Origin of the sequence: Bradyrhizobium sp. SZCCHNR1051 (assembly GCF_032489615.1) — a bacterium.
GTDB lineage: Bacteria > Pseudomonadota > Alphaproteobacteria > Rhizobiales > Xanthobacteraceae > Bradyrhizobium.
In genome coordinates, this window is record NZ_JAUEYJ010000004.1 from 106425 (window position 1) to 162688 (window position 56264).

At 64.5% G+C, this 56264-nt stretch carries 54 protein-coding genes, 1 tRNA gene and 2 pseudogenes (1 of these 57 only partly in view); 24 read left to right on the forward strand and 33 right to left on the reverse strand.

Going from position 1 to position 56264, the window contains the following annotated elements:
• On the forward strand, positions 1-132 hold the end of the coding sequence (locus tag QW868_RS05880; protein WP_315741272.1) for an ABC transporter ATP-binding protein. The gene continues 579 nt to the left of window position 1, outside the view; the window shows 132 of its 711 coding nt (coding positions 580-711); its start codon lies beyond the left edge, outside the window; its stop codon occupies positions 130-132.
• A 40-nt stretch (positions 133-172) separates the two neighbouring features.
• Positions 173-520, forward strand: coding sequence for a hypothetical protein (locus tag QW868_RS05885; protein ID WP_315756261.1), 348 nt, complete (start codon positions 173-175; stop codon positions 518-520).
• A gap of 30 nt (positions 521-550) precedes the next feature.
• On the opposite strand, the gene QW868_RS05890 is transcribed toward QW868_RS05885, so the two are convergent.
• Positions 551-763 (reverse strand): hypothetical protein, encoded by a 213-nt coding sequence (locus QW868_RS05890; RefSeq protein ID WP_315741270.1) that lies wholly within the window; start codon positions 761-763, stop codon positions 551-553.
• Between the two features lie 215 nt (positions 764-978).
• Between QW868_RS05890 and QW868_RS05895 the strand changes: the two genes are divergently transcribed.
• A complete protein-coding gene (locus QW868_RS05895; protein ID WP_315796444.1) occupies positions 979-1287 on the forward strand; it encodes an EthD family reductase in 309 nt (102 codons plus the stop codon).
• A 168-nt stretch (positions 1288-1455) separates the two neighbouring features.
• Here QW868_RS05895 and pqqA read toward each other — a convergent pair whose 3' ends face one another.
• A complete protein-coding gene (gene pqqA / locus QW868_RS05900; RefSeq protein ID WP_009031067.1) occupies positions 1456-1536 on the reverse strand; it encodes a pyrroloquinoline quinone precursor peptide PqqA in 81 nt (26 codons plus the stop codon).
• 217 nt (positions 1537-1753) lie between these two features.
• Positions 1754-2026 carry a hypothetical protein gene (locus QW868_RS05905; RefSeq protein WP_315741268.1) on the reverse strand — a complete coding sequence of 91 codons (273 nt, stop codon included), beginning with the start codon at positions 2024-2026 and terminating at the stop codon, positions 1754-1756.
• 382 nt (positions 2027-2408) lie between these two features.
• On the opposite strand from QW868_RS05905, the gene QW868_RS05910 reads away from it, so the two are divergent.
• Genes QW868_RS05910 through QW868_RS05920 form a run of 3 tightly spaced genes read left to right on the forward strand, consistent with a single transcriptional unit; the run spans position 2409 to position 5375 of the window.
• On the forward strand, positions 2409-4073 hold the full coding sequence (locus QW868_RS05910; RefSeq protein ID WP_315741267.1) for a methanol/ethanol family PQQ-dependent dehydrogenase: 1665 nt from the start codon (positions 2409-2411) through the stop codon (positions 4071-4073).
• Between the two features lie 25 nt (positions 4074-4098).
• Positions 4099-4440, forward strand: a complete 342-nt coding sequence (locus QW868_RS05915) for a cytochrome c (protein WP_315771598.1) — start codon at positions 4099-4101, stop codon at positions 4438-4440.
• Positions 4441-4472: 32 nt separating this feature from the next.
• The gene (locus QW868_RS05920; RefSeq protein WP_315771716.1) at positions 4473-5375 is read left to right on the forward strand and encodes a transporter substrate-binding domain-containing protein; all 903 of its coding nucleotides are present in this window, start codon (positions 4473-4475) and stop codon (positions 5373-5375) included.
• Positions 5376-5395: 20 nt separating this feature from the next.
• Here QW868_RS05920 and QW868_RS05925 read toward each other — a convergent pair whose 3' ends face one another.
• Positions 5396-6343: a helix-turn-helix domain-containing protein gene (locus QW868_RS05925; protein ID WP_315741265.1), complete on the reverse strand. Its 948-nt coding sequence runs from the start codon at positions 6341-6343 to the stop codon at positions 5396-5398.
• A gap of 407 nt (positions 6344-6750) precedes the next feature.
• Between QW868_RS05925 and xoxF5 the strand changes: the two genes are divergently transcribed.
• The 7 genes and pseudogenes from xoxF5 to QW868_RS05960 form a co-directional block, all read left to right on the forward strand.
• Positions 6751-8556 (forward strand): lanthanide-dependent methanol dehydrogenase XoxF5, encoded by a 1806-nt coding sequence (gene xoxF5 / locus QW868_RS05930; RefSeq protein ID WP_315741264.1) that lies wholly within the window; start codon positions 6751-6753, stop codon positions 8554-8556.
• 132 nt (positions 8557-8688) lie between these two features.
• Entirely contained in the window at positions 8689-9168 is a 480-nt protein-coding gene (locus QW868_RS05935) for a c-type cytochrome, methanol metabolism-related (RefSeq protein WP_315741285.1), read from the forward strand.
• A 78-nt stretch (positions 9169-9246) separates the two neighbouring features.
• Positions 9247-10356, forward strand: coding sequence for an S-(hydroxymethyl)glutathione dehydrogenase/class III alcohol dehydrogenase (locus QW868_RS05940; protein ID WP_315756267.1), 1110 nt, complete (start codon positions 9247-9249; stop codon positions 10354-10356).
• A gap of 33 nt (positions 10357-10389) precedes the next feature.
• Entirely contained in the window at positions 10390-10953 is a 564-nt protein-coding gene (gene gfa, locus QW868_RS05945; RefSeq protein WP_315713222.1) for an S-(hydroxymethyl)glutathione synthase, read from the forward strand.
• 359 nt (positions 10954-11312) lie between these two features.
• Positions 11313-11765 (forward strand): (2Fe-2S)-binding protein, encoded by a 453-nt coding sequence (locus QW868_RS05950; protein ID WP_315741262.1) that lies wholly within the window; start codon positions 11313-11315, stop codon positions 11763-11765.
• A gap of 2 nt (positions 11766-11767) precedes the next feature.
• On the forward strand, positions 11768-14101 hold the full coding sequence (locus tag QW868_RS05955) for a xanthine dehydrogenase family protein molybdopterin-binding subunit (protein WP_316230108.1): 2334 nt from the start codon (positions 11768-11770) through the stop codon (positions 14099-14101).
• A 114-nt stretch (positions 14102-14215) separates the two neighbouring features.
• A pseudogene (locus QW868_RS05960) lies at positions 14216-14531 on the forward strand (amidase); the annotation flags it as partial.
• An 8-nt stretch (positions 14532-14539) separates the two neighbouring features.
• Here the strand turns inward: QW868_RS05960 and ccoG are convergent.
• A complete protein-coding gene (gene ccoG, locus QW868_RS05965; RefSeq protein ID WP_316230109.1) occupies positions 14540-16021 on the reverse strand; it encodes a cytochrome c oxidase accessory protein CcoG in 1482 nt (493 codons plus the stop codon).
• 355 nt (positions 16022-16376) lie between these two features.
• The gene (locus QW868_RS05970; RefSeq protein ID WP_315741259.1) at positions 16377-17171 is read right to left on the reverse strand and encodes a fumarylacetoacetate hydrolase family protein; all 795 of its coding nucleotides are present in this window, start codon (positions 17169-17171) and stop codon (positions 16377-16379) included.
• A 963-nt stretch (positions 17172-18134) separates the two neighbouring features.
• Here QW868_RS05970 and QW868_RS05975 point away from each other — a divergent pair.
• Positions 18135-18749: a heme-binding protein gene (locus QW868_RS05975; RefSeq protein WP_315778588.1), complete on the forward strand. Its 615-nt coding sequence runs from the start codon at positions 18135-18137 to the stop codon at positions 18747-18749.
• A gap of 272 nt (positions 18750-19021) precedes the next feature.
• Here QW868_RS05975 and QW868_RS05980 read toward each other — a convergent pair whose 3' ends face one another.
• Entirely contained in the window at positions 19022-19798 is a 777-nt protein-coding gene (locus QW868_RS05980; RefSeq protein WP_316230110.1) for a cyclase family protein, read from the reverse strand.
• Positions 19799-19848: 50 nt separating this feature from the next.
• Entirely contained in the window at positions 19849-20838 is a 990-nt protein-coding gene (locus QW868_RS05985) for a fumarylacetoacetate hydrolase family protein (RefSeq protein WP_315771610.1), read from the reverse strand.
• Positions 20839-20938: 100 nt separating this feature from the next.
• On the opposite strand from QW868_RS05985, the gene QW868_RS05990 reads away from it, so the two are divergent.
• The 5 genes from QW868_RS05990 to QW868_RS06010 are packed head-to-tail and all read left to right on the forward strand — an operon-like array spanning position 20939 to position 24905.
• On the forward strand, positions 20939-21874 hold the full coding sequence (locus tag QW868_RS05990; protein ID WP_316230111.1) for an ABC transporter substrate-binding protein: 936 nt from the start codon (positions 20939-20941) through the stop codon (positions 21872-21874).
• Positions 21874-22572, forward strand: a complete 699-nt coding sequence (locus QW868_RS05995) for a GntR family transcriptional regulator (protein ID WP_316230112.1) — start codon at positions 21874-21876, stop codon at positions 22570-22572. The genes QW868_RS05990 and QW868_RS05995 overlap by 1 nt, the downstream gene beginning before the upstream one ends.
• 1 nt (position 22573) lies before the next feature.
• On the forward strand, positions 22574-23377 hold the full coding sequence (locus QW868_RS06000) for an ABC transporter ATP-binding protein (protein WP_316230113.1): 804 nt from the start codon (positions 22574-22576) through the stop codon (positions 23375-23377).
• On the forward strand, positions 23374-24141 hold the full coding sequence (locus QW868_RS06005; protein ID WP_316230114.1) for an ABC transporter permease: 768 nt from the start codon (positions 23374-23376) through the stop codon (positions 24139-24141). Before QW868_RS06000 ends, QW868_RS06005 begins: the two co-directional genes overlap by 4 nt.
• Complete coding sequence (locus QW868_RS06010; RefSeq protein ID WP_316230115.1) at positions 24138-24905, forward strand: ABC transporter permease; 768 nt, start codon at positions 24138-24140, stop codon at positions 24903-24905. Before QW868_RS06005 ends, QW868_RS06010 begins: the two co-directional genes overlap by 4 nt.
• A gap of 295 nt (positions 24906-25200) precedes the next feature.
• On the opposite strand, the gene QW868_RS06015 is transcribed toward QW868_RS06010, so the two are convergent.
• The 11 genes from QW868_RS06015 to QW868_RS06065 all read right to left on the reverse strand — a co-directional run bounded on the left by QW868_RS06015 (position 25201) and on the right by QW868_RS06065 (position 35745).
• A complete protein-coding gene (locus QW868_RS06015) occupies positions 25201-25533 on the reverse strand; it encodes a DUF892 family protein (protein WP_316230116.1) in 333 nt (110 codons plus the stop codon).
• Between the two features lie 371 nt (positions 25534-25904).
• Positions 25905-27296 (reverse strand): M20/M25/M40 family metallo-hydrolase, encoded by a 1392-nt coding sequence (locus QW868_RS06020; RefSeq protein ID WP_315778603.1) that lies wholly within the window; start codon positions 27294-27296, stop codon positions 25905-25907.
• A gap of 130 nt (positions 27297-27426) precedes the next feature.
• A complete protein-coding gene (locus tag QW868_RS06025) occupies positions 27427-27774 on the reverse strand; it encodes a RidA family protein (RefSeq protein ID WP_315737085.1) in 348 nt (115 codons plus the stop codon).
• A 7-nt stretch (positions 27775-27781) separates the two neighbouring features.
• Complete coding sequence (locus QW868_RS06030; RefSeq protein ID WP_316230117.1) at positions 27782-28915, reverse strand: FAD-dependent oxidoreductase; 1134 nt, start codon at positions 28913-28915, stop codon at positions 27782-27784.
• Entirely contained in the window at positions 28912-30318 is a 1407-nt protein-coding gene (locus tag QW868_RS06035) for an NAD(P)/FAD-dependent oxidoreductase (protein ID WP_316230118.1), read from the reverse strand. The genes QW868_RS06030 and QW868_RS06035 overlap by 4 nt, the downstream gene beginning before the upstream one ends.
• Entirely contained in the window at positions 30315-30611 is a 297-nt protein-coding gene (locus QW868_RS06040) for a (2Fe-2S)-binding protein (protein WP_316230119.1), read from the reverse strand. The genes QW868_RS06035 and QW868_RS06040 overlap by 4 nt, the downstream gene beginning before the upstream one ends.
• Positions 30612-30645: 34 nt before the next feature.
• Positions 30646-31782, reverse strand: coding sequence for an FAD-dependent oxidoreductase (locus tag QW868_RS06045; RefSeq protein ID WP_316230120.1), 1137 nt, complete (start codon positions 31780-31782; stop codon positions 30646-30648).
• Between the two features lie 11 nt (positions 31783-31793).
• Entirely contained in the window at positions 31794-32603 is an 810-nt protein-coding gene (locus QW868_RS06050) for an ABC transporter permease (RefSeq protein WP_316230121.1), read from the reverse strand.
• A complete protein-coding gene (locus tag QW868_RS06055) occupies positions 32600-33481 on the reverse strand; it encodes an ABC transporter permease (RefSeq protein WP_315736974.1) in 882 nt (293 codons plus the stop codon). Before QW868_RS06055 ends, QW868_RS06050 begins: the two co-directional genes overlap by 4 nt.
• Complete coding sequence (locus QW868_RS06060; RefSeq protein ID WP_315736973.1) at positions 33478-34521, reverse strand: ABC transporter ATP-binding protein; 1044 nt, start codon at positions 34519-34521, stop codon at positions 33478-33480. Before QW868_RS06060 ends, QW868_RS06055 begins: the two co-directional genes overlap by 4 nt.
• 192 nt (positions 34522-34713) lie before the next feature.
• On the reverse strand, positions 34714-35745 hold the full coding sequence (locus tag QW868_RS06065) for an ABC transporter substrate-binding protein (protein WP_315771625.1): 1032 nt from the start codon (positions 35743-35745) through the stop codon (positions 34714-34716).
• A 220-nt stretch (positions 35746-35965) separates the two neighbouring features.
• On the opposite strand from QW868_RS06065, the gene QW868_RS06070 reads away from it, so the two are divergent.
• Positions 35966-36931: a LysR substrate-binding domain-containing protein gene (locus QW868_RS06070; RefSeq protein ID WP_316230122.1), complete on the forward strand. Its 966-nt coding sequence runs from the start codon at positions 35966-35968 to the stop codon at positions 36929-36931.
• A gap of 47 nt (positions 36932-36978) precedes the next feature.
• On the opposite strand, the gene QW868_RS06075 is transcribed toward QW868_RS06070, so the two are convergent.
• From QW868_RS06075 to QW868_RS06105, 7 genes are all read right to left on the reverse strand, one after another.
• Positions 36979-38601 (reverse strand): PEP/pyruvate-binding domain-containing protein, encoded by a 1623-nt coding sequence (locus QW868_RS06075; RefSeq protein WP_316230123.1) that lies wholly within the window; start codon positions 38599-38601, stop codon positions 36979-36981.
• Positions 38602-38612: 11 nt separating this feature from the next.
• Positions 38613-40538 (reverse strand): hypothetical protein, encoded by a 1926-nt coding sequence (locus QW868_RS06080; RefSeq protein ID WP_316230124.1) that lies wholly within the window; start codon positions 40536-40538, stop codon positions 38613-38615.
• 274 nt (positions 40539-40812) lie between these two features.
• Complete coding sequence (locus QW868_RS06085; RefSeq protein WP_315737083.1) at positions 40813-41850, reverse strand: zinc-dependent alcohol dehydrogenase family protein; 1038 nt, start codon at positions 41848-41850, stop codon at positions 40813-40815.
• 205 nt (positions 41851-42055) lie between these two features.
• The gene (locus QW868_RS06090) at positions 42056-43060 is read right to left on the reverse strand and encodes an FAD:protein FMN transferase (protein WP_409999160.1); all 1005 of its coding nucleotides are present in this window, start codon (positions 43058-43060) and stop codon (positions 42056-42058) included.
• Complete coding sequence (locus QW868_RS06095; protein WP_316230125.1) at positions 43041-45245, reverse strand: PepSY domain-containing protein; 2205 nt, start codon at positions 45243-45245, stop codon at positions 43041-43043. Before QW868_RS06095 ends, QW868_RS06090 begins: the two co-directional genes overlap by 20 nt.
• Before the next feature lie 23 nt (positions 45246-45268).
• Positions 45269-45739, reverse strand: a complete 471-nt coding sequence (locus QW868_RS06100; protein WP_315736963.1) for a DUF2271 domain-containing protein — start codon at positions 45737-45739, stop codon at positions 45269-45271.
• 252 nt (positions 45740-45991) lie between these two features.
• Positions 45992-46414, reverse strand: a complete 423-nt coding sequence (locus QW868_RS06105; RefSeq protein WP_316230126.1) for a PepSY domain-containing protein — start codon at positions 46412-46414, stop codon at positions 45992-45994.
• 159 nt (positions 46415-46573) lie between these two features.
• Here QW868_RS06105 and QW868_RS06110 point away from each other — a divergent pair, with 159 nt between their 5' ends.
• The 4 genes and pseudogenes from QW868_RS06110 to QW868_RS06125 form a co-directional block, all read left to right on the forward strand.
• Entirely contained in the window at positions 46574-47236 is a 663-nt protein-coding gene (locus QW868_RS06110) for a response regulator transcription factor (RefSeq protein ID WP_315736961.1), read from the forward strand.
• Positions 47233-48612 (forward strand): ATP-binding protein, encoded by a 1380-nt coding sequence (locus QW868_RS06115; protein ID WP_316230127.1) that lies wholly within the window; start codon positions 47233-47235, stop codon positions 48610-48612. The genes QW868_RS06110 and QW868_RS06115 overlap by 4 nt, the downstream gene beginning before the upstream one ends.
• Before the next feature lie 181 nt (positions 48613-48793).
• Positions 48794-49736, forward strand: a protein-coding gene (locus QW868_RS06120) for an IS630 family transposase (protein ID WP_316230128.1) whose coding sequence is annotated in 2 segments (ribosomal slippage) — positions 48794-49129 and positions 49131-49736 — 942 coding nt in all. Because the reading frame shifts where the segments join, the coding sequence is not laid out codon by codon here.
• Positions 49737-49773: 37 nt separating this feature from the next.
• Positions 49774-50136: pseudogene (locus tag QW868_RS06125) on the forward strand (transposase); the annotation flags it as partial.
• Here QW868_RS06125 and QW868_RS06130 read toward each other — a convergent pair.
• The 7 genes from QW868_RS06130 to QW868_RS06160 all read right to left on the reverse strand — a co-directional run bounded on the left by QW868_RS06130 (position 50099) and on the right by QW868_RS06160 (position 56237).
• Positions 50099-50174 (reverse strand) — tRNA-Lys (locus QW868_RS06130). The pseudogene QW868_RS06125 and the gene QW868_RS06130 overlap by 38 nt on opposite strands.
• Positions 50175-50339: 165 nt before the next feature.
• Positions 50340-50945 carry a Spy/CpxP family protein refolding chaperone gene (locus tag QW868_RS06135; protein ID WP_315771636.1) on the reverse strand — a complete coding sequence of 202 codons (606 nt, stop codon included), beginning with the start codon at positions 50943-50945 and terminating at the stop codon, positions 50340-50342.
• Positions 50946-51094: 149 nt separating this feature from the next.
• Positions 51095-52420, reverse strand: coding sequence for a TRAP transporter large permease subunit (locus tag QW868_RS06140; RefSeq protein WP_316178712.1), 1326 nt, complete (start codon positions 52418-52420; stop codon positions 51095-51097).
• The gene (locus QW868_RS06145) at positions 52417-52983 is read right to left on the reverse strand and encodes a TRAP transporter small permease (protein WP_316230129.1); all 567 of its coding nucleotides are present in this window, start codon (positions 52981-52983) and stop codon (positions 52417-52419) included. The genes QW868_RS06140 and QW868_RS06145 overlap by 4 nt, the downstream gene beginning before the upstream one ends.
• Positions 52984-53105: 122 nt before the next feature.
• Positions 53106-54122, reverse strand: a complete 1017-nt coding sequence (locus QW868_RS06150; RefSeq protein WP_315796402.1) for a TRAP transporter substrate-binding protein — start codon at positions 54120-54122, stop codon at positions 53106-53108.
• A 299-nt stretch (positions 54123-54421) separates the two neighbouring features.
• Entirely contained in the window at positions 54422-55999 is a 1578-nt protein-coding gene (locus QW868_RS06155; RefSeq protein WP_316230130.1) for a 2-isopropylmalate synthase, read from the reverse strand.
• Positions 56000-56111: 112 nt separating this feature from the next.
• The gene (locus tag QW868_RS06160) at positions 56112-56237 is read right to left on the reverse strand and encodes a hypothetical protein (protein WP_284423887.1); all 126 of its coding nucleotides are present in this window, start codon (positions 56235-56237) and stop codon (positions 56112-56114) included.
• Positions 56238-56264: the final 27 nt, after the last annotated feature.

A 56264-nucleotide genomic window follows, 5' to 3' on the forward strand; every position in this document is an offset into this window, starting at 1 on the left:
TTCCTGCTATCCTCGCGCCCCGCCCGTCTGCTTCATTCAGTCCCGATCGACCTGCCGCGCGCGCAGCGCAACAACGACACCGTTGCGGCGACCAAGGCCGATCTGGCGCGACTGGATTTTTCCGTGTCATAGTCATGGCAATCAAAGGACGTCGGAAACCCAGGGAAATGCCATGAAACGCGGACTCGCCGTGACGGCAACCATTCTGTTCGCCATGCCGCTCGCAGCCGTCGCACAAAGCAAGGGCATCCGGCTCTGGAATCTGACCACCGCAACGATGACCGGCTTTCAGCTCTCTCCGGCCGGCCAGAACAACTGGGGTCCGAACCAGACGCTGAGCGACAAGGACAAGGAGCTCGATCACGACGAACGGCTGAAGCTCACCGGCATCGAGCCTGGGCGCTACGACGCCAAGGTGAGCTATGCCGGCGAGCGGCAGTGCGTCGTACGCGGCCTCGACATCAAGGCCGACGCCGTGATCTCGGTCGCGGACAAGGACCTCAAAGAGTGCACGAAGTAGGCAGCCAGCGTGCCGACGGCCAGGCCGGCCTCAGGCCTTGTCGTTGGTGTGCGGATATTCGCAGCGCCACCGCACTGCCGTCCATTTCGGGTGCTCGCCGATCCACTGCGCGATGTAGGGCGGCGCCTTCATCGCGCATTGCTGCAGAGAGGCGCCGCCATCTGCGAAAACGAGATGCTGCTCCTCGCAGGTGGCCGGAGACAGGACTGCGCAGACGGTGATGACGAGATCGATGGGGCTCATGGCTCGTTGTCCTTCGATAAGCCTGAAGCAACGTACCTGAAACTACGACATCCGGCTGCATCAGTTTCTCTTTGCGCAACAAATTATCCAGCGGAACCAAGGCTGGAACGACCATCCCCGGGCCAAGCCGGCCCTGACGCTTGATCCGAACCGGCAGATCGGCTGCAATGGACTCGGTCGATCGACCTCAAAAAGAGCGAATGCGGAGGAAGCAGATGCCCAAGGTTCTCGTACTCTACAAGACCCCCAAGAGCGCCGAGGCGTTCGACAAACACTACATGAACGTCCACGTGCCGCTGGCGAAGAAGATTCCCGGCCTGAAGAGCTACGATATCAGCCGCGGCCCGGTGAATGGGCCGGCGGGCGCCACCAACATCCACCTCGTTGCCACCCTGGTATTCGATTCGATGCAGGCGCTGCAGGCGGGAATGGGCTCTGCCGAAGGCAAGGCGGCGGCGGGCGATCTGCCCAACTTCGCCGATGGCGGCGTCGATCTGTATATCTTCGACACGCAGGACGTTTGATCCTTGGACGGTCCTCAGGCCGTCACCAACGTTCGGCGGTGTGCCCGTCATACCCGATCGGCCGAGAGGCCGGTCGCCGGGACGATCTCGTGGGTCGTCTGCAGAATGGATCCGCCAAGCCAGTCCGAAGCAAATTTTGCTCTTCGTGGCTTGGCAGACCGCTACGCGCTACTTGCGCGCCGCACAGGCGTACATGTTGATTTCCATGCCAACCGGCACTTCGACGATCTTCGGTGTCTTCCAGGCCATTTCAAGCTCCCAAGTTCGACTATCATTGACTGACGCATTGCTCGCGCCGACGTCGAAGCTAGGACCGCATCAGGTGGAACGCAAGGCTCCGCAACCGTGGAGCATTTCCCAGCGGTTGGCGATCGATTGAACGAAACAGAAATCCAGCCGCCTGGCTGGACGCCGTTCCGCCTCAATCCTCGTAGGACGTGCCCCCTGAGCGGGACGGCAGCTTCGCTCACGCACCGCCCGGCTGCACATAGCAGAACACATATCGATTGCGGCTCAGGAAGATGATGCCGTGCCCCGTCGGATTTCCCTTGTCCCACTTCAGCTTGTGATCGGGGACCTCGATTTCGGTACCGACATCGATGTGCGGACGGCCACGCGGCTCATCGGGACGGTCATCGGTGATGATGACATAGGTCTTGCCGTTGCGGACATGGATCTCATCGGCAAAGTAGGCGTCAGCCTCACCGCAGCATGATGCCGTCGGGACATCGGGCTGCATCAACGCCTCGTACCATTGACGCAATGCAGGATCGGCCGCTCCCCACTGACCGAGATCACGCGCACTCGCACTCACCCAAAGGCAACAAAGCATGCCGAGCCAAAGGATGGTTCGTCTCATCCGCCTACTCCTCTGTTGTCCCGGCATGATGCAGTGAAGCAATGTTCGTGCCGCAACGCAGCATAGGAGCGGTGCCATCATGCCGAACTCGATCAGCGAGCAGCGACAACGGCTTGGCTGTCCCGTCCGAATCGGACGAGGAAGGCTTCCCGATGAGACGAGGATCGTTGCCACCTTTTCGTATTGACGGTTCCTGATTTCGAGGGGAGTGTTGTTCCCGCAGCGTCAGGATAGGCGCGCATAAAAATCTCGGAGGAAATGAATGAAGCGGATCGCGCTGGCCGCAGGCCTCGCCATTTTTGCATCACATGGTGCAAGCGCGCAGAGCGCCGATCAGTTGGTCAAGGGTGCAACTGATACGGCAAACGTCCTCAACTACGGCATGGGCTACAATCTGCAGCGGTTCAGCCCGCTCACCCAGATCAACAAGGACAACGCCAAGAACCTGGTCCCGGTCTGGAACTACAGTTTCGCCGATGATCGCAGTGAAGAATCGCAGCCGCTGGTCTATCAGGGCGTGCTCTACGTCACGACCCACAATGCGACGATGGCCGTCGACGCCAAGACCGGCAAGCAGATCTGGAAGAGCAAGATCGACTATCCCGCCGAGACGCCGCGCGTGGTCTGCTGCGGCATCATCAATCGCGGCGCCGCACTGTACGACGGCAAGGTGTTCCGGACGACGCTCGATGCCAACGTGATTGCGCTCGATGCCAAAACCGGCAAGGAGCTGTGGCGCCAGAAAGCCGCCGATATCAAGGAAGGCTACTCGATGACCGTCGCGCCGCTGGTCGCCGACGGCGTCGTTTTGACGGGCATCTCCGGCGCCGAGTTCGGCACCCGCGGCTTCATCGATGGTTGGGATCCCGCGACGGGCAAGCATTTGTGGCGCACACACACGGTCCCAAGCCCGGATGAACCCGGCGGCGACACCTGGAAGGGCGACACCTGGAAGCTGGGCGGCGGCTCGACCTGGATCACCGGCTCCTACGATCCCGAGCAGAACACCGTGTTCTGGGGCGTCGGTAATCCCGGACCGTTCAACGCGGCGGTGCGCCCGGGCGACAACCTCTACACCTGCTCGGTGCTCGCGCTCGATCCGAAGACCGGCAAGATGAAGTGGCACTTCCAGTTCTCGCCGAACAATCCGTTCGACTACGACGCGGTCGCGGAGATGGTGCTCGCCGATATGAACGTCGAGGGCAAGCCGACCAAGGTGCTGATGAACGCTAACCGCAATGGCTTCTTCTACGTGCTCGATCGCACCAATGGGAAGCTGCTCGCGGCCAACCCCTATGTGAAGGTGAACTGGGCCTCCAGCATCGACCTGAAGACCGGGAAGCCGGTCGAGACCGACGTGACGCGTGATGCGCGCGAGGGCAAGAAGGTCACGGTCTATCCGTCGATTCTCGGCGGCAAGAACTGGGAGCCGATGTCGTTCAATCCGCAAACGGGATTGGCCTATGCCAATACGCTCGTGTTCGGCGGTCACTACAAGACCGAGCCTGCGACCTACAAGGCCGGCGAGTGGTACCTCGGCATGGACCTGACGGATCTGTGGGATTGGCCGGAAGGGCCGCGCGGTCAGCTCAAGGCCATCGATCCGATGACCGGCAAGACCAAGTGGGAGCAGCCGAGCGACATCCCGCGCTTCTCCGGCGTGCTGTCCACGGCAGGCGGCGTGGTGTTCTCGGGCAAGCTGACCGGCGAGTTCGAAGCTTTCGACGCCGACAGCGGCAAGAAGCTGTGGCAGTTCCAGACCGGCTCCGGCATCGAGGGCCAGCCCGTCACCTGGCAGCAGGACGGCGTGCAGTATGTCGCTGTCACCTCCGGCTACGGCGGCGTCTACTCGCTGTTCTCCGGTGACGAGCGCCTCGCCAACGTTCCGGCAGGCGGCTCGTTGTGGGTCTTCGCGGTCAAGAATTGAGTGCGGATCGCCCGTGAGACAGACCATGTTCATGAGAACGGCGGCGGCCTTCGCCGCCGTCATGGCGACTTTGGCCGTGCCATCGACGACCGCCCTCGCCCAACAACAAGATGGCAGCGCTGCACACAGCCAGGTCGACCTCGGCAAGACGACGTTCGCTCAGAAGTGCTCGCACTGCCACGGGCCCAACATGGTGAACTCCGGCACTGTGACGCCCGACCTGCGCCGGTTTCCCGATGACCAGCCTCGTTTCGTCACCACGGTGAAGCAGGGCAAGAACGGCCGCATGCCGCCCTGGGGCGACATTCTCAGCGATGACGAGATCACCGCGCTGTGGGCCTACGTTTCGAGCCGGAGAGCGCAGTGATACGCCATCTCTGCTGTTGGTTGGCCGCCTTGATGATTTCGACGGTGTCGTCAGCGGCTTCAGCCGCTGACGACGTGCTGCGCATCTGCCTCGACGAAAATCTTCCGCCGCTCTCGGCCCATCATCGTGGCAAGCCCGGCGGCGGCTTCGATGTCCTGCTCGGTCAGGCGATCGCCGATCGCCTCGGCAGGAAGCTCGAGATCCAGTGGTACGAGAGCAAATTGGACGAAGATTCCAGTCCAGCGCTGGAGGCGAATGCACTGCTATCGGACGGACGCTGTTCGTTGCTCGGCAGCTATGCGTTCACGCAGGACGGTTTGGTTGCGCCGGGCGTCAAGACGGCCAAGCTGCCGGACTTCGATGGCGCCACGCGCGACGATCGCCGTCGCCGTGTTCCGCTCGGCACGCTGATGCCGAGCAAGCCGTATATGTTCTCAACACTGACCGTCGTTCTCGGACCTTCCGCGAAACCGCGCCCGATCACCGACATCGGCGATCTGGCCGGGCTGCGGCTGGCAATCGAGAGCGGCACGTTGGCGGATGCCATCCTGATGACGTTCGACAAGGGACGGCTGATCGACGACATCACTCATTTGATTCCGGCGCGGGACGATCTGCTCGGCGCGCTCGAACAGGGTAAGTTCGACGCGACCCTGCTCGATAGCAGACGTTTCGATGCGTATCGGGCGGCTCATCCCGACACCAAGCTCGGCGGGTCGGGCTACAGCTATCCGATCGGCGTGAACCGAGGTTATGTCGGGCTGGCCAGTTCGGCCGAACTCATCACATCGGTCGACAAGGCATTGACGGAGCTCGACGGCTCCGGGGCCCTGGCGAATCTCGGTCGGTCCGCCGGACTGACCTATCTTCCGCCGCGCGAGCCGGTGATTCTCGGCGATGCATTCCAGAGGATCATCCGGAGCGGCGCACGCTAGCGCGGTCGCTCCACGACCGCTCAGCGCGCCGCAGTCTTGTGAACCGACGATGGCACGACGCCGAAATATTTGCGGAAGACGCGACTGAAGTGCGACGAGCTCGAAAAACCCCATGAGAACGCGACATCGGTGATGGTCTTGCCGCTCTGCGTCTCCAGCTCCTGACGGCAATGCTGAAGCCGGGCCCGCCAGATGTAGTCGCTGACCGTCATCCCACGATCGCTGAAGACCATGTGAAGGTAGCGCTTGGTGCAACCCAGGGCCGCCGAAATCTGATCGATGCACAGATCGGGATCGCGCAGATGCTCGCGGATGAAGGCTTGAGCGCGGATATAGACCGCCTCGGGTCCCGCACGGTCCAGCATTCGATCGGCTTCGCGCAGCGGCAGCAGCAGTAGATCGATCAGCGACTCGGCGACGCTGGCCGCCGAGTTGGGCGACAGCCGGGTCGCCTCGTCGAACGCGGCATGGGTGACGTCATGCGCAATCCGACCGGTCCCGCTCCGCGCCGACAGCTTGTATGCCGGCATCTTCTCCGACCGGAAACCGCGCTCCTGCAACAGCTCCTTGGGCACGATGACAACGTCATGGCGCGTCAACGCGGGGCTGATGATCGTGTGCGGCGACGACACATCGTAGGCGAGGCAATCGCCGGGGCCGATCTCGATCTGGCGGCCATCCTGCTCGAAATAGGACGTTCCATAGGTCTGGAACAAGATCTTGATGTAGGGATGTGCCGCCTTTTGCGCACGCGCATAGGAATGCGCAATGCGGTGCTGGCTGGCCTCGATCTGGCAGAGCTTCAGGCGCGATACCGTCGTGAAATTGATGCGCCCCTCGAATGAGGCCCCCTCCAGCGGATCGACATCGAAACGTCCGCACAGGTCGGTCAGTGCATCTGACCAACGCTGGATCTGGCTCTTCGGCGAGAAGCCCGAAGTATTAAGCGAGCGGATCGTATCGGACATGTTTCATCCACCGATTCATGATCGAAACGCAACGGGTCCGCCGCAGGACGGCGAACGAGACTGCAGCAAGATTGCTCCCATTTTAAGGCTGCGGCTCTTTCGCGGCGCACTCGTTCCATAACGCGCCCTATCTGATCCTCCGCCTTCATCTCTGTAAGGTCAAGGGAAACGTCAACCCTCGGTGGAACCGCGATGCTGCAAATTGATGCTGCGCAGCAAGAGTGGCCCTCATGTTGCGGACCAGCAAAGCAAAATCTCCTTCAAAAACTTCTATTCGCTTCACTCTTGAGCAAGCTCTTTTCTCTTTTGGGCAAGTTTCCCGGTTGGGAAGTGGATAATCAATGATGCCGAAAACGAATACTGGGCCGCGTGATGCGGAACCTCAGTTGAACCCGGGAGGAAAGACGATGCGAAGAGTGCTACTCGCAACATGTCTGACGTCAGTCGCGGCGCTTGCCGCGGGTGGCGCATGGGCCAGTGAAGAGCTGGTCAAGATGTCGGCCAACCCGAAGGACTGGGTGATGCCGGCGGGAGACTACGCCAATACGCGTTACTCCAAGCTCAACCAGATCACCGCCCAGAACGTCGGCAAGCTGCAGGTCGCGTGGACCTTCTCCACCGGCGTGCTGCGCGGCCATGAAGGCGGACCGCTCATCATCGGCAACCTGATGTATGTGCATACGCCGTTCCCGAACAAGGTGTATGCGCTCGATCTCGCGCAGGACAACAAGATCGTCTGGAAGTACGAGCCCAAGCAGGACCCGAACGTCATTCCGGTGATGTGCTGCGACACGGTCAACCGCGGCGTCGCCTATGGTGACGGCAAGATCTTCCTGCATCAGGCCGACGACAAGCTGGTGGCGATCGACGCCAAGACCGGCCAGCATGTCTGGACCGCCGTCAACGGCGATCCGACCAAGGGCCAGACCGGCACCTCGGCGCCGCTGGTGGTGAAGGACAAAGTCCTGGTCGGCACGTCCGGCGGCGAGTTCGGCGTCCAGTGCAGCATGACCGCTTACGACATCAAGAGCGGCAAGCAGGTCTGGAAGGCCTATTCCGAAGGTCCGGATGACCAGATCCTGTTCGATGCCAATACCACCGCGCTCGGCAAGCCGGTCGGCAAGGACTCGAGCTTGAAGACCTGGCAAGGCGATCAGTGGAAGACCGGTGGCGGCTGCACCTGGGGCTGGATCTCCTACGATCCGCAGCTCGACATGGTCTATTACGGGTCGGGCAATCCCTCGACCTGGAACCCGAAGCAGCGTCCCGGCGACAACAAGTGGTCGATGACGATCTTCGCCCGCCACGCAGACACCGGCGTCGCGAAATGGGTCTATCAGATGACGCCCCACGACGAGTGGGACTATGACGGCGTCAATGAGATGATCCTGTCGGACCAGTCGATCAACGGTCAGCCGCGCAAGCTGCTCACGCACTTCGATCGTAACGGCCTCGGCTATACGCTCGACCGTGCCAGCGGCGAGCTCCTCGTCGCCGAAAAGTTCGACCCGAAGGTGAACTGGACCACCGGCGTCGACATGGACAAGAACTCGCCGACCTACGGCCGTCCGAAGGTTGTCGATCAATACTCGACCGACAAGCAGGGTGAAGACGTCAACACCAAGGGCATCTGCCCGGCGGCGCTCGGCACCAAGGACGAACAACCGGCCGCCTACTCGCCGGACACGCAGCTGTTCTACGTTCCGACCAACCATGTCTGCATGGACTACGAGCCCTTCAAGGTGAGCTACACCGCAGGTCAGCCCTATGTCGGCGCGACGCTGTCGATGTATCCGCCGGCGGGTGAGACCCATATGGGCAACTTCATCGCTTGGGACGGCAAGACCGGCAAGATCGCCTGGTCGAACAAGGAGCCGTTCTCGGTGTGGTCGGGTGCGCTCGCAACGGCCGGCGGCGTGGTGTTCTACGGAACGCTCGAAGGCTACCTCAAGGCGGTCGATGCCAAGACGGGCAAGGAGCTCTACAAGTTCAAGACTCCGTCCGGCATCATCGGCAACGTCACGACCTACGAGGCAGGCGGCAAGCAGTATGTCGCCGTGCTCTCGGGTGTCGGTGGCTGGGCCGGCATCGGTCTCGCGGCGGGCCTGACGGATCCGACCGCCGGTCTCGGTGCGGTCGGCGGCTACGCAGCGCTGAGCAACTACACCGCCCTGGGCGGCGCGCTCACCGTGTTCTCGCTCCCGCAGCAGTGAGCTAGGCACCTGCTTCCGGCGCATGGATTTCGTCCATGCGCCGGTTCGCCTGCCCCAGAAAATTAAGGGAAGACGCCCTTGCGTAGAATCTGTTTTGCGGTCGCCACGGCTCTGATCCTGGCAACCGGCGGGATGAATGTCGCCGAAAATGCCTGGGCGGAAAGTCCGGGAGATCCTGCGGCCGTCAAGTCCGAAGACGGGAAGTACTTCGATAAGGATGGCAATCCGACCTACAAGGTGGGCGCCGACGGATCGGTCGACTGGTACACCTACTCCGGATACCGCCGCTATCATTCCGAATGCCACGTCTGCCACGGGCCCGACGGCATGGGATCGACTTATGCGCCTGCGCTGAAGGACTCGGTCAAGACCATGAGCTACGGCGATTTCATCGGTGTCATCGCCAGCGGCCGCAAGAATGTCAGCACGTCCCAGGAGAACGTCATGCCGGCTTTCGGCGACAATCCGAACGTGGCCTGCTACATGGACGACCTCTACATCTACCTGCGCGCCCGCGGCAATGACGCGGTGGGACGCGTTCGCCCGGCCAAGCACGAGGACAAACCGCCAGCCTATACGGAAGCGGAGAACTCCTGCATGGGCAAGAAATGACTGACGACGGGGACCGCGCCTGAACAGTTTCCCTGGGCAGCGTCGCGGGCTCAAGAGAATGAAAGAGGAGTTTGAGACATGAAGACGCGCGCCGCGGTCGCTTTCGAAGCCAAGAAGCCGCTGGAGATCGTCGAGGTCGACCTCGAAGGGCCGAAGGCCGGCGAGGTACTGGTCGAGATCAAGGCCACCGGCATCTGCCACACCGATGCCTACACGCTCGACGGTTTCGACAGCGAGGGCATCTTCCCCTCGATCCTCGGCCATGAGGGCGCCGGCATCGTGCGCGAGGTCGGCCCTGGCGTGACCTCGGTCAAGCCCGGCGACCACGTCATTCCGCTCTACACACCGGAATGCCGCCAGTGCAAGAGCTGCCTCAGCCGCAAGACCAATCTCTGCACCGCGATCCGCGCCACGCAGGGCAAGGGCCTGATGCCCGACGGCACGTCGCGCTTCAGCTACAAGGGCCAGGCCATCTACCACTACATGGGCTGCTCGACCTTCTCCAACTTCACCGTGCTGCCGGAGATCGCGGTCGCGAAGATTCGCGAGGACGCGCCCTTCGACAAGAGCTGCTATATCGGCTGCGGCGTCACCACGGGCGTCGGCGCAGTCGTTAATACGGCCAAGGTCACGCCCGGCTCGAACGTCATCGTCTTCGGCCTCGGCGGCATCGGCCTCAACGTGCTCCAGGGCGCGCGGATGGCGGGCGCCGACAAGATCGTCGGCGTCGACGTCAATGACAGCAAGGAAGAATGGGGGCGCCGCTTCGGCATGACCCACTTCGTCAACCCGAAGAAGGTGACCGGCGACATCGTCCAGCATCTGGTTGCGCTGACGGATGGCGGTGCCGACTACACCTTCGACTGCACCGGCAATACCACGGTGATGCGCCAGGCGCTGGAAGCCTGCCATCGCGGCTGGGGCGAATCGATCATCATCGGTGTCGCCGAAGCCGGCAAGGAGATCGCGACCCGCCCGTTCCAGCTCGTCACCGGACGCGTCTGGAAGGGCACGGCGTTCGGCGGCGCGCGCGGGCGCACCGACGTTCCCAAGATCGTCGACTGGTACATGAACGGGAAGATCGAAATCGACCCGATGATCACCCACACGCTCAAGCTCGAAGACATCAACAAGGGCTTCGACCTGATGCATGAGGGCAAATCGATCCGTTCCGTCGTCGTGTTCTGACCCCAAGCACGCAAAACTGAGGAGGATTGCGCCATGACTGTCCACATCCATCCGTCCGTCGATAACGGCGTCAAACAAGGAAGCGGCCATTTCGCCGGCGGCACGCTGGTCTGCAAATGCCACGACCGGCCGGTCAAGGTCGGCATCAAGGGCGATGTCGCGCATAACCACGCGTGCGGCTGCACCAAATGCTGGAAGCCCTCCGGCGCGACCTTCTCGGTCGTTGCAGTGGTGCCGCGGCAGAACGTCACGGTGCTGGAGAACGGCGACAAGCTCAAGATCGTCGATCCCTCCGCCGTCATCCAGCGTTACGCCTGCACCGGCTGCGGCACGCATATGTATGGCCGCATCGAGAACACGGGCCACCCGTTCTACGGCCTCGACTTCATTCACCCCGAGCTGTTCCAGGAGCAGGGTTCGGCCGCGCCGGGCTTTGCGGCCTTCGTCTCCTCGGTGATCGAGTCGGGCGTGAAGCCGGAACAGATGGGCGAGATTCGGGCGCGATTGAAGGAGCTGGGGCTCGAGCCCTATGACTGCCTGTCGCCGGCCCTGATGGATGCGATTGCCACCCACGTGGCGAAAGCAAAGGCGGCCTGACGGCCGCCACGTACCAAGCGTACCAACTGAAGCGTTCCTTCCTGAAGACTTGGTGCCTCGCCTGCCCCACGCTGGCGAGGCATTCTTTTTTGTCGTCGTTTTGGTCTGGCGGCCGCCATTGTTGTCGGCGCACCGCCCATTGTTCCGCATTTGCATTGCAGCGGGCTGCACGCGCAGCGCTCGTCTGCTCTGACAACACACGCGCCTGTGTAGACCGACGCCTGTCCCGGTCTGCTATCACTAGTCGTTTTCCGACAACTCTCGATTGATCCGGCGCGTGCACGTAAGGACATGTGGTCCCGCGCGCGTCCACCAACGATCAGAACAGCGACCATTGGTCCGACAGAGCGAGGGCGAACATGATCAAGGTGAAAATCAACGGACAGGAGCAGAGCTGGGATGGCGATCCGAGCCTGCCGCTGCTGTGGTATCTGCGCGACGAGCTGGGTTTGACCGGAACGAAATATGGGTGCGGCGCGGCGCTGTGCGGCGCCTGCACCGTGATAGTCGACAAGGAAGCGGCGCGCGCCTGCATCACCGCAGTGTCGGATGTCGCGGGACGGGAGGTCACCACCATCGAAGGTCTGCATCCGACCGGAGATCATCCGGTGCAGAAGGCGTGGCGGCAGGTCAACGTGCCGCAATGCGGCTTCTGCCAGGCCGGGCAGATCATGCAGGCGGCCGCACTCTTGAACGAGAATCCCAAGCCGTCGCATGACCAGATCAGGGATGCGATGGCCGGCAACATCTGCCGCTGCGGCTGCTATCAGCGCATCGAGAATGCGGTCCATCTGGCCTCGACGGGGGTGTGATCATGAGCATCATCGCAAATCCCGACATCGCAAAGTCCGCGTCTCGCCGCGGCTTCGAGCGGCATCTCAAGGTCGAGAACGTCTCGCGCCGTACCATCCTGCAGACGCTGGGCCTCGCCGGCGGGTTCGTGCTCGCGGCTCCCTTGCTGTCGCGCCCGGCGTTTGCCGCCTATGAAACCGGCGCCGGCAAGATGCCGCACGGCACCGTGGTCGATCCCAAGGTTTTCGTTTCGATCGCCCCCGACGGCATCGTGTCGATCCTCGCCCACCGCTCCGAGATGGGCACGGGCGTGCGTACCAGCCTGCCACTGATCGTGGCGGAGGAAATGGAAGCCGACTGGTCGCGCGTGCGCGTCGTGCAGGCTCCCGGCGACGAGGTGAAGTTCGGCAACCAGGATACCGACGGTTCGCGCAGCACGCGGCACTATCTGCTGCCGATGCGACAGATCGGCGCCATGGCGCGGGCGATGCTCGAAGCCGCGGCGGCCAAGCGCCTCGGCGTGCCGCCGAGCGAAGTGAAAGCCGTCAATCATGAGGTCGTGCACAGCGCCAGCGGCCGCCGCCTCGGCTTCGGCGAGCTCGCGGCCGATGCAGCCAATCTGCCGGTCCCTGCGGTCGACACCGTGCAGCTGAAGTCGCCGAAGGACTTCCGTTATCTCGGCAAGGGCCAGGTCAGTATCGTCGATCTGCACGACATCACCGTCGGCAAGGCGCGCTATGGAGCCGACGTCCGCCTGCCCGGCATGAAATACGCGGTTATCGCCCGGCCGCCGGTCACCGGCGGCAAGGTCAAGTCGTTCGATCCGGCCGAGGCGCTGAAGGTGCCCGGCGTCGAGCAGGTGATCGAGGTCAAGGGCTGGCCCTGGCCGTCGAAGTTCCAGCCGCTTGGCGGCGTCGCCGTGATCGCGCGCAACACCGGCGCTGCAATCAAGGGTCGCGACGTGCTCAAGGTCGAATGGGACGACGGCGCCAATGCTGCTTACGACTCCGTCGCCTATCGCGCCGAGCTCGAAGCCGCCGCACGCCAGCCGGGTCTCGTCGTGCGCCAGGAGGGCGACGTCGAGGCCGCGCTGAAGTCGGCCGACAAGGTGATCACCGGCGAGTACTACCTGCCGCATTTCGCCCATGCCAGCATGGAGCCGCCGGTCGCGGTCGCCGACGTCAAGGGCGACAAGGCCGAAATCTGGGCGCCTGTGCAGAGCCCCGGCGGCACGCACGAGGATGTCGCCAAGACGCTGCAGATCCCGCCGGAGAACGTGACCGTCAACGTCACCCTGCTCGGCGGCGGGTTCGGGCGGAAGTCCAAATGCGACTTCGCGCTCGAGGCTGCCCTGCTGTCGAAGACGCTGGGCGCGCCGGTCAAGGTGCAGTGGACGCGTGATGACGACCTCCATCACGATTTCCTGCACACTGTGTCGGTGGAGCGCATCGAAGCCGGGCTCGACAAGAGCGGCAAGGTGGTGGCCTGGCGCCACCGCAGCGTCGCGCCGACCATCCTGTCGACCTTCGCGGCGGGCGCCGATCATGCCGCGCCGTTCGAGCTCGGCATGGGCCTCGTCGACATGCCGTTCGAGATCGCCAACATCCAATGTGAGAATCCCGCCGCCAAGGCGATGACCCGCATCGGCTGGTTCCGCTCGGTCTCCAACGTCCCGCGCGCCTTCGCCGTGCAATCGATGGTCGGCGAGATCGCGCACGCGACCGGACGCGACCAGAAGGACATGCTGCTCGATCTGATCGGCACTCCGCGCGTCCTGAAGCTCGCCTCGGTGAAGGATCTCTGGAACTACGGCGAGCCCTACGAGAGCTACCCGATCGACACCGGCCGGCTGCGCCGCGTCGTCGAGTTCGTGGCCGAGAAGGGCAATTGGGGCCGCTCGGTGCCCAAGGGCCACGGCCTCGGCATCGCCGCGCATCGCAGCTTCGTCAGCTACATCGCCACCATCGTGGAGGTGTCGGTCGACGACAAGGGCAAGCTCGTGGTGCATCAGGTCGACACCGCGATCGACTGCGGCACCTTCGTCAACCCCGAGCGCATCGCCTCGCAGCTCGAAGGCGCCGCGATCATGGGGCTGAGTCTCGCCAAATATGGCGAGATCAGCTTCAAGAACGGCCGGGTGCAGCAGCGCAACTTCGACGACCATCCGGTGGTCCGAATCGACGAGGCACCGCTGGTGACCAACGTGCACATCGTGCCCGTTGATGCCGACACTCCGCCAAGCGGCGTCGGCGAGCCGGGCGTGCCGCCATTCGCGCCGGCGCTCGCCAACGCGATCTTTGCCGCCACCGGCAAGCGCCTGCGGGCGCTGCCGATCGGCAATCAGCTCGCGACCTGAGCTTGCAGCAATCAGCAGATCATCGGCCGGAGCGATCCGGCCGGTGATCCCAGCGGAAGAAGCAGGATCGGTCAGCGCCCGTAGCGCACCGAGGCATAGCGGCCAATGACGGCGGAAGGCGAGGTCTGCATCACCGCGCTGGAGACCGGCGTCACCGGCAGCTTCCGCCTCACCGTGCGCAAGGACATGGACATCACCTGGCCGTTCGCCGAGAACGCCACCCACCTGATGTCGATCGGCCTCGACGAGGATCTCGATGACGCCGCCAAGCAGGCGGTGCGCGAGATGGTCGAGCACGTCTGCGCCCGCACCAACCTGTCGCGCAACCAGGCCTACATGCTGTGCTCGCTGGCCGGCAATCTGCGCGTCACCCAGCTGGTCGACGGCAACAAGGGCATTCCACATGCTGCTGCCGAAATCCTATCTGTAGGCCCTCCGCTACCGGTTCACGAAGCGGTCGTGCGCGGTCAGCACGACCTGCCCGCTCGCATCGACCGCCTGGAAGGTCACATCGGCATCCACAGACTCGGGCATGGTCAGCGTCACCCGCAGCGCCTCCGAGCCGTCCGGCTCGACCTCGATCGCATCCGCCGCCGCATGGCCGACGATGGCGAGCGCCGCATCGATGCCGCTGATGCCTAGCCTGAAGCTCTGCACGGCGGACGACTTGTTGAGCAGCTTCACCGTATAGCCGTTGCGCACCGAGCCATCCGACAGCCGCACCGACATCGGATCGCGATCGTGCTGCACCGACAGCACAGCGGTGGTCTTCGTGACGAACGAAACAGCGATCACGCCGGCCACAGCGACGCAGGCGAGCGCGAGCCCGATCGTCTTCGGCCGCGCCAGCCGTGAGACACGCGGCTCGCCGACACGGCCACGCTCGATGTTGCGCCAGCTCTCGTAGTCGATCAGGCCACGCGGACGGTCGAGCTTGGCCATCACGCCGTCGCAGGCATCGACGCAGAGGCCGCAATTGATGCAGGCGAAGCTCGGCCCCTGGCGGATGTCGATGCCGATCGGGCAGACCGCGACGCAGGCGCCGCAATCGACGCAATCGCCGGCCGGCAACCCCTGCGATCGCGCCTCGGCGGCCTTTTTCGCCGACATCCGGGTCTCGCCGCGATAATCGCGATAGTTCACCGTGAAGGCTTCCGGATCCCAGATCGCGCCCTGCAGACGCGGCCACGGGCACATGAAGGTGCAGACCTGCTCGCGCGCGAAACCGGCGAGGCCATAGGTCGTGCCGGCGAACACCAAGGTCCAGGTCAGCGCGGTCGCCGACATCTCGCCATGGACGAGATCGCGCAGCAACTCCGGCGCGTCGGTGAAGTAGAAGATCAGGGTGCCGCCGGTGCCGAGCGCGATCGCCATCCACAGCGCGTGCTTGGTGGCGATCTGCGCGATCCGCCGCGCCGTCAGCGGCGCGCCGACGTTCTTCAGCCGCTGCCGGCGGTCGCCCTCGACGAGGCGCTCGACCAGCAGGAACAGGTCGGTCCACACCGTCTGCGGACAGGCGAAGCCGCACCACAGGCGGCCGGCCAGCGCGTTGACCAGGACGAGGATGAACGTCGCCAGCAGCATCGCCGCGGTGATGAGATAGAGATCCTGCGGCCAGATCTCGGCAGGGCCAAGGTAGAGCTTTCCGTGGGCGAAATCGAGCAGCACGGCCTGGCCCGGCGCATTCGGCCCGCGGTTCCAGCGCACGAACGGCGTGATGTAGTAGACGGCGAGCGTCAGAACGAGAATCAGCCATTTCAGCCGCCGGATTGGCCCCTTGACGCCCTGCGGAACCACCGGGCCGCCAGCGCTGCGCAACGACCGTGCCGGGCCGCGGGCCTGACCCTGGCCCTTGCTTTGGCCTTGGCCCTGCGCCATGCGCCTCGTCTTGGCGTGATCGATCTCGATGGTGATGGCCACGGCTGCCCTCGTTCGCTCGGCTGATGCAGGGCAACGATAGGCGGCGGTGCCCGGCGGCTCTTTGTCGGGCCACAAACTTGCGAACGGGTGGCAGCGCCTGTTTGCGCGGGAACAACGATAGTTCCCGTCCGGCAGGCGATGAGAGGCGCGGCGCCGCGAGCGCCACGGCGGCAGTCGCAGCATCCGGAGGGATGGCTGCGGCTGCCGCGCTTGTTGGATAGCGCGCGTAGCGACGCTCGCTGCTCGCCTCTCCCCGCGTGCGGGGAGAAGGAGCGTACCGGCATTGCGGCGGCGACTTCCGTTCCGATCGGCAGCGTTAACATGCTGCACACGACGTGTGATCCAGCCCCTCCACTCAAACGATCTTGATCGACATGTCCGGCAGGCCCTCGAGCTTGCACAAGAGCACGTCGCCCTTGACGACCGGGCCGACATTCTCCGGCGTGCCGGAATAGATGATGTCGCCGGCCTTCAGCTCGAACGCCTCGGACAGTTTCGCGATCTGCTCGGCGACGTTCCAGATCATCTTGGTCAGGTCGGAGTTCTGCCGGACCGTGCCGTTGACCGCGAGCGAGATCGCGCCCTTGGTGAAGTGGCCGACCTTCGCCACCGGATGGATCGGGCCGAGCACAGCGGCATGATCAAAACTCTTGCCGATCTCCCATGGCTTCTTCTCGGCGGCCATGCCGTTCTGCAGGTCACGGCGGGTCATGTCGAGGCCGAGCGCGTAGCCATAGACATGATCGAGCGCGGACTCGGCGGGAATGTTGGTGCCGCCGGATTTCAGCGCCGCGACCAGTTCGACCTCGTGATGATAGTTCTTGGTCAGGGACGGATAGGGATGATCGGCGACCTCGCCGATCGCGACATTCTGGATCGCGTCGGTCGGCTTCTGGAAGAAGAACGGCGGCTCGCGGTTCGGATCGGAGCCGCGCTCGATGGCATGCGCCGCATAGTTGCGGCCGATGCAGTAGATGCGGCGGACGGGGAACACACCCTGCTCGCCGGCGATCGGAATGGTGGTCGCCGGCACGGCGAAGATCGGCTTCGGCCCGGCCTGCGCTGCTGCAGGGTGGGTGTCCGTCATGATCGCAGCCGCTGCGGCTGCACTGCCGGCGACGAGAAGATCGCGGCGTGAGGTGTCTGCCATGGGTTTCCTCCTGGGATCAGCCGTTGCGGCCGGCTGATTTGTTGGTGGTGGCGCGCCAGCATCGGCGCCCCGCTCAACTGATAAGCATATCCAGTATGCCAGTGCCACTATGCGCGCACGCGCCGTCGCTCTCGCAGCGCAACACGCGCCCGAAGCGATGCTCGAGACCCTCGCCGGAAACGCGAGGGCGCAGGGAAGGCCGGACCTCGACTGAGGCCCGTGGCCCGCCTGCGGAAAAAAATGCAGGCGGCAGGAACCACAGGTTCAGCCGGACAGACCCGGCCTTCCCTGCGCGATGGGTGAACGTCTGCTCCGAGCTCTCCCCGGGGACCGGCTTGTTTGCTCCCGTCACCTGCGCAACCCATCAGGTCGGCAACAGGCTTGGCGCCAGCATCGGGGCGCCAGGACCACACGGCTTGAACGTCCGCGAGCTGACAGTCGTCTTGCGCAAAAGCGCCTGACAGACCCGCGGCCATCGCTCCCCGCCTCAACGTATCGTGACGACGCGTACGCCCCTCTGAATGAGGCGGGATGGAGGGAGGAAAGCATATCTTCCGATAAAACGAAAGTCGGAAATTTTTGCGCCGATATCTGGACAGAGGTGATCGCGCTGAGCGCGCTGCGGAATTTTCGTTTTCGGCACAGGCACGATCTGGATCATGAGAGGGGTTGCGGGGCGGCGCTTCTTGTCGCGCCCGAGGCCGAGTCGCCCGACGGGCACGCACCGCCATCGGCACGCGCGTAGCCGGATGAGCGCAGCGACATCCGGGGGGCCCCTACGCCTCGTGCGATCCCGGATATCGCTGCGCTCATCCGGGCTACGCTACAGTCGGGCGTCGCGAAGGACGACCGCAGGCGGGCACCCGGCACGTGATCTGCCGGACCTTCGCTCGCGTTTCCTCGTTATTCAATCCTGACGGCGCAACCGCCATGACCGAGCCGACACCACCGGGGAGACGCCGCATGCTGATCTGGCTCACCGGCATCGTCGTGCTCGCGCTGGCCGGCGCCGCCATCGCCGCGGGGCCGATCATGAGCCGGGTCGAACATCCCAGATACGACGTCGTTTCGCGCGATGGCAACTTCGAAATCCGCGCCTATGCGCCGATGATCATCGCGAAGGCCGAGGTGCAGGGCGCGCGCAAGCCGGCGATCGAGGAAGGCTTTCGCATCATCGCCGGCTACATTTTCGGCGCCAACCGTGCGAAGACGAAGATCGCCATGACCGCGCCGGTGCAGCAGCAGGCCAGCGCCACCATCGCGCCCGCCGATGGCGTCGCCAGCGACCGCTGGAGCATCAGCTTCGTGATGCCCTCGAACTGGTCGCTCGACACTCTCCCGCCGCCGGCCGATGCCCGGATCAAGCTGACGGCCCAGTCTGCGCAGCGCATGGTCGCGATCACCTTTTCGGGCTCCACCTCCGACGGCATCATCGCTGACAAGACTCGCCAACTGCGTGACTACGCGCAGCGCAAGGGGCTGACCGTCACCGGATCGCCGCTGCTCGCGTTCTACAATCCGCCCTGGACCCTGCCGATGCTGCGGCGGAACGAGGTCATGCTGGCGTGTAGTTGCTAAAGCGAGATGAGAGAGAGCGGCCTGATTTTGCAGTCAAGGTCGGCTCGCAACTGTCACCACGACGCGCGACGAGCTCCCTCTCTGGCTTTGCCGAGTCTCCTCCTCGGTCATTCCGGGGCGTGCGCAGCGCGAACCCGGAATCCATCCTTCAGCGCACGTCGCGCGGCTCGATGGATTCCGGGCTCGTCGCGCTGGCGCGCGCCGCCCCGGAATGACGCGAAGATCAAACGCGCCAGAACCCATGTCGTGACTTCAATCGGAGATTAGGCGCCTCACCCCTCGATGATCGCCACCGCCCGCGTCCAGCCGGCCGAGGCGCGCTCGATCTTCACCGGGAAGCACGACACGATGAAGCCGGTCGACGGCAGTTGCTCCAGATTGTGCAGCTTCTCCAGATGGCAATAGCCGATGTGGCGTCCGGCCTTGTGGCCTTCCCAGATCAGCGCGGCATCGTGGGTCTCGGCGTATCTCTGCGCGGTGAACACGAACGGCGCGTCCCAGCTCCAGCCGTCGGTGCCGGTCAGGCGCACGCCGCGCTCGAGCAGATACATGGTCGCCTCATAGCCCATGCCGCAGCCGGAATTGACATAGTTGGCCTGGCCGAAGCGCGCGCCGGCCGAGGTATTGACGACGACGATCTCGAGCGGTGACAGCGTGTGGCCGATGCGCTTGAGCTCATCCTCGACATCCCTCGCGGTCACCACATAGCCGTCCGGGAAACGACGGAAGTCGAGCTTCACGCCCGGCTGCAGGCACCATTCCAGCGGCACCTCGTCGATGGTCCAGGCGCGCTCGCCGCGGTTCATCGTCGGATGAAAGTGCCAGGGCGCATCGAGATGCGTGCCGTTGTGGGTCGAAAGATTCACCTGCTCGACCGCCCAGCCCTGCCCGTCCGGCAGATCCTCAGCTTTCAGCCCGTCGAAGAACTGCAGCATGCGCGGCAGGCCCTGCTGATGGTCGATATAGGTGATGGTCGGATGATTGCCGGGCGGATCGGCGGACACGTCGTTCTGCAAGGGCACGGAGATGTCGATCAGTCTGCGGGCCATGGGCGGTCCTCTCTTGTCATCGTTCTTGGTTGTTGTCGTCGGCAGCAGGATCAGACGTCCTGCCGCTCGACCTTGTTCTTCAGGATGCCGATCTTCTCGACCTCGAGCTCGATCACGTCGCCATGTTCGAGATACCAGCCGAGCTCCAGGCCACAGCCATTGCCGACGGTGCCCGAGCCGATGAACTCGCCCGGCATCAGAGTCTCGTCCTTGCTGATATAGGCGATCAGCTCCTCGAACGGGAACAGCATGCCCTCGCTGACGCCACGCGAGCGCACCTCGCCGTTGACGCGCGCCTCCATCTTCAGGCGATAGGGATCGCCGATCTCGTCGGGGGTCACGATCCACGGCCCCATCACGTTGCCGCCGTCAAAACTCTTGCCCTTGGAGGGGCCGAGGCGGCCGTCCATCTCGATGCGCTGCGTGTCGCGCGCGGAGAAGTCGTTGAAGATCGTGAAGCCGAAGATGTGATCGCGCGCCTTCGCGGCCGGAATATCCTTGCCCTTGCCCCTGGTGATGATGCCGAACTCCAGCTCATAGTCCATCACCTTGCTGTAGCGCGGCCATTTCACCGTCGTGTTGGGGCCGCGCACGCTGAAGCGGTTGGTGATGTAGAAGATCGGGACCTTGCGATAGACCTCGGGCAGTTCGCCGAGCGGCTCGGCATCGATGCGCGCGAGCTCCTCCGCGTCGCCGCGCTGCCGCGCCGCGAGCTTTCGCTGGCCGCGCGGCGCCTGCAGGATGTGCAGCGGAAACGACATGCCGTCGCGCATCTGCCGCGGCTCCGGCACCGGGGCCAGCAGCTCGGTGCCGCCGACGTCGCGCGAGAGGCTTTCGTCGCTGCCATGGCGCTCGACCAGCGCGCGTGCTGCGTCGAGCGCGGCTTCGCCGGCATCGATCAACGACAGCATCGAGCCGAACGCCGGATTGCTCTTGCCAGCGCGATCGGCGGCCGCGGTGAGGTCGAAAAGCTTGGAATCGCCGCCATGGACGACGCCGATCCGCTCCCCGCCTTCCGCTCGAAATGTCGCAAGTTTCACGCTGGCCTCCCCTTGTGTTCTATCTGAAAATATACAAACATAGAAAATATCGATAAACAAGAGGCGTCCGAGAGAGGGACGCCCGCGGGAGGAGTCAAGGATGCGTCATCGGATCATCAGTGCTGCGCTCGGATCGGTGCTGGCCACGCTTGCGCTCACATCTGCGACACGCGCCGAGAAGATCCAGATCGGCTGCACCGCCACCTCGGACTGCGCCTCGGCGATGGTCGCGGTCGACGAAGGCATCTTCAGGAAGCACGGCCTGGACGCCGAGATGGTGCTGATCGGGATCAACTCGAACATCCCCGCGGCCATCCTCTCCAACTCGATCCAGATCGGCGGGCCGACCTCGACGGTGTTCCTCCAGGCGGCCGATGGCGGTCTCGACCTGGTCGCCGTCTCCGGCGCCTCGATCATGACCAAGACCTCGAACGACGCGATCGCCGCCTTCGTGCGCAACGGCGTCACCATGAACGGCCCGCAGGACTTCAAGGGCAAGAAGGTCGGCGCCCCCGGCATCGGCGCGTTCCTGCAAGTGCTGTTCGTGAAATGGCTGGTCGAGAAGGGCGTCGATCCGAAGAGCGTCAACTTCGTCGAGGTGACGTTCCCGACCATGGCCGACACCATCAAGTCGGGTGGCGTCGATGCGGTGCTGACGGCGGAGCCTTTCGTGATGCGCATGACCAATGCCAATCTCGGCACGGTGGGCGCGCACTACGCGGCCGAGCTCGCCCGCACCGAGCCGATCATCTTCTATGCGGCCTCGCGCGAATGGGCGGAGAAGAACCCGGAGACCGTCAGGAAATTCCGCGCGGCCATCGCCGAGGCGGCGCCGGTCGTCAACAGCGACCGGGAGAAGGCCTCGGCCGCGATCGCCAAGTTCACCAAACAGCCGCTAGAGCTGGTCAAGCTGACGACGCCCAACTACGCCGAGCCGGTCCTGAAACCCGAGCAGCTTGGTTGGTGGATCGACGTGATGTCCGCGCAGAAGATGCTGCAGAGCAAGCTCGATCTCAAGAAGCTGATCCTCGACTGATGACGGCACCACACCCGATCCCGCAGACCGAGCCGCCGAGCAGCGACACGCTCAGCGAGCGCGCCGCCGCGCTGATCGAGCGCGACATCGTCGCCGGCGTCCTCGCCCCCGGCTCGCGGCTTGGGATCGTCGAGCTTGCCAAGCGCTACGAGATCGGGCCGACGCCGGTCCGGGAAGGGCTGTCCCGGCTGGTGTCGCGCGGCCTGATCGTCGGCATCGGCCAGCGCGGCTTTCGCGTGGCCGAGGTCAGCCGCGACGATCTCGTTGACATCACGCGCATGCGCACTGTCGTGGAAAAAGAGGCGCTGCGGCTGGCGATGCAGAGCGGCGACGACCAATGGGAGGCCGGCATCGTCGCCGCGCTCCATCAGATGCGCCGCTACATCCAGCGCATGCAGAGCGAGTTCCGCGAAGGCGCTCCGGAGTTCGATCGCTTGCACAAGGCGTTTCACACCGCGCTGCTGGGGGCCTGCGGATCACGGCGCCTGCTCGCCGCTCATTCGGATCTCTACGACCAGGCCTATCGCTACCGCCGCGTCATGATGCGTAGCTTCGAGGATGGCAGCGGCTTCATCAAAGAGCACGAGACGCTCGCCGACCTCGTGCTCGCGCGCAATGCCGCCGCGGCCCAAGCGCGGCTTGAGGCACATCTGCGCTCGACCGTCGATATCGTCTATCCGCATCCGAAGGGATCCTGAGATGGCAGAGCCTGCCCTCGCATTGGTGCAATCATCTCCCTCGCCTGTGCGCGCGCAGATCGCCTTCGACGATGTCGCGCTGGTGCTCGGCGGCAAGACGATCATCGACACGATCAGCCTGGAGGTCGCGACTGGCGAGATCCTGTGCGTGGTCGGCGCCTCCGGCTGCGGCAAGACCACGGCGCTGCGGCTCGCCGCCGGCCTCTATCAGCCGAGCGGCGGCACGGTGCGTTTCGAGGGCGAGGCGATGCGCGCGCCGCGGCGCGAGATCGCGGTCGTGTTCCAGGATTATGGCAAGGCGCTGCTGCCCTGGCGCACCGCCGCCGGGAACATCTCGCTGGCCCTGGAGACGATCGGCATGCCCGCCATCAAGCGCGAGACGCGCATCGCCGAACTGCTGGCCAAGGTCGGGCTGGCCGGCCATGCGGCCAAATATCCGACGGAGATGTCCGGCGGCATGCAGCAGCGGCTGCAGATCGCGCGCTGTCTCGCGCAGGATCCAAAGGTGCTGCTGATGGATGAGCCGTTCGGCGCGCTGGACGCGATGACGCGACAGGGGCTGCAGGACGAGATGCTGGCGCTGGTGGCGGCGACCGGCGCCACCGTCGTGTTCGTCACGCATGATCTGGAGGAAGCGATCTATCTCGGCGACCGCGTGGTCGGCCTGCTGCCGCATCCCGGCCGCGTCGGCCTCACGATGCAGATCGACCTGCCGCGGCCGCGCGACCAGTTGGCGACGCGCGAGCATCCGGAGTTCCTGCGGCTGCGGCGCGAGCTGTTCGACTTCATCAAGGCGAGCGAATGACGATGCCGGATCGCATCAAGCCCGCCCTGCTGCCGTTCGCGGCGCTGCTCGTGTTCGAGGCCTGGATGCGGCTCGCCGGCGTGCAGAGCGACTCGCTGGCGCCGCCGAGCGCGATCGCGATCGCCTTGCTGGACGCGCTGACCGACGGCTCGCTGCTGGCCGCGACGCGCGACACGCTCGCCTCGGTGTTCGCCGGCCTCGCGCTCGGCGGCACCATCGGCCTCGTGCTGGGCATCGCGCTCGGCCTGTCGCATATCTTCAACCGGTTGATGGAGGTCACGATCGAGGCGATCAGGCCCATTCCTTCAGTGGCGCTGCTGCCGATCGCGCTGATCGCGCTCGGCTTTGGCTATCGCATGGAGATCGCGATCGTCGCCTTTGCCTGCGTCTGGCCGGTGCTGATCGTGACGCGTGCCGCGGTGGGCGGCATCGAGCCGCGGCTGCTCGAGGTGGCGCGCGTGCTGCGGCTGACGCAGCGCGATCGCATCAGGAAGATCGTCATCCCCGCCGCCCTGCCCCGCATCTTCCTTGCGTTCCGCCTCGCCGCCGGCATCGCGCTGATCGTCGCCGTCACGGTCGAGATCGCCATCAATCCGCTCGGCCTCGGGGCCGGCATCATGACAGCGCAGCAGGCGCTGCGGCCGGACCTGATGCTCGCTTATCTCGTCTGGATCGGCGTCACGGGTTTCGCCCTCAACACCGTGCTGATGGCTGCACAGCGGAGCTTGTTCGGACGTGCGGCTGCCATGGGAGAGCAGGCATGAAATGGTCTGACATCGCCTGGCGCCTCGCCAGCTTCGCCGTCGCCGCCGGCATCATCGTGCTGTGGCAGTTCGCCGCCGATCAGCGCCTGATATCACCGGTGTTTCTTCCCAGTCCCGACCGCGCCTGGGCGGCGCTGCTGCGCGGCTTCACCAGCGGCGATCTCCTGACCAAGCTCACGGGCACCCTCACGCATATGGCCTATGGCTGGCTGCTCGCCTCCGCCGCCGGCATCGCGCTCGGCGCCATGATCGGCTCCTCGAAGACGATGCGCATCTACGTCGCGCCGACGCTGGAGCTGCTGCGGCCGCTGCCGGTCTCGGCGATCATTCCCGTCGCCATCGCCTTTCTTGGACTGAGCCAGGGCATGGCGCTGTTCGTGATCGCGTTCGGCTCGCTGTGGCCGCTGCTGCTCGGGACGATCCACGGCTTCGCCGCGGGCGAGCCGCGACTCTATGAAGTCGCGCGGGTGCTGCACATGTCGCGGCTCGCCGTGATCTTCAAGATCGCGCTGCCATCGGCCGCACCCGACATCCTCGCCGGCATGCGGCTGAGCCTCACGGTCGCGCTGATCCTCGCCGTCGTCTGCGAGATGCTCGCCGGTCTCGACGGCCTCGGCCAATGGGTGCTGCTGTCGGCGCGCTCGTTCCGCTCGGCGGATCTGTTTGCCGGCGTGATGCTGCTCGGAATCATCGGCTATATGACCGCGCTCGCGATGGGCGCGGCCGAGAGCCGGCTGCTGCGCTGGCAGCACGCGCGACGGTGAAGCTCAGGTCGCGCGCGATCGCGGTGAAATATTGCCGAAGGCCGCTCAAGCCGGCTTCCAGGAGCGCGACTGGACCGACCGCCCATGGCTCCGGTTGCGGAGCCAGCATCTGACCCGCCCCCTGAAAGAAAGAGGCCGCCGACACACAAGGTGCAGGCGGCCCAAGTCCAGGGAGGAAACGCCCCAAGAAGGGCTAGGTTTTACTTACTAGATCAGGAGATTCGTGGGTATCCGGATGATACCGGAGGTTGTCATCGCGCTGACGGTTCCCTATCCCGACCGAGATACCGCCAGGTCACGCCGTCTGACGCTCTTCGTGGCGAACGAATTCCAGCGTGACCTTCTCGACATCGGAGTCGACCCACTCTGCTCTCCGTTCCTCCTCCTGCAGCGACTGTTCGAGCGGCGCACGGGCCTCCTCGACGCCGGCGGCACGGCACAGCGAGAGCAGCGACGTGTAGGCGGCGATCTCAAATTTCTCGAATGCGTTGTTGGCGAAGGTGTTCTTCAGGAACTCGTCGCCGGACATCGCCTGTCCGATGGCCGCCGAGAACGAATCCTTCTCAGCGCCACATGGTCGGTGTGACAAGATGCGCGCTATCGGACCGTTTCCGACCGAGAGCGCCAAGGCTTTGTGCAGCCTGATCGACATTGGGCGCGGGATCGATTGCGGGCGCGTGGTCGAGTTGGATCACGGGAACCGCGGCGAGGTGTTCCGACGCGCTGCGCTGATCGCGCGCGCAAGGAGAAGCGGAACTTACCGAATCACTCGGCTGGTCAACGGGGTCGTGCATGTGGCAGCTCCGAGCCCTGAAGCGGCGTTTACTAATCTCTTCCGAGACTAGGCGATATCAACTGCGTTAATCCATGCGCGATCTCGCCGCGTGCGGCCGATTCGCCCGCAACGCGACGAACCAGCGTGTGCTTGCCATCCGTTCATGGCTGCTCGATGACGCCTCCCGCACTGCACGCGAGATCGTGATGGGCGTTGCACCGGCATCAGCGCTCGCGCGCGCCGACGCGGTCGAGCAGTGCCGCACCGGTGCGAATGCCATTGTAGAAGCAGTCGATCGTCATGTTCTCGTTCGGCGCGTGATTGGCCTCGTCGGCATTCGCATAGGGAACGACGAAGGCCGGGACGCCGAGGATCTTGGTGAAGACGTAGTCCGGCAGACTGCCGCCAGTGCACGGAAATTCGAGGGGCGTGACGCCCTGTGCCAATCGAATCGCGTCGCGGATGATTGCGCCATAGGGCGAATCGAGCGGCACGCGCGAGGGCAGCATGCCGCCGCGGGGGATGAACTCGACCTCGGGCGCGTGCTTCCTGACATGGGCCTCGACCTTGGCCAGCACGTCGCCCGGCGTCATCGCTTCGACCAGGCGGATGTCGCATTTCACGACCGCCTCGCACGGCAGGACGGTCTTGCTGCCGGGGCCGCCATAGCCGCCGTGAAAGCCATTGATGGTGAGCGTCGGGTGGAACATCAGCCGCTCGTAGTAGCCGCGTTCTGCCGGCGCATCGAGGCGGCTGAGACCGAGGCTTGCCTTGGCGGCATCGAGATCGAGCGGCAAACGCTTCACCGCAGCGACGTCAAGCGCACTTGGCGGCACGATCGCGTCGTGGAGACCGTCGATGGTGATCTCGCCGGCGGCATTCTTCATCGTCGCAAGCAGATGCACCAGGGTCCAGATCGGATTCGGCACGATGCCGCCGAGATTGCCGGAATGAACGTCGCGGATGGCGTGCTTGGCGCGCAGCTCGAACGAGCACATGCCACGGACGCCATAGGTCATGGTCGGCCGTCCCGACGCATGCATCGGGCCGTCGGCGGTGACCACGAAATCGGCCTTCAACTTCTCGCGATGCGTGGCGACAAACTCGGCAATGCGTGGGCTGCCGATTTCCTCCTCGCCTTCGAGCAGGAAGATGACGTTGCACGGCAGCTCGCCGTGAACCTTGAGATGCGATTCGATCGCCATGAGCTGCGCGAAATGCTGCCCTTTGTTGTCGCCGATGCCGCGGGCATAGATGCGGCCGTCGCGGATGGTCGGCTCGAACGGCGGACTCAGCCACAGCTCCAGCGGATCCGGCGGCTGCACGTCGTAGTGCCCGTAGAGGAGCACGGTCGGCGCGCCCGGCTTGTTGTGCCAGCGTCCCAGCACCATCGGATGACCCGCGGTCGGCACCGCCTCGGCCTCGAGGCCGATCTCCCGCAGCATCCTCACCAGCAGCGCAGCCACCTCGGCAATGCCGACATTGTGCGCGCTGATCGAGGGATGGCGCACATAGTCCATCACGCGGGTGAGAAAATGCTCCCTCTCGGCGTCGATGTGCCGGAACACGGCAGCGAGACCGGCGGAAGGAGATGGAACGGTGCGGGCATCGCTCATGAGGTCGTCTTTCGTCGCGTGACGTTGCAGTCACACCATGTTCGATCGAAATCCCCTCAAAAGCAAATGACGCGCGGAGCGAGTCCGCGCGTCACCCTCGATCACATTTGTCCGAGCCGAGGCGTTGTGCTCAGCCCTTCAAGGCGGTGATGACGATCTCGATCAGCGCGCCGCCGCCGAGATCGGAGACGCCGACCGTGGCGCGAACCGGCAGATCGTCGCCGAAAAACTCGGTCCAGGCCGCATCCATCTCCTTCTTCTTCGACAGGTCGGTGACGAAGATCTGGCCGGAGACGACGCGCGACTTGTCGGTGCCGGCCTCTTTCAGGAAGCCGTCGATCTTGCCGAGAATATTACGGGTCTGCTCGCCCATCGACACCGAGGTGTCGTCGGCGATGGTGCCGCCGATGAAGACGAAGCCGTTGGCCTCGACGATGCGGTGATGAATGGCGGAGCGGATCTTGCGGGTGATCGTCATCATGTCCTCATGTCGTTGACGAAGGGGTGGAAGTCTGAAAGCGCGCAATGCCGAGATCGCCGATCCGCGTCTGGGTGCCGCCGTGCACGATGAGCTCGGCCATCACCGCGCCGGCACCGGGGCCGAGCTGGAAGCCGTGCGCGGAGAAGCCGAACTGGTGATACAGCCCCTCGTGCCGCGCACTCGGTCCAAACACCGGAATGTCGTCGCGCATGCGCGCCTCGATGCCGGCCCAGGCACGCACGATGGTCGCGCTGCGCATCACCTCGAACAGCTCCGCGACGGTGCGCGCACTCTCCGACAATTTGCGCCAGTCCAGCACGGTCTCGTTGCGGTCCTGGTCGGGCGTTGCAAGATGGCCCCCGCCGATCAGCACCGTGCCGTTGGGGAACTGCTTGAATGACAGTTTGCGGCCGCGCAGGATGACGACGGGATCGATGAAGTGCGCGACGGGAGACGTGATCATCAGCATCGGCGCGATGGTCTCGACCGGGACCGGCTCGCCGAACAGCGCGGCGATCCGTCCCGCCCAGGCGCCGGCGGCATTGACCAGCACCGGCGCGGCAAAGCTCTCAGGACCGACGTCGACATGCCAGAGCTTGCCGTCCTTGCGGATGTTCGTCGCGGCCACGCCCTCGCGAATGAGCGCGCCGAGCTGCTCCGCCTTGCGGCGGAACGCCGTCGTGGTGCGCGCAGGCTGCGCCGCGCCGTCGCGCCGCGACACCACGCCGCCCGGACAGCTCTCCGCCACCGCCGGCACGAGGCGGCGCAATTCCGTGCCGTCGATCAGCTCCTCATGGGTGAAGCCGCGCGCATTGAGATCGGCGACGCGGGCACGGCAGGCGTCGAGCTCCGCGTCGTTCTCGGCGACCAGCACCTGGCCGAAGCTTTCGAAGCCGCAATCATCGTCGACCAGGTCGCTGATGTTCTCCCAGATGCCCATCGAGCGGATCGACAGCGGAATCTCCGCGACGTCGCGCGCGAGCTGGCGCACGCCGCCGGCGTTGACACCGGAGGCGTGGCGGCCGGCATAGTCCTTCTCGATCAGCACCGGCTTCAACCCGGCCAGGCATAGATGCAGCGCGGTCGAGCAGCCGTGGATGCCGCCACCCACGATGATGGCATCCTTCTTCACCGTCATCCGCGCACCACGGCCTTGGTGGCCTCTTCGGTCTTCGGCAGGCTCGCGAGCTCGGACAGCATGATCGGCTTCACCGGCGCGCGCAGCCGGTAATAGCCGATCTCCTGCGGGCTCTTGCCGCGCGCCTGCGCCATCAGCTCGGTGACGGTGAGGCCACACAGCCTGCCCTGGCATGGCCCCATGCCGGTGCGGCGATAGGCCTTGAGCTGGTTCGGTCCGGTGGCCCCGATCGCGACGGAGTCGAGCACGTCCTTGGCGGTGATCTCCTCACACCGGCACACGATGGTGTCGCCTTGCGGGATACGGAACTGTTCTGCCGGCTGGAATAGAACGTCGAGGAAGACACGGCCACGCTCGGCGCGTTTCAACTGCGCTGAATAGTCCAAAACCTTTGCCTGGGGCCGAAGGGCCTTGATGGCGCTGGCTGCCGCGATGCGTCCGCGCCACAGCGCGGCCTGCGCACCGCCGATGCCGGCACCGTCGCCGGCAATCGCGATGCCCGGAATCGAGCTGTTGCCGCCGGCGTCCAGCACGGGCGTCCAGCACAGCTGCAGCTCATTCCAGCGATGCTCGACGCCGGCGGCCATCGCCAGATTGACGTTCGGCACCACGCCCTGATGCAAGAATAACAGCTCGGCCGGCAGCGTCTCGCGCTTGCCGCCCGCGGCGACATAGCTGACGGCGTCGAGCTTGCCGTTGCCGGTGGCAGCCAGCTCCGTCACGCCCGTGGTGACCGGCACCTTCGCGCGCACCTCGCGCATCATCGCCAGACCCTTGAGAAAATAGGACGAGGTCACGAAGGCGAAGGCGTGCGGTAGTGCTGTGATGTAGTTCGCGCGCGGCGTGGTGTCGAGCACGCGGTCGATGCGACCGCCAAGCCGCAGGATCTGGGCGGCGAGCAGCCACAGCAGCGGTCCCTGCCCTGCGATCACCGCCGGACAATCCGGCACCAGCCCCGACGATTTCAGCATCGTCTGCGCCGCGCCCGCCGTCATCACGCCGGGCAGGGTCCAGCCGGGAATCGGGAACGGGCGCTCCTGCGCCCCGGTCGCGATGATGACCCGCCCGGCCTTGATGAAGGCCGAGCCGCCGCCGACGGAGACGCCGAGTTCGAGCTTGCGATCGAGGCTCCACACCGTGGCCCGATGGATGATCTCGGCCCCGCTGGTCTCGGCAGACTTTGCGATCTCGGCCCCGGACCAATAGTCGGTGCCGAGCAGCGCTTCACTCTTCACCGGCGTCGAATTGATCGCGCGCCAGACCTGCCCGCCGGGACCAGCATTCTCGTCCAGCAGCAAAGTCGACAGGCCGGCGCCGGCCGTCGCGGTCGCTGCGGCCAGCCCGGCCGGGCCAGCGCCGATCACCACGACGTCGTATTGATCATGCTTCGGCGCCGCGCTCATTTGCCGATCTCCCGCTTGCCCTTCTGGATTTCGATTTGCATGCCCTCGGCGACCGGGACCAGGCAGCCCTGCCGATTGCCGACGCCATCGATGGTGACCAGGCAATCGAAGCACACGCCCATCATGCAGTAGGGCAGCCGCTTGGCGCCGCTGACCCCGGTCGAGCGCCTGACGTCGAGACCCGACGCAAGCAGCGCCGCCGAGACCGTGTCGCCTTCGCGCGCGGCGATCGCCTTGCCTTCGACATGGATCGTCACCGATCGCCTGGCGTCACCCTCTGCTCGCTTGAACATCATCATCTCCGCGCCCGTCCCGGGCCTCTCACTATCAGTAGTAGCCACTGCCGCCCGCTCCCGCCTCGCAGTCGAAGCGCCTGGCTGTGAATGCGCCGACCAGCTCCGGCTCCAGCGCGCCGTCCTTGACCATGCGCGCGATGTCGAACGCGTGGTTCGCCGCGAGCGTCACGCCGGAATGGCAGCAGGCGACGAAGGCGCCTGGGTGGCTCTCCGACTGCTCGTAGATCGGGAAGCCGTCCTTCGGCATCACGCGGATGCCGGTCCAGCTCCTGACGACGTTGAGCCGCGCCAGATGCGGGAAGGTGCGCTGGGCGCGATCGGCCATGACAGCGTTGATCGGATGGTTCTGCACGCGATCGTCGAGCTCGTCCTCCTTGCTGTCGCCGATCATCACCGTGCCTTCGTCGGTCTGGCGGATCGTGGTCAGCGGATGCGGCAGGAACGGCATCGTGCGCTCGGTCACGACGATCTGGCCGCGCGTCGGGCCCATCGGCGCCGACAGTCCAACCATGGGGGCCAAGGCCTGGTTGGCATTCCCTGCCGCGAGCACCACCTTCGCTGCGCGTACCTCGCCCTGCGCCGTCGTCAGCCTGAACTCATCGCCCTCACGGGCAATCGCGCCGACCGCGCGTTCTGGCAGATAGTCGACGCCGAACTGCTTCATGCCGGCATGCAGGGCGCGGAAGGTGCGCAGCGAATTCACGTGGCCATCATAGGGACAGAAGCTGCCGCCGGAGACCTCCGGGCCGATCAGCGGCAGCATCTTCTTCACCTCTGCCGCCGGCAGCATCTCCATCTGGTAGTCGGCGGCGCCGACCTGATTGTGCATGCGCGCGACGAGTTGCGTGCGCTGCTCGTACTCGGCCTCGCCCAGCGTGAGGTGAAAGCCGCCGTTCTGCTGCAGCGCGACGTCGAGCCCGGTCTGAGCCTTCAGCTCCTCGGCAAGCTTCGGCCACGCCTTGGAGCCGCGCACCGTCCAGCCGGTATAGGCCGGCATGCCCAGGCCCTTGCTCTGCACCCACACCAGCGCGAAGTTGGCGCGCGAGGCGCGTTTGGCAATATCGCCCTCGTCGAGCACGGCGACGCGCTGGCCGAGCCGGCCGAGCCCCCAGGCAATCGCAGAGCCGAGCAGGCCGCCGCCGACGACGGCGACGTCATAGTCTCTCATCGTAGTGTCTCCTATCGTCCTGCGTCGCCGCCTTTGGCGGTGAGCACGCGGTCGAGCCCGTAGAAGCGGTCGAGCAGGATCAGGACGGTCATGGTGATGGCGATGACGCTGGCCGATACCGATGTCACCAGCGGATCGATGTTGTCCTGGATGTAGAGGAACATGCGCACCGGCAGGGTCTCGGTGCCGGGCGTCGCCAGGAACACGGTCATGGTCAGATCGTCGAACGACTGGATGAAGGCGAGCATCCAACCGCTGACGATGCCGGGCAGGATCGCGGGCAAGGTGACGCGGCGAAACATCGTCCAGCCGTTGGCGCCGAGCGAGATCGCGGCCATCTCGATCGAGCGGTCCATGCCGGTCGCGGCCGCAAGCGTCAGCCGCAGCGCGAACGGAAACACCACGACGACATGGGCGATCACCAGCGCCACGAACGTGCCGCCGATGCCGACCGACGTGAAGAAGCGCAGGAAGGCGATGCCGAGCACCACATGCGGGATCATCAAGGGCGACAGGAACAGCGCCGACAGCGCGTCACGGCCGCGGAAGCGATAGCGGCTGATCGCGAGCGCCGCCGGCACCGCGAACAATAGCGCCACGCACGACGACAGCGCGCCGAGCCACAGGCTTACGCCGAAGGCGTGGACGAATTCCGGATAGTCGGCGAGCGCCCTGAACCAGCGCAGCGAGAAGCTCGTGATCGGAATCGACAGAAAGCCTTCCGGGGTGAACGCGACCCAGCACACGACGACGATCGGCGCCACCATGAAGACGACGAAGACGGCATGGAAGATCAGCGCCAGAGCACCGTTCCTGCTCATCGGAACATCTCCTGGTAGCGGCGCTCGATCAGCGCATTGGAGCCGACCACGATCAGGACGAGCGCGATCAGCAGCAGCACGGCAACCGCGGCGCCGAGCGGCCAGTTCAACGTGTTGAGGAATTCGTCATAGGCGAGCGTCGCGGCGACCTTGAGCCTGCGGCCGCCGATGATCGCCGGCGTCGCAAAGGCGCTGGCGGACAGCGAGAATACGATGATGGCGCCCGACAGCACGCCCGGCATGATCTGCGGCAGCACGATGCGGCGGACCACCGTCAGCGAGCTTGCACCCAGCGACAACGCCGCATTCTCGACCTGCGGATCGAGCCGCTGCAGTGCGGTCCATACCGCGAGCACCATGAACGGCATCATCGCGTGCGCCAGCGCGATCACCATGCCGGTTTCGGTGAACATGAACCGGACCGGCGAATCGATCAGGCCTGATGTCATCAGGAGCTTGTTGGCGAGCCCGTTGTTGCCGCCGAACAGGAGCGCCCAGCCGAGCGTGCGCGCAACCACCGAGATCAGCAGCGGGCCGATGATCACCAGCAGGAAGAGGCCCTTCCACGGCCCCTGCATGCGGTTGAGGATGTAGGCCTCGGGCACGCCGAACACCGCCGTTATCAAGGTCGCCAGCACCGCGACGCGGAAGGTGCGCCAGAACATCTCGGCGTAGTAGGGGTCGTCGAAGATCTCGATCCAGTTCTTCAGGATGAAGACCGGCTCGATGCCCTTGTACTGGCCCCAATCATGGAACGACAGCATCACCGTCATCGCCAACGGGATCACGACGACTCCCAGGAACAGCATCAAGGCCGGCAGCGCCAGCGAGAGGCCGGCGCGCGTCTCGGACGAGTTGGACGCGATGGTCGCGCTCATGCTGCAGCCTTCGCGGCGCGCAGGCTCATGTCCGAGACCTGCCAGACGAGATGCACCGCTGCGCCCTGCTCAGGCTGCGGCTGGCCGTCATTCTGCCGGATCACGATGGCGGGCCCGCATTCGGTGTCGCATTGGAACAGCCAGTGATTGCCCTGGAAGATGCGGCTCGTGATGCGCCCTGCAAGACCGGCGTCACCGAAGTTGATGCGCTCGGGCCGGACGCTGACGGCGACGGAGCCGGCCACGCCGGCCGGCGCCGGCGCACTCCAAGATCCCGCGACCAGTCTGGCCTGCCCCCCGGTGCGGTCCACGGTCGCAGCAAACTCGTTGGTCTTGCCGAGAAATTGCGCGACGAAGGCGGAGGCCGGCTGCTCGTACACCTGCTGCGGCGTGCCGATCTGCTCGATCCTCCCCTTGCTCATCACGACGATGCGGTCGGATAGCGACATCGCCTCGATCTGATCATGGGTGACGAGGATGGTCGTGGTGCCGAGATTGCGCTGGATCTGGCGCAGCTCGATCTGCATGTCCTCGCGCAGGCGCGCATCGAGATTGGACAGGGGCTCATCGAGCAGCAGCACGCTCGGGCGGATCACCAGCGCGCGCGCCAGCGCGACGCGCTGCTGCTGGCCGCCGGACATGCGGCGCGGATGACGGTCCTCATAGCCGGCGAGGCCGACCAGCGCGAGCGCCGCGCGCACGCGCTCCTCACGATCCTTGCGCGCGACCTTGCGCATCTCCAGGCCGAAGGCGACGTTCTCGGCCGCCGTCATGTGCGGAAACAGCGCGTAGCTCTGGAACACGATGCCGAGCCCGCGCTTCGCCGGCGGCATCGCGACCAGATCCCTGCCCTCGAGCCGGATCGCGCCGTGCGACGGGTCGAGGAAGCCCGCGATCATCTGCAAGGTTGTCGTCTTGCCGCAGCCGGACGGCCCCAGGAACGAGATGAACTCGCCCTTGGCGACGCCGAGGCTGAACTCCTCGACCGCCGTGTTGGGGCCGAAGGACTTGCCGACGCGGTCGAGCTCGAGGAAGGACATGCTTTGAATCCAGATGGGCGAGGAATGCTGGCGCCGCGCGCACGGTGCACTCCCCTCCCCCTTGCGGGGAGGGGCCGGGGGTGGGGGGCGGCCCGAAGACCATTGGTGTGGTCCCTCCCTCCCCGACCCTCCCCCACAAGGGGGGAGGGAGAAGACCGCCGTCGACGAGAGAGGCTCGCAACAAACGACTAGTCAGCGCTCGACTTCGCGATTCCAGCGCTTGGTCCATTCCTCGCGCTTCTCGTTGACCACGCTCCAATCCGGCGCATAGACCTTGGCGGCACGCTCGCCGATCGGCGCCATCGCGCCGACGCCCTCGGGCACGACCACGGACTTCACCACCGGGCCATAGCCATATTCCTTCAGCATCGTGAGCTGGATCTTCGGATCGAGCAGCAGCTTGATGAAGCTCGAGGCCAGCGGCGAGACCGACGGCTTGGCGATCGGACACGCCGTCGTCAGCAGGCTCACGGCACCTTCCTTCGGATAGACGAAATCGACCGGGAAGCCGGTATTGGCGAAGCTCTGCACGCGGCCGCTGCCCCACACGGCGATGACCGCCTGACCCGATTGGAACAGCTCGGTCATCTTGCCCGGCGACGGCTCGTAGGCCAGCACGTTCGGATTGATGTCGGTCTTGAAGATCTTGAAGCCGGCATCGACGTTCGCTTCGCTGCCGCCGTTCATCTTGGCCAGCATCAGCAGGACGTTGAGGCCGTAGGTGTTGTTGATCGGCGGGATGACGAGCAGCTGCTTGTATTTCGGATCCTTGAGATCATTCCACGACGTCGGCGCGGCCCAGCCTTTCTCGGCGAACACCTTTTTGTTGTACATCAGGCCGGTGGCGACGAGACCGATCGCGACCGCCTTGTCGTCCTTGAAGCGCGCGACATCGAGGAGATCGCCAGGCAGCCCGGTGACCTTGTCGCAGAAGCCGAGCTGGATCGCCTGGTACATCGGACCGTCGTCGACGATGGCGACGTCGATCTGCTGATTGCCTTTCTGCGCCTGCAGCTTGGCGAGTGTGTCGGTGGAGTTGCCGGCGACGTATTCGACCTTGACGCCGTTGGCCTGCTCGAACGGCGGGATCACTTCCTCGCGGATGGTCTTCTCGAACGAGCCGCCATAGCCGGCGACATAGAGCGTCTTCTGCTGAGCCCAGACCTGGGAGGCTGAAGCCAGGACGGCGACGCTGACCGCCATCAGGAGTTTAGGGTGCTTCATCGGACCGATCTCCATCATCTTGGATATGAGACGGTATTAAATAACCGTCCCAGGGAGATCGGGCTTGGCCGATGCATCCGCAGTCCAGAAAACCCGGAGCTGACGAGCCTAAAAAACGAGCCACCCCTCACCCTGCCAAAAAAGATCGCAGCAGAGGCTTTGATCGTCCAATGAATAATGGCACCCTGTTCATACGCAAATGTTATGGATTGGAGGACTGATGGCGCGGATCAACTCGCGGCAGGTCGAAGCCTTCCGGGCGATGATGCTGAGCGGCAGTGTGACCGAAGCCGCCAAGCTGATGGCGGTGACGCAGCCGGCGGTCAGCCGGCTGCTGCGCGACCTTCAGGCGCTGCTCAAGATGGAGCTTTTCGAACGGCGCGGCACCGGGCTGGTGCCGACCGCCGCGGCAACGGCGCTCTACATGGAGGTGGAACGCTCCTTCGTCGGGCTCGATCGCATCACTGCAGCAGCCGAGGAAATTCGCGGCCGGCGCACCGGCACGTTGCGCATCGCCGCCCTGCCCGCTCTTGCCAATGGCTATCTGCCACGGCTGGCGGGCGGCTTCCTGCAGGAGCGGCCCAATCTCAATCTCGCATTTTTCGGCGTGATCTCGCCGATCGTGATCGACTGGGTGCTGAACGCGCAATGCGACGTCGGATTTGCCGAGGTGCCGATCGCCCATGCCGGCCTGCCGAGCATCAAGCTGCCGGCGCTGGCGCGCGTCGCCGTCCTCCCGGCAGGCCATCGGCTGTGTGCGAAGACAATCTTGGTGCCGCGCGACTTCGAGGGGGAGACCTTCATCTCGCTCTCGTCAGGCTCCACCAGCCGGCATCTGATCGATCAGATCTTCCATCGCGAGGATGTCAGGCGCGTGCTGCGGGTCGAGACGACGCTGTCGGAAATCATGTGCGGGATGGTGTCGTCGGGACTGGGCGTCTCGATTTGCGATCCGTTCACCGCGCGCGAATTCGACGGCCGCGGCGTGGTGATGCGGCCATTCACGCCGCGCATCGATTTCGAATTCGCCGCGGTGTTTCCGCCGCAGCGCAGCCCCTCGCCGGTGGCGCTGGACCTCGTCGAGTCGGTGCGACGGGCCCTGGAAGAGCTCGCCCGGGCATCGATCCCTGGAGAAACCGGGGAAGGCTTGGTGGGGGGCCTGGTGGGCGCACCTGCGACCTGCTGATTGAGCGGCGTATGATCCGGTCCTTCGCTTAGACCAGCGGCAACTGGTCAGGCCGCGGGCGCTTCAGCGATTGCGCCCCCAGGGCCGGTATCGCGCGGAAAGCGCCATGTCGACAGCTCCGCAAGCTCAGCCTCGGGCCGTTGTGCGACGATTTCGCCGCGCCCCAGGTAGAGACGGCCCGTATTGCCGTCGACGGTGATCCAGTCGCCGGGGGACACGACCGCTGCGCCGATACGTGCCTGCTGCGCTTCACCATCGACCCGGATCGCGGCGCAACCGACCACGCAGGGCTTGCCCATCTGACGGGCGACGAGCGAGGCATGCGCGGTGCGGGCGCCAACGGCCGTGACGATCCCGGAGGCCGCGGCGAAGCCGGCGATGTCCGCGGTGCTGGTGTCGTGACGGATCAGAATGACCGGATCACCTGCCGCCGCGAGGCGTTCCGCGGACGCGCTGTCGAAGGCAGCCCGACCCGTTGCGACACCGCCGGAAGCCGCAACTCCCACGGCTGCGGGCTGGCCGGCCGAAACGAGCGAGGTCTCCGTGAGTGCCTCGACATCGATGCCTTCAAGTCTTCCCAGGGCCTCTTCCCGCGTGATCGATCCTTCGTGCACGAGGTCGACCGCGATGCGGAGCGCGGCGCGCGGGGTGCGCTTGGCGGCTCTTGTCTGCAGGATCCACAATCGGCCTTCCTCGATGGTGAATTCGATGTCCTGCACATCGCGAAATTCACTTTCCAGCCGCTTCAGAGTTGCACGCAGCCCCAGCGCCACATCCGGCAGCGCCCGTGACAGGGCCCCCTCGGTTTCCGGCGTCCTTCGGCCGGAGACGACGTCCTCGCCTTGCGAATCGAACATGACGTCGATGACCGGCTCGTCCGCTCCCGTCGAGGGATCGCGCGAGAATGCGACGCCCGCACCGGACGACATACCGCCATTGCCGAACACCATGGCCTGTACCGTGACCGCCGTGCCCTTGAGATGCTCGAGGCCCTCGAGCCGGCGATAGGTCCGCGCCCGCTCACTGGTCCAGGATCGATAGACGGCCCGCGCCGAGCGTTCCAGCTGCACCGCGGCATCTTCGAGCCATCCGTCATCATCGGCCTCTTCCAGAAGCTTGTGTTCGTCGCAAACCAGCCGCTCGAGCGCCTCGCTGTCCAGCTCACGCTCGTTGCTGACGCCTTCGGCGGCAATCATCTGGCTCAATCGCTCGGCAAGCGGGGCGGGATCGATCCCGATGACCGTTTCGGCGTAGCTCTCGAGCAGGCGCCGCCGGCAGTCCCAGGCCAGCCGCGGCCGCCCCGTTGCGCGCACCAGACCGCGCACGGCGCGCGACGTGCAGCCGACATTGAGAACGGTATCCAGCATGCCCGGCATCGACCGCGCCGCACCGGACCTGACGGACACGAGCAGCGGATTGCGCGAGCAGCCGAACGACTTTCCGGTCGCCTGCTCGAGAAAGGCGATCCCTCCTTTCAGTCCGTCAACGAGCTGACGCGTTGCCTGCCCCTTGCCGGCCACCACGTCGGCGCAGAGCTGCACCGGCAGCACGAATGCAGGCGGCACCGGCAGACCCAGCGCCGCCATCCGTGCGAGATTTGCCGCCTTCGCCCCGACCTCTTCGGCGCCAGGCAGCTCGCGCCGGCCATCCCCGATCCGCACCATCATCATCACTTCGTTCCCTAGGCCGAGAGGTCACTCATCGTGTAGCGCCGCAGCAAATGGCCGAAGCTCGCCAGGCAGTCGGTCGCGCGCTCGATCGCCCGCGCGAGCTCCAGAGCGCCAAGAGAGGCTGCCAGATCGAGCCCGCCGGAGAACACGCTCGCAGTGATTTCGCGTTCCTTGGCATCCGCCTGGTGCTCGGCATCCATCAGCCGGGCAACCGCCGCCAACGCATCTTCCGAATCTGCTCGGCGGCCTTCCTGGACCTCGGCAGCGGCGGCGAGACCCGACGCGGCGTGCTCGGTTGCCGACACCGCCACCAACGCGAGCGCCCCCAGTGCGGATCTGATCTCGGGCTTCAGCGCGCCCGGCGCCAGCGACGCAATGAACGCAGCCTGCTCCAACTCATCGATCGCCTGCTCGATCCGGTCGACCAGGTCGCCGATCACCGGCCGCGCAGCGAGCCGCGCGATTTCCGCACGCGCCTCGATGGCGATCCTGTCGGCCTTCCGCTCGATCCGGCCCGCCCGCTCCGCGAGCTGCCTGACCAACATCGGCTCCGGCTCGATCATCGACACGGCCTGTTGGACCAGCGCCGCCACATCGCGCGCCAGGCCGATCTGTCGGAGCACCATCGCGAGCAATCCGCTATCGACGCGATCGAGATGCCTGACCAACTCGGCGCCGATCCGGTCCCGCGCCAGCCGGGACGACTGCCCCTCGCGCAAAGCCTCGGTCGAGACCTGCAGGCACGTCTTGAGGAAACCGATCGCTGCCTCTCGCCCCAGCACCTGGTCGAGCCGCTCGCCGAAGCCGATGCGCGTCGGTGCCGCGCTGCGCACGGCTGCGCCGAGCAGCTCGCTGCCGCCAAGCTCCAGAAAGCCGCGGTGACCGACACGCTGCCGCGCCGCCCATTCCAGGATACGAACCGCATCGGTCTTGGCGACCCAGCTGCGCAGCAGTTTGCGCGCCTTGTTCCAGTCGATCAGGAACACCAGCGAAGATCCGATGGCGGCGAGCAATTCGTCGCGATCGTCGGGCGCTCCATACTCATGAGATCCGGTGACGAGATAGAACGTCCCGTCGTCCTCGAGCCCCGCGGCGGCATGCTTGTCCAGGCCGCTCCATTTCAGCGAACACTCGTCGAACAGCGATACGAAGAACTTCGCGCGCGCCAGATGAACGTCGGTATAGGTGATGGTCACGGCTCTCGCCGTGACCACGATGACGATCACATGCGCATCGGTGGTGCCGATGTCGTTCTGGATGACCAGCCGGTCGCCCGCCCGGATTGCGGTCGTATCGAGCCCGGGATGATTGAACTTGAGCGGTCTCGTCTCGTTGAGCCCGCGCATGAAGCTCGCGATCGGTGCGCGATCGGCGTCCTGCACGCCGAAGACATGTGCGCCGGCGATGACCTCCTCCGAGTTGCTCGCGGCCAGACGGTTCAATGCCTTGTGCAGGTCCATCACCAGCCGATGCAGGCTGTCCGGTCCGTCATGCTCGACCCCGGTCAGCCGACCGACGCGGGCGATCTCGATCTCCGGCGTCGCTTCGAGGTGACCCGCGCTGCGGATCGAGGCCAGGCGTCTTTCGAACTGCTGACCTTCCGACGGATTGCCTGCGGCGGCGGCACCGATCATCGCGAGAATATCGCCCTCGATGCCCTTCAGCAGAGGAGCGAGTCCCGGTGCCACCACCTTGTCGTCGCCAGCCAGATGTGCTCCGCCGATCAGTGTGACGAGCGCCGCAGGCGCCAGCCCGGCAGCGCGGCTCTCCATCGCGAGATCAGGCACGTTCGCGCGCGGCTGTCTTGCATGTTGGACCGCGGCCTGCAGCGCGCTGAGGCGGAGCTTGATGCGATCGTTGGCGGCCAATCCCTCTGCCACGAGCTGCGGCAGCAGGATGTCGGGTTGTCCGAGCTCTCTGACAATTTCAGTTTTCATCGGCGCACGTCGCAATTTGATAACGGCCTCGTAGCAGCCGGCGAACGGTGCAGTGTTGCGCTGGATCATTCATCGAAGTGTCACATTCGGCGATCAGCGCTGAAGCTCGGCAGTCCGTAGGTTACGCGCGTCTTTCCCAAAATGTCGCAGTCGTGCGATCGATGCCTTCGTCCAAGCCTGCGACGACAGAGCTGAACCCTTCGTCTGGATCGAGAAAAAGGTTAGCCAGCGCCCCTTCAAAGGCCGACGTATCCCCCGGCCATGAGTCCGGGTACTAGAACTCGATCAGCACCTTCAGGGCGTGCGTACTGGCAGCTGCTCCGAAGGTCTCATAGGCGTCCAGGATCTTTTCGAACTTGAACCGATGGGTGATGAGCTTCTTCGCGTCGATCCTGCGAGATTGTACCGTTTTAAGCAGCATCGGCGTGGTGACAGTGTCGACGAGCCTTGTCGTGATCGCAATATTGCGGTCCCACAGTCGCTCCAGGTGCAAATCGACCTTGACGCCGTGAACACCGATATTGGCAATGACGCCGCCGGGCGCAACGATATCCTCGCAGACGATGAAGCTCGCCGGCACACCGACCGCTTCCATGGCGGTGTCGACGCCGCGACCGCCCGTCATCTCCATGATCTTTTCAACAGCCTTGCCATCCTTGTTGTTGATGACAGTTGTGGCGCCGAAGCGGGACGACATCTCCAGGCGATTGTCGTCGAGGTCGATCATGATGATTTCGGCCGGCGAGTAGAATTGGGCCGTCAGCAGGGCTGCCAAGCCGATCGGACCGGCGCCGACGATCGCCACCGTCGAGCCGGGCTGGACCTTACCGTTGAGCACGCCGCACTCGAAGCCGGTCGGAAGAATGTCGCTCAGCATCACCAACGCGTCTTCTTCGGTTCCGGCCGGCACATGATAAAGGCTGGTGTCAGCAAACGGAGTACGCACGTATTCCGCCTGCGTTCCGTCGATTCGGTTGCCAAGGATCCAGCCGCCGTTCACACAATGGGAATACATTCCGCGCCGGCAATAGTCGCAGGTCCCGCAGGAGGAAATGCAGGAGATGATGACGTGATCGCCCGGCCTGAAGGCGGTAACGGCGCCGCCGATCTTGTCGACGATGCCGACGCCCTCATGGCCAAGAATTCGGCCGGGTACACAGGTCGGAACGTCGCCTTTCAATATGTGGAGGTCAGTCCCGCAGATTGTCGTCTTCACAAGCTTGACGATGGCGTCGGTCGGAGCCGAAATCTCGGGTTTCGGCCTTTCCTCAACGGCCTTCTTTCCCGGACCATTATAGACGAGCGCCTTCATGACCATCTCCTCTGCGTCGCGGACGAAAAATTCGCAGAGGAAGCTAAATGGGCGACGATGCGCGAGCTTGATGTTGGTCAAACCTCTCCATCCGGCTGCATCACGATGATTTGTCGGAACCAAGATCCAGCATCGAGAGCCAATCCACCGCATGGCCGTTTGCCGCCGTACCTAGGCAGCTAGGCGGAGCGCGTGCACATCGACCTCACCCATGTGATAGATCTTGCCGCCTCATCTCCGCCGACGCTGCCCAAGGCACCTCGAACGCCGGACCGACCGGAATCTCGACCAACCTCTCGTTCCCTCGCTGGATAAGCAGGGCACTGAGGCCCTGCTCCTGCGCCAGCGCCTTGCTCTGCACCGGACCGAGGACCATGAATGCCGTCGCCCATGCGTCAGCATCCATGCAGCTTGCCGCGACGACGGAGACTGAGGCGATTGCGTTGTCGATGGGACCGCCGCGTGACCGGTCCATGGTGTGAGACAGACGTTTTCGCCCGAGATCGATCCAATGCCGGTAATCGCCTGAAGTAGCGACCGCCGCGTCCCATAATTCAATAACGCCAAGCGGACCGCGCTGTTCGTAGTCAGGCTTTTCTACCGCCACGCGCCAAGGTGTTCCGTCCGCCTTGGCGCCTCGTGCTTTCAGCTCTCCATCCAGACTGACCAGCGCATTGGAAATACCGAGGGCCTCGACCGTTCGCATCATCTCGTCCACGGCGAAACCCTTGGCGATTCCTGAAAGGTCCAACGTAGACTGCGCGTGTTTGCGCACCCTGCTTCCCGGCACATCCAGCTCTAGAACCGTATGGGTTGGCGGCAGTCGCTCACGAAGCGCCATCTGGATCGCGTCCTTGTCGGGAGCAGAGGCAGCAGGTCCGAAGCCCCAGGCATTGACCAGGTGCCCCAGGCCGATGTCAAAGGCTCCGCCCGATGCATGTCCGATCGTCACGCCCCGTTGCAGAACTTGCATGATCTCGGCAGGTAGGGATACCCAGACGCCTTGCGCGGCCGAGTTCAATCGCATCAGATCGCTGTCCGGCTTCCATGTGGACATCTGGCGGTCGACGCGATCGACGGCACGAGCCAGGGCGGCCTCCAGTGCGGCAATGTCGGTGTCAGGAAAAGCATAGACCAGCGCCGACCAGCGCGTTCCCATCGTGGCGCCGCTCAATGCGTGGCGAACAAGATCAGTAGACATCTTCAGCAAGCCTCCCCCGGGCCTTGAGCACCATGGGCGTCAGGCCGGTCGGCGCGAGCACATCAGCTATGGCCTCCGTCACGCCCGCCGCCATGTCGCGCCCACCACACACCATGACCTGCGCACCACCGGCGATCAGGGCACGAAATCGATCGGCGTCCTTGCGCAGCCGATCCTGCACATAGCCGCCGCCTTTCACGCGCGAGAAGGCGGTGGCGAGGCTCGTCAGCCGTCTGTCATTCAGCCAGCCGGCGATCTCGCGCTCATAGAGGAAGTCCGAGGCTGGATCGCGACCGCCGAAATAGAGATGCATGGGCCTGCGCGAGAAATTGGCGCGGACCAATCCCGCCAGGGGACCAATGCCGGTGCCGGCGCCGATCAGGATGACCGGCTTTCGTCCGCGCGCCGGACGGAAGGCTGGATTGGCCTTCACGAAGGCCTCGACGCTGTCGCCCGGCTCAAGCCCGTGAAGCAGGCCCGAGCAAAGCCCGCCGGGATGTTTGCGCACGCAGATCTCGACAAATCCATCGCTGGTCGAACTGGCCAACGAATAATAGCGCGGTGAGCTGCAGCCCGGCGGCACGACGCCTATGAGGTCGCCTGCCGTGAAGCGCGGCCAGCCGCCCCCTGCGACGCGCGCGAACATGTGGCTCCTCGGCAGCGCGAAGCGCAGCACGCAGGTTGGCGCCTGCACCTCCGCGCCGTAGTCGACGCGGTCGACAAGCGTCAGGGTATGCGTGCGCGGCCGCTCCGGCACATGCAGCAGCGCCAGCTCTTCGCCCATGACCTGAGACAGCGCCTCGCCCCATCGGGCGAATTCCTGCTCGGATTGGCGGTCGATCGTCTCGAGCGGCATCAGCGACGCCCAGCCCTTCCGCGCCAACGTCGCTTCGACATCGCGAGCGAAACGGCAGAATTGCGGAAATTGCCGGTCGCCGAAGCCGAGGACCGCGATCGGAAAAGGCGGCGGCTCTGTGATCCCGTCAAGGCGTTTGAGGAACACGCTGGCCGTCGCGGGAGCCGCGCCGTCGCCATAGGTCGCGGCCAGCAGGAACATGCGCCGCGCCGATGGATAGGATCGCAACAAGCTATCCATCGAGGCCGTATGAACCCCGTGTCCGTTAGCCGTCAGGGCGGCGTGCAGCGTGCGGGCAAAGCCCCATGTGCTGCCACCCTCGCTCCCGACCAGGATCACGGTGTCGGCGTTCTTGGCGACAACGTTGTCAGCAATTGGAGCATATGCACGGCGCCGGCTCCACCACATCACAGCTCCGCTCAAGCCAAGTACCGGAACGTTGAGGGCACTGACGCCCAGCAGCAAGCCGAGCCACCACAGCCCTTGGCCGGTGTGCAGCATGTAGATGAATTCGTAGATCTGCCGGGCGATTGAATGGTCGTGCCAAGCCAGCAGGCCTCCGCCCGCGGGATCGACATATCCTTCGCCGGTCGCGGTGGTCAGGTGAAAGAGGTCGTCCGGGTTCGCCGGGTTGGGAAAAGTCAGCACTCGGAGCTGGGAAAGATCGATGCCGCGCAAGGCAGCGATTTGCTCGACGGGAAGAGCCGGGCCGCGGGTCGTCGCCGTCGGGAAAGCGGGCGCCTGCGACATGCCGTCCGAAATCAGTCCGAACGTGGTGAGCGACAGATAGAGCGCCGTCAGAGTTGACAGCAGAAGCCCACCAGCCGCCAGCCGGCCGAGGTCGGTATGTAGTCGCTGAATGCCATTGCCGCGCGCCCGGCTGAGAATCTGTCCCCATCCTCCCATGCGCCGGGCGGTCATCTGCAGGCCAGACAGCAGCAGGACCAGCATCGCCAGCGCGCCGGCGCCCGCGGCCATGCGCCCGCTATCGCCGAGAAAGAACGAGCGATGCAGGTTGGTCATCCAGCGTTCGAATGCCGAGCGCGTGTAGTCCGAAACGAATTCACCGCTCACAGGGTTCACCACGCTCGCGGCCGGGCCGTCGTTCCCGGAATAGAAGGCGATGATCTTACCGGAGGGCAGGCGTTTGAGCTCCTCCACACCAGGATAGGTGCCGACGACTCGGCCAGCCAAAGCGGCGACGGTGACACTGCTTGGCGAAATTGCTTCAGCCCGATCCCAGGCCGGAATCGCCGACAGCACCGAACCGCTGATCGCGAGTGCCATCAGCGGAATGATGACGAAAAGGCCTAGAATCCGATGAATCCAGCGCAGCATGACATCCATCCCTGTCCATAGGCCTACATGGCGTAGGTGAAGGAGCGGACGTAGCTTCGGCCCGCCGCGGGCCGACTTGCTCCCGCGGATGTCAGCGGAACGACCACCTCGGACGGGCTGTCCCGCATGTCCTCGGCGGCGGCATCGATGTGGAGCTTGTAGCCTGCATCAAAGAGCGCATCCGCGAGGTCCAGCGTGACTTTCAGCGTCCGGCCGGCACCGACGCTGGCACCCGTAATGCCGTTGATTTCGGCGGGGTTTCCGCGGGATCCTCGGTTCCAACCGCTGAGATGGCTGTAATATTTGGACTTTGAGCCCGCCACCCACAGCGTGCCTTTATAGGCGCCCGTGGAATCGGTCACGTAAAGCGCGAGATAGGCTCCGTTCCCGCCATAGTTGCTGAGCGTGGTGGTCAGCGTGACAGGACGCGCCATGGCGAGCCCGGGAGCGGTCAGCGCGGTGGTGACGGCAAGGACGGCGAGCAGCGATTTCATTGTTGGTCTCCAGCAGTGGCGTATTGATCGCACCAAGACTGAAGACCGCAGATGACGTGCTCCTGAAGGTCGATAGGAATCTGCTTCAGGCAGCCGTCAGGTTGGACCTTTTCAAAAACGGCAAACGCCCCGCAGCAGGCGGGGCGCACTTGAACGCGATGTGTTCGTTCGCCTCAGGCAATGGAAGTCAATGGCGCCGACTCTCACCTTCTCTGATCACGGCTCCAACGAGATGGACTCCGCACCACGGCATCACTTGACTTCGGCCTTGGGGGCGGCACCGCCCTGAAAAAGCCCGTTGGAAGGCGGTACTCCCGCTGGCTCAGGGGCTCCCCCCGGCCCGGAGCGTCCACCACGCCGGGCACCGTCTTCCTCATCATCGCGGTTCCTGCCGTGCTCTCCACGCTTCTGTTTCACGCGGATCACGGCGAGCGATGCGGGATCTACCTTTGCCTCGATCTCACGACCGTTCTCGTCCTGCCCTCTAATCTCGAAGCATCCGTCGTCGATCTTGATCCTTCGCACGGTCCAGCCGCGCGCCTTTGCCATTTGCTCGACTGCTTCGCGCGGCTGCCATTGGGCCATGGGAACCTTGCAGTCGTCATTATCAGCCACCGCCAGACCCGGCGCCAGAGTGCCCATCAGAATGGCCACGATCACTGCTATCGCTTTCACGTTTCCTGCTCCCGTTCGAAGCCTCAACCTGTCGTCCTTGTGAGCCGGTTTCCTGACGGCGACCTGAAGACGCTGTGGCTTTTGCGTCAGGTCAACGTCAGATTCCCCTCTATGACTATCTATGATCCGAGATGGATGGGGGGTGGGCGGAATGAGGCGATGCGGATATTGCTGATTGAAGACGACACGATTCTGGGCGCTGCGGTGCGCGACCAGATCGTCTCCGATGGACACTCAGTTGACTGGGTTACCCGCCTTGATGCCGCGCAGGACCATCTGCGCAGCACGGCCTATGACCTGCTTCTACTGGATCTGATGCTGCCCGACGGTCGCGGTATCAAGCTCCTGCGCGATCTCCGCACCGAGGGCACGGTGACGCCGGTCATCATCCTGACGGCACTCGATCAACTCTCCGATCGCATTGAAGGCCTCAACGCCGGCGCGGACGATTATATGATCAAGCCCTTCGATCTTTCGGAGCTTTCGGCGCGGTTGAACGCCGTCGCGCGTCGTTATTCCGGCAATCCGAATCCCCTTGTCGGGATCGGCGATCTCCAGATCGATCTGGCCGCCCGCTCAATCACCCGTGCAGGAAAGAACATCAACTTGACAGCACGGGAATGGGTGCTGTTCGAGACCTTCGTGCAGCGACCGCGTCGGGTCCTGTCAAAGACCATTCTTGAGGAACGGCTCTATTCATTTGGAGAAGAGATCGAGAGCAACACCATCGAGGTGCACGTCAGTCGGCTTCGCAAGAAGCTCGGACACGACGTCATCGAGACGGTGCGTGGTCTCGGTTACCGACTGGGACACAGCGCATGATGCCGCCGCGCAGCCTGCAGTGGCGCATCTCGCTGTGGCTAGGACTCGGCATCGCACTTCTCTGGATCGTCGCAGCCGTCGCGACAGCTCAAAGGCTGCGCCACGAAATGAACAGGGTTTTCGATAGTGCGCTCGAGGAAACAGCCCAGCGCCTTCTTCCGCTCGCAGTGCTCGACATCCTGGACCGCGAGGACGGCGACACGTCGCAGCGTATTGCGACCCTGAGGGAGCATGACGAGTACTTCACTTATATCGTGCGCGACGCGCGCGGGTCCGTGCTGCTGCGCTCGCACCGCGCTGACGACGCGATATTTCCGCCTTTCGCCAAGACGGGGTTCGTCGACACAGCGACCCACCGACTCTACTTCGACGCCGCGCTGCGAAACACGGTGACGATCGCCGTGGCAGAACCGCTTGCCCACCGTCGCGAGGTCGCAAACAAGGCTCTCCTCGGCCTGGCTCTGCCGCTCGGCCTCTTGGTGCCTCTCGGTCTTGTGGCGGTTTGGGGCGTCGTGCGCGTCTCGATGGCGCCGGTCAGGCGCCTGGGGAGGGGTATAGAGGCGCGCGGCAGCGGCGACCTGTCTCCGATTCCGGTCGCAGACCTGCCCTCCGAGATCGCACCGATTGCCGACGCTGTGAACCACCTCTTGGAAGGGCTTCGGCGTGCACTGGAAGCCGAGCGAAGCTTTACTGCCAACTCTGCGCACGAACTGCGTACACCGATCGCCGCCGCGTTGGCGCAGACACAGCGGCTGATCGCGGAGACGCAGGACGCTGCGGCGCAAAGTCGGGCACAGCAGATCGAGACGGCGCTGCGGCGGCTTTGGCGACTGTCTGAAAAGTTGATGCAACTGGCAAAGGCCGAGGGCGGGCGCCTTCAAGCCAAGGAGACGATCGACATCGCATCCGTGCTGAAATTAGTCTCAGACGAGATAATGCGCGATCCGGCCACGGCCGGCCGGCTTGTTCTCAATATTCCTGCGACGCCGGTTCTGTTGGATATTGATACCGATGCTTTTGCCATTCTGGCGCGCAACCTGATCGAGAATGGCCTCAAGCACGGAGCGTCGGACGCTCCGGTCACAGTGACACTTTCAAACATTGGCGTGCTCACGGTGACCAACGAAGGACCGCCCGTTCCGCCAGAGTTGCTGACGCGCCTGTCCCGCCCCTTCGAGCGCGGTCGTACTGATGCAGAAGGGTCCGGCCTGGGCCTGGCCATTGCAAGAGCCATCGCCTCCGGCGTTGGCGGCGAGCTTATTCTAACATCTCCGTTGCCTGGAGCGCAGAGTGGTTTCCAGGCCCGCTTTTCCCTCCAAGCCTTGGGCCCGGTTGAAGAAAGTGCGAGTAAAAAGGGAAAAAACCCGGCGCGGTAGGCTCGACGCATTGCATGTGATGAGAATACGAAAAACCGGGCGCGTCCTCACCTGTCCACGACGGGAGGCCAGGCCGGCAGACCGACGGCCGCTAGAGCGTGATGTTTTTTGCCGGAATCAGGATTCCCGAGTCGGTGAACTTCTGATTCAGATTCCATGCTGGAGCCGGAGGCCAGCACGGATGACACGGCCCTATTCGGAAGACATTCGCGAACGCGCTCTGGCGCGCGCGGATGCAGGCGAGACGGTCCGCTCGATAGCGCAGGCGCTTCGGATCAGCCCGTCCTGCATCAGCAAGTGGAAGAACCTCAGACAGCAGACTGGAGGCGTCGCGCCGGGAAAAATCGGTGGCCACAAGAAGCGGACATTATCCGGGGCCCATGCCGAATGGCTTCGCAAACGTATCCGTTCCGGTCCATTCACCTTGCGCAAGTTAACAGCTGAGCTGGCCGAGCGTGGCATCAGGACTGATGTGCGGGCCGTGTGGACCTTCGTCCACGCCGAAGGCCTGAGCTTCAAAAAAAACGATGCGGGCGGCGGAGCAGGATCGTCCTGATATCGCTCGTAAACGAGCGCGCTGGAAAGCTCACCAAGGCAAGATCGATGTGTCTCGCCTGGTCTTTATCGATGAGACCTGGATCAAGACCAATATGGCCCCGCTGCGTGGTTGGGGACCATGCGGGCAGCGGCTTGAGGCATCTGTGCCGTTTGGTCACTGGAAGACGATGACATTTATCGCAGCACTGCGCTGCGATCGGATCTCGGCACCCTGGGTCATCGATGGCCCGATCAACGGCGAACTCTTCGCCCTCTATGTCGAGAAGGAGCTGGCTCCAACCTTGGTCAAGGGAGATGCCGTGATCCTCGACAATCTCGGAAGCCACAAAGGAAGAAGAGCTCGCGACCTCATCCGTGCAAGAGGAGCGCACCTGCTCTTCTTGCCTCCCTACAGTCCCGACCTCAATCCGATCGAGCAGGTCTTCGCCAAACTCAAGCACCTGATGCGAGATGCAGAACCTCGCACCATCGAAGCGACTTGGCGAAAAGCTGGAGATCTCCTCGATCTCTTCTCGGAAAAGGAGTGCGCCAACTATCTCAGAAACTCAGGATATGTTTCCGTATAAAAACAGCATGCTCTAGGTCACTCCGGAAGGCGAGCAGCTGAACAGCGACGGCCGCCGCGAGGTTCTCGGCATGGACATCGTCCCTCCGAGACATTCTGGACGGCGTTCCTGCACGTGCTCGCCCGCCGTGGGCTGTGCGGCGTCAAACTTGTGATCTCCGACGCGGATGAAGACATCAAGGCTTCAGTCAGCAAGGTCCTGTCCGCATCGCGCCAAGCTGCATTCGACCGATCCGATCGAGCGGCTCAATGGCGAGATCAAGCGCCGCACCGGGGGGGTCGGCATCTTCCCAAATGACCGCTTGTCGGAATGGCTTCACGGGATCAGCCAATTCGGGATCAGCCAAGAATCCTTGAAAGGCTTGGTGGGCGCACTAGGGCTCGAACCTAGGACCCGCTGATTAAGAGTCAGCTGCTCTACCAACTGAGCTATGCGCCCGGATCTTGCATCCGGAGAAAGCCTTCCGCGAGAGCCGGTCGTTTAGCAAAGCGATTCCAGGATGTCCAGCGATCCCTGAGGATTTTTCGGCACTTTCGATGCAGAAAAACCGCCGGCGGGCGGCGGTTTTCCCCAAATGAAATCAGACGGATCGTTAAACGGCTGTCAGAGCCGCCCGGACTCGCGTTCCTCCTCGGACCAGCCCATGCGGCCCATCGGTCCCGGGCCGAAGCGATGCTCGCCGAAGCCCGGACCATCCTCCGTGCCGCCCTCGCCGCGCTCCATCCAGCGGTGATGGCGCGGACCGTCCGGTCCCATCATGCGCCCCATCGGCCGGGTCAGCATCGACAGCCGGCGCTTCTGGCCGTCGTCGAGCGTCTTGTAGAGCGGGTCGGCGGCGTCGGCGACCTTCTTCATCGCATCCGCCGTGACCGCCATGGTGTCGGCACGCTCGCGCAGTCGCGCCACCGGATCGACATCCTTGTCCTGCGCCTCGTCGGCGGCCTTCATCCGCGCGTTGGCACGATCGAACCGCAGCTTGACGAGATCGCGCACCGCGCTCTCGACCGGCGGCCACAACTTCTCCTGGTCCGCCGTCAGCTTCAGTCCGGCATGGACGGAAGCGATGCGCGCATCGAGCATGGCGGCGCGATCTTCCGGATTCATGCGCGCATGGTGCATGTGATCATGAAACCAGCCGCGCTGGGCGTAGACCGCGGTCGAGCCGGCGATGGCGAGCACGGCGACAGCGGCGATGGTGAACCTTCTCATGCCAACCTCCTTGGAAAGTCGGATCAGCATGAGCCTGCCGTTCCGCGCCTTCAACTTACAGTTTGGACAGAGTGTACGACCTTACGAAGATGTAATTGCTTCAAATACCTTTCTGTTTTTGCAAATCAGTTTCAGTTTGTTGCCGCGCCTCAAAGCATCCCCAGCATGCGCGGCAACCACAGCGAGATTTCCGGCACGTAGGTGACGAGCGCGAGGAAGCCCAGCATCGTCAGCAGCCAGGGCATGACGGCAATGGTCAGTTCGGTGATGCCCATCTTGGCGATGCCGGAGGCCACGTAGAGGTTGAGCCCGACGGGCGGGTGGCACATGCCGACCTCCATGTTGACCACCATCAGGATGCCCAGATGCACCGGATGGATGCCGAGCTTGACCGCGACCGGGAACAGGATCGGCGCCATGATCAAGACGATCGAGGTCGCCTCCATCACGTTGCCGGCGAGCAGCAGCAGGATGTTCACCACCAGCAGGAACACCGCCCAGTTGACGCCGGCGCCTGCCATCCAGTTGGCGATCTGCTGCGGGATGTTCTCGTTCGCCATCAGGAACGAGAACAGCACGGCATTGGTGATGATGTAGAGGATCATCGCGCTCATATTGGCCGAGCCGAGCAGCACCTTCGGCACGTCCTTCAGCGACATGTCGCGATAGACGAACACGGCGATGACGAAGGCATAGACCGCGCTGACGGCCGCAGCCTCCGTGGGCGTGAACTTGCCGGTGTAGATGCCGCCCAGCACGATCACGATCAGCAGCAGGCCCCAGATGCACTTGCGGAAGGCGACGAAGCGTTCCGCCCAGCTCGCCCGCGGCATCCGCGGGTAGTCGTTCTTCCAGGCGCGGTAGAAGGTGGTGAAGCCGAGCAGGCTCGCCAGCATCAGGCCGGGAATGACGCCGGCGATGAACAGCTGCCCCACCGAGGCCGAGGACACGCGGTGGCCGGCCGGATCGAGCGCGATGCTGCCGCCGGTCGCGACCGCATAGACCACCATCACGATCGAGGGCGGGATCAGGATGCCGAGCGCGCCTGACGTCGTGATGACACCGGCGCCAAAGCGCTTCGGGAAGCCTTGGCGGACCATCGCCGGCAGCATGATCGAGCCGATCGCGATCACGGTCGCCGGCGACGAGCCGGAGACGGCGGCGAACAGCGCGCAGGCCATGACGCCGGCAAGGCCCAGGCCGCCATACCAGTGCCCGACCATCGAGGTCGCAAAATTGATCATCCGCCGGGCGACGCCGCCATGGGTCAGGAAGTTGCCGGCCAGGATGAAGAACGGGATCGCCATGATCTCGAAATTGTCGATGCCCGTGAACAATTTCAGCGCGACCGACTCGGTCGGCACGTTGGTCATGAAGAAGACGAAGGACAGCACGGTCAAGCCGAGCGCGATCGAGATCGGCATGCCCGTCAGCATCAGGAAGATGAGCAGGCTGAAGATGAGGAGGCTGCTCATCGCGCGGCCTCCACACCCGTCGTCTCGATGCCCTCGACGGCCGCATGATCATGATGCGGTAGCTCGTCGTGGCGCAGATAGTGCCAGGCGACCTGCAGGAAGCGGAAGCACATCAGATAGGAGCCGAGCGGGATGCAGAGATAGACCAGCCAGCTCGGCAGCTCCATGTCGGGCGTCACCTGGTCGGTCTGCGACAGGCCGTAGACGAACTTGGCGCCCATCGTGCCGATGATGGAGGTGAACAGCGCTCCGCACAGCAGGCCGAACAGCACCGTCACCTTGCGCAGCGATGGCCGCATCATGTTGACGACGACGTCGACGCCGACATGGATGCCGGTGCGCACGCCATAGGCGGCGCCGAACTTCGCCATCCACACGAACATGTAGATGCAGAGCTCCTGCGCCCAGGACATGTCGATCGGGAACAGCAGCGGATAGAACAGCGGCACGCCGACCAGATAGCGGTGCAGCACGGCCACGAAGATGATCGAGGTCGCCGCCGCGATCAGGAATGCGATCAGGATCTCCTCGAGCCGATCGAGGATGCGCAACAGAAAGCCCAAGTCCCCTACCCCCACAATCAAACGTCCGCGGCGCTTGGCTGCGCCGTCTGCCTTCTTGCGCGCCGAGTGCTTCACCCCCTCGATGCGCGGACCATGGCCCGCGCACCGCTCGCCTCACGCCATCAGTTGGTCGTGCCGCGCGTCTCCTTCAGGAACTCGTCGATCAGCGGCTGGCCGACGCGCCCCGCGACGTCCTTGTACACCGGCATCATCGCCTTGCGCATCGCCTCGTCCTGGGCCGGCGTCAGCTTGACCAGCTCGGTCTTGCCGGATTTGCGGATCTCCTCGAGCGCGTCGTCGTTCTCCTTCGCCGACTGGTTGTTGCCGTAGGCGGTCGCTTCCTTCATCGCCTTCTCGCAGGCGGCGCGGATATCCGGCGGCAGGCCGTCCCAGAACTTCTTGTTCACGACCACGACGTAGCCGATGTAGCCGTGATTGGTCAGCGTGATGTACTTCTGCACCTCGTGCATCTTCTGGGTATAGATGTTCGAGGGCGTGTTCTCCTGGCCGTCGACGACGCCGGTCTGCAGCGCCTGGTAGACTTCCGAGAACGCCATCACCTGCGGAATCGCGCCGAGCGTCCGGAACTGCGCGTCCAGCACCTTCGAAGACTGGATGCGGAACTTCAGACCCTTGTAGTCGGCGGGATCGACGAGCTTCTTGTTGGCGCTCATCTGCTTGAAGCCGTTGTCCCAGTAGGCGAGGCCGATCATGCCCTTGGGCTCGAGCAGCTTCAGCAGCCTGGCGCCGAGCGGGCCGTCGGTCACCTTCCGCAAGGTGGCGAGGTCGGGCAGGATGTAGGGCAGATCGAACACCTCGAATTCCTTGATGCCGATCGGGCCGAACTTCGAGTTCGACGGCGCCAGCATCTGGACCGCGCCGAGCTGCAACGCCTCGAGCTCTTCCTTGTCCTTGTAGAGCTGCGAGTTCGGATAGACTTCGACCTTGACCTTGCCGTCGGTGTACTTCTCGGCCAGCTCCTTGAACTTGTCGGCGGCGAGGCCCTTCGGGGTGTTCGAGGCCACCACGTGGCTGAACTTGATCACGATCGGATTGTCGGCAGCGAGGGCCGGGCCGGCCAGAGCGAGCACCGCGAGCGAGGCGGCGGTGGCGATCACATGGCGAAACTTCAAGTGCAAGGTGTCCTCCCGACGTTTCGGGGGACATTGCAATGACGCCCCCGCTTTGTATGCCAAGGACATTGTTAGCGGGTCGCCGGCCGGAATGCCATTGACCGTTAGCCGCAGAGGCGGGGATTCCCGTGCTGCAACGCAAAAATGGTAGTGACTGTCATTCCGGGGCAGCCGCGCAAGCGGCTGAGCCCGGAATCCGGAGGTTATTGGCGCTGGCGCAAGCCAAGCTCGGGATTCCGGGTTCGACGCTGCGCGTCGCCCCGGAATGACGAAGCAAGGTTCGGCCCCAATCGACGATCGTGAGCTCAGCTCGCCGCTGCGGCCGCCGTACCCGCGCCCTGCGCCACGTCGCGCTGGCGCTTCATGACCAGCTTGTTGAGCGCACCCAGATAGGCCTTCGCAGATGCCACCAGCGTATCCGGATCCGCCGCGCGCGCGGTCATCGAGCGGCCATCCTGCGACAGGCGGACCGAGACCTCGGCCTGCGCGTCGGTGCCCTCGGTGACGGCATGGACCTGGTACAGCTCCAGCTTGGCCTCGTGCGGCACCAGCGACTTGATGCAGTTGAAGACGGCATCGACCGGCCCGTTGCCCTCGCTCTCCTCGATCTTGGTCACGCCGTCGACGTCGAGCTTCATGGTGGCGCGCTGCGGGCCGCGGGTGCCGGCAATCACCGACAGCGACAGCAGCTTGATCCGGTCATGGGCACTGACCATGCCCTCGTCGATCAAGGCCTCGATGTCCTCGTCGTAGATGTGCTTCTTGCGATCGGCCAGCGCCTTGAAGCGGACGAAGGCGTCCTCGACCTGGTTGCCTGCCAGCTTGTGGCCCATCTCCTCCAGCTTGTGGACGAAGGCGTGACGGCCGGAATGCTTGCCCATCACCAGCGAGGTCTGCTTCACGCCGACCGTCTCCGGCAGCATGATCTCGTAGGTCTGCGCGTTCTTCAGCATGCCGTCCTGATGGATGCCGCTCTCATGCGCGAACGCATTACGGCCGACGATGGCCTTGTTGTACTGCACCGGGAACGAGGTCGCGGCCGAGACCACCTTCGAGGCGTGGGTGAGCTGCGTGGTGTCGATCTTGTTCCAGTACGGCAGCTTGTCGTTGCGCACGCGCATCGCCATCACGACCTCTTCCAGGGCCGCGTTGCCGGCGCGCTCGCCGATGCCATTGATGGTGCATTCGATCTGGCGGGCGCCGGCGCGCACGCCGGCCATCGAGTTGGCGACCGCCATGCCCAGGTCGTTGTGGCAGTGGACCGAGAACACCGCCTTGTCGGAGTTCGGCACGCTCTCGCGCACGCGCTTGAACAGGTCGTAATACTCCTCCGGCACGGCATAGCCGACGGTGTCTGGGATGTTGATGGTGGTGGCGCCGGCCTTGATCGCAGCCTCGACGCAGCGGCACAGGAAGTCGAACTCGGTGCGGGTGCCGTCCTCGGACGACCATTCGACGTCGTCGGTGTGGTTGCGCGCGCGCGTCACCGAGGAGATCACCAGCTCGTAGACCTGCTGCGGGTCCATCTGCAGCTTGTACTTCATGTGCACCGGCGAGGTGGACAGGAAGGTGTGGATGCGGCCGCGCTTGGCGGGACGGATGGCTTCGGCGCAGCGGTCGATGTCCTTGGCGCCGGCGCGCGACAGGCCGCAGATCACCGCGTTCTTCGAGCGCTTGGCGATCTCGTTGACCGCCTCGAAGTCGCCGTCGGAGGCGATCGGGAAGCCGGCCTCGATGATGTCGACGCCCATGTCGTCCAGCATCGCCGCGATGTTGAGCTTCTCCTCGAACGTCATGGTGGCGCCGGGGCACTGCTCGCCGTCGCGCAGGGTGGTGTCGAAAATGACGACGCGGTCCTTGTCGGACTGAACGGGATTGGACATCTGCTTTCCTCGAACTTTTCGGATGGTGCGCGTGGCTTCCAGAGGCGCTGAAGGGTGTTTCGGTGTCGAAGCAGCCCCCTGAGTGCCCAGGCGCATCCCGCCCAGCCGGCCCTCAGGGGCAGCTAAGAAGCAGAAGCTCGATCGCGCCGATCAGGTCGGCGGGCTGCAGCGCGGCGAGCGCGATCGTCCGGGCGTCTGCCCCGGCGATGGCCTCGATCTCTGCGCTGCGAATCAGCATTGCCAAACCCTTTGCGAGAACACGAAA

What these genes read in the sequence shown, in the direction of transcription:
- QW868_RS05885 (WP_315756261.1), top strand. Translation starts at nt 173, where the DNA reads ATGAAACGCGGACTCGCCGTGACGGCAACCATTCTGTTCGCCATGCCG.
- QW868_RS05890 (WP_315741270.1), bottom strand. Translation starts at nt 763, where the DNA reads ATGAGCCCCATCGATCTCGTCATCACCGTCTGCGCAGTCCTGTCTCCG.
- QW868_RS05895 (WP_315796444.1), top strand. Translation starts at nt 979, where the DNA reads ATGCCCAAGGTTCTCGTACTCTACAAGACCCCCAAGAGCGCCGAGGCG.
- pqqA (WP_009031067.1), bottom strand. Translation starts at nt 1,536, where the DNA reads ATGGCCTGGAAGACACCGAAGATCGTCGAAGTGCCGGTTGGCATGGAA.
- QW868_RS05905 (WP_315741268.1), bottom strand. Translation starts at nt 2,026, where the DNA reads ATGCAGCCCGATGTCCCGACGGCATCATGCTGCGGTGAGGCTGACGCC.
- QW868_RS05910 (WP_315741267.1), top strand. Translation starts at nt 2,409, where the DNA reads ATGAAGCGGATCGCGCTGGCCGCAGGCCTCGCCATTTTTGCATCACAT.
- QW868_RS05915 (WP_315771598.1), top strand. Translation starts at nt 4,099, where the DNA reads ATGTTCATGAGAACGGCGGCGGCCTTCGCCGCCGTCATGGCGACTTTG.
- QW868_RS05920 (WP_315771716.1), top strand. Translation starts at nt 4,473, where the DNA reads ATGATTTCGACGGTGTCGTCAGCGGCTTCAGCCGCTGACGACGTGCTG.
- QW868_RS05925 (WP_315741265.1), bottom strand. Translation starts at nt 6,343, where the DNA reads ATGTCCGATACGATCCGCTCGCTTAATACTTCGGGCTTCTCGCCGAAG.
- xoxF5 (WP_315741264.1), top strand. Translation starts at nt 6,751, where the DNA reads ATGCGAAGAGTGCTACTCGCAACATGTCTGACGTCAGTCGCGGCGCTT.
- QW868_RS05935 (WP_315741285.1), top strand. Translation starts at nt 8,689, where the DNA reads ATGAATGTCGCCGAAAATGCCTGGGCGGAAAGTCCGGGAGATCCTGCG.
- QW868_RS05940 (WP_315756267.1), top strand. Translation starts at nt 9,247, where the DNA reads ATGAAGACGCGCGCCGCGGTCGCTTTCGAAGCCAAGAAGCCGCTGGAG.
- gfa (WP_315713222.1), top strand. Translation starts at nt 10,390, where the DNA reads ATGACTGTCCACATCCATCCGTCCGTCGATAACGGCGTCAAACAAGGA.
- QW868_RS05950 (WP_315741262.1), top strand. Translation starts at nt 11,313, where the DNA reads ATGATCAAGGTGAAAATCAACGGACAGGAGCAGAGCTGGGATGGCGAT.
- QW868_RS05955 (WP_316230108.1), top strand. Translation starts at nt 11,768, where the DNA reads ATGAGCATCATCGCAAATCCCGACATCGCAAAGTCCGCGTCTCGCCGC.
- QW868_RS05970 (WP_315741259.1), bottom strand. Translation starts at nt 17,171, where the DNA reads ATGGCAGACACCTCACGCCGCGATCTTCTCGTCGCCGGCAGTGCAGCC.
- QW868_RS05975 (WP_315778588.1), top strand. Translation starts at nt 18,135, where the DNA reads ATGCTGATCTGGCTCACCGGCATCGTCGTGCTCGCGCTGGCCGGCGCC.
- QW868_RS05980 (WP_316230110.1), bottom strand. Translation starts at nt 19,798, where the DNA reads ATGGCCCGCAGACTGATCGACATCTCCGTGCCCTTGCAGAACGACGTG.
- QW868_RS05990 (WP_316230111.1), top strand. Translation starts at nt 20,939, where the DNA reads ATGCGTCATCGGATCATCAGTGCTGCGCTCGGATCGGTGCTGGCCACG.
- QW868_RS05995 (WP_316230112.1), top strand. Translation starts at nt 21,874, where the DNA reads ATGACGGCACCACACCCGATCCCGCAGACCGAGCCGCCGAGCAGCGAC.
- QW868_RS06000 (WP_316230113.1), top strand. Translation starts at nt 22,574, where the DNA reads ATGGCAGAGCCTGCCCTCGCATTGGTGCAATCATCTCCCTCGCCTGTG.
- QW868_RS06005 (WP_316230114.1), top strand. Translation starts at nt 23,374, where the DNA reads ATGACGATGCCGGATCGCATCAAGCCCGCCCTGCTGCCGTTCGCGGCG.
- QW868_RS06010 (WP_316230115.1), top strand. Translation starts at nt 24,138, where the DNA reads ATGAAATGGTCTGACATCGCCTGGCGCCTCGCCAGCTTCGCCGTCGCC.
- QW868_RS06020 (WP_315778603.1), bottom strand. Translation starts at nt 27,296, where the DNA reads ATGAGCGATGCCCGCACCGTTCCATCTCCTTCCGCCGGTCTCGCTGCC.
- QW868_RS06025 (WP_315737085.1), bottom strand. Translation starts at nt 27,774, where the DNA reads ATGACGATCACCCGCAAGATCCGCTCCGCCATTCATCACCGCATCGTC.
- QW868_RS06030 (WP_316230117.1), bottom strand. Translation starts at nt 28,915, where the DNA reads ATGACGGTGAAGAAGGATGCCATCATCGTGGGTGGCGGCATCCACGGC.
- QW868_RS06035 (WP_316230118.1), bottom strand. Translation starts at nt 30,318, where the DNA reads ATGAGCGCGGCGCCGAAGCATGATCAATACGACGTCGTGGTGATCGGC.
- QW868_RS06040 (WP_316230119.1), bottom strand. Translation starts at nt 30,611, where the DNA reads ATGTTCAAGCGAGCAGAGGGTGACGCCAGGCGATCGGTGACGATCCAT.
- QW868_RS06045 (WP_316230120.1), bottom strand. Translation starts at nt 31,782, where the DNA reads ATGAGAGACTATGACGTCGCCGTCGTCGGCGGCGGCCTGCTCGGCTCT.
- QW868_RS06050 (WP_316230121.1), bottom strand. Translation starts at nt 32,603, where the DNA reads ATGAGCAGGAACGGTGCTCTGGCGCTGATCTTCCATGCCGTCTTCGTC.
- QW868_RS06055 (WP_315736974.1), bottom strand. Translation starts at nt 33,481, where the DNA reads ATGAGCGCGACCATCGCGTCCAACTCGTCCGAGACGCGCGCCGGCCTC.
- QW868_RS06060 (WP_315736973.1), bottom strand. Translation starts at nt 34,521, where the DNA reads ATGTCCTTCCTCGAGCTCGACCGCGTCGGCAAGTCCTTCGGCCCCAAC.
- QW868_RS06065 (WP_315771625.1), bottom strand. Translation starts at nt 35,745, where the DNA reads ATGAAGCACCCTAAACTCCTGATGGCGGTCAGCGTCGCCGTCCTGGCT.
- QW868_RS06070 (WP_316230122.1), top strand. Translation starts at nt 35,966, where the DNA reads ATGGCGCGGATCAACTCGCGGCAGGTCGAAGCCTTCCGGGCGATGATG.
- QW868_RS06075 (WP_316230123.1), bottom strand. Translation starts at nt 38,601, where the DNA reads ATGATGATGGTGCGGATCGGGGATGGCCGGCGCGAGCTGCCTGGCGCC.
- QW868_RS06080 (WP_316230124.1), bottom strand. Translation starts at nt 40,538, where the DNA reads ATGAAAACTGAAATTGTCAGAGAGCTCGGACAACCCGACATCCTGCTG.
- QW868_RS06085 (WP_315737083.1), bottom strand. Translation starts at nt 41,850, where the DNA reads ATGAAGGCGCTCGTCTATAATGGTCCGGGAAAGAAGGCCGTTGAGGAA.
- QW868_RS06095 (WP_316230125.1), bottom strand. Translation starts at nt 45,245, where the DNA reads ATGCTGCGCTGGATTCATCGGATTCTAGGCCTTTTCGTCATCATTCCG.
- QW868_RS06100 (WP_315736963.1), bottom strand. Translation starts at nt 45,739, where the DNA reads ATGAAATCGCTGCTCGCCGTCCTTGCCGTCACCACCGCGCTGACCGCT.
- QW868_RS06110 (WP_315736961.1), top strand. Translation starts at nt 46,574, where the DNA reads ATGCGGATATTGCTGATTGAAGACGACACGATTCTGGGCGCTGCGGTG.
- QW868_RS06115 (WP_316230127.1), top strand. Translation starts at nt 47,233, where the DNA reads ATGATGCCGCCGCGCAGCCTGCAGTGGCGCATCTCGCTGTGGCTAGGA.
- QW868_RS06135 (WP_315771636.1), bottom strand. Translation starts at nt 50,945, where the DNA reads ATGAGAAGGTTCACCATCGCCGCTGTCGCCGTGCTCGCCATCGCCGGC.
- QW868_RS06140 (WP_316178712.1), bottom strand. Translation starts at nt 52,420, where the DNA reads ATGAGCAGCCTCCTCATCTTCAGCCTGCTCATCTTCCTGATGCTGACG.
- QW868_RS06155 (WP_316230130.1), bottom strand. Translation starts at nt 55,999, where the DNA reads ATGTCCAATCCCGTTCAGTCCGACAAGGACCGCGTCGTCATTTTCGAC.
- QW868_RS06160 (WP_284423887.1), bottom strand. Translation starts at nt 56,237, where the DNA reads ATGCTGATTCGCAGCGCAGAGATCGAGGCCATCGCCGGGGCAGACGCC.